The sequence below is a fragment of the Christiangramia sp. genome (assembly GCF_029937855.1).
In the GTDB taxonomy this organism is placed as follows: domain Bacteria; phylum Bacteroidota; class Bacteroidia; order Flavobacteriales; family Flavobacteriaceae; genus Christiangramia.
This window is the reverse complement of sequence record NZ_JAPYPC010000010.1, coordinates 1-57,671: the sequence shown is the minus strand read 5'-3', so window position 1 is coordinate 57,671 and position 57,671 is coordinate 1. Positions and strand designations below refer to the sequence as shown.

Here is a 57,671-nt window from a genome sequence, read left to right as displayed (position 1 = left end):
CTTTGTACCATATTTCTCACTAAATCTTTTCGCGTAGTAGAGTGGAGTAGGACGTCCCACATATTCTCTCAGAAGTTCTTTAAACTCCTTCTGAAAAGATTCTTCCTGCATGATATCTAAATATCTGGAACGCAATTCTTCCACGTTTGGATATAGCATTTCGGGAATATAGGCACCGCCAAAATCTCCGTAATATCCTTTTTCATCAACCTGATAGCTCATTTTATGAATTTATCTGAGTTTTGAAATCTTTCAATTCCTTTAATTTTTTTAATCCGGGTTTTAGTTCAAATTTACTGTTTACATCTACGGCATACAGTAATCCGGGTTTACCATTTCTTAAAAAATGATTTTTAAGTTCTGCGATGGCTTTTCCATGTTCAGGACCAATGCCGCCACTTAAAAAGAATGGCGTGTTGGAAGGGTAGTTTTCTAATATTTTCCAATCGAATTCAGTGCCATTTCCGCCCCGAAGTGCCCCTTTAGTATCAAAAAGAAAATAATCTACAATCCCTTCAAAAGCCTTAATTATCTGAAAATCGAAATCATCGCCCACTGAAAACACTTTAATGATCTCTGGTGTATTTCCCAGTTTTTGAAGTTCCCTCTTAAGATCTTTCGCAAATGCAGCCGATTCATCTCCATGAAGCTGAACTGCATTCAGATTGTATTTCGATACCTTTTCCTTGATTTCTGGGATAGATGCATTCACAAATACTCCGGCTTTTTTAATTTCAGGAACGATTTCCGGGAGTTCGCCATCAAAATACCTGGGCGATTTATCATAAAAGATAAGCCCCATATAATCTGGTTGCAATTCAGAAACCTGAAGGATATTCCCGGGCTGTTGCATTCCGCAAACTTTTAAGCTTAAGCCTGAACTCTGGCCCGATGCGGGAGTTATCAGTGATTTTGCTTTGGTATTCATATGATCCATTTATACAATAGATTTTAATTCTGTAATAAACTCTTTTGCTGCGGCTCCCGGATTGTCTGTTTTCATAAAATTCTCTCCAATCAAAAAGCCCTTAAAACCATAACTTTTAAGGTCTGCTATAGCTGAAGTGCTACTTATTCCGCTTTCAGAAACCTTTACAAACTCATCTGGGATAAGCTTCGCCAGAACCTTCGAAGTATCAATACTAACTTCAAAAGTTTTTAGACTACGATTATTCACGCCTATCATATCAGCATTTACTTTCAGTGATTTTTGCAATTCTTCTTCATTATGGATTTCCAGAAGGACATCCATACCAAGGTTTTTTGCAATATCTGCAAGATAAATTAATTGTTTTTCAGTTAAAACTGCAGCGATCAAAAGAATGGCATCTGCCCCAAAGGATTTTGCTTCCAAAACCTGATATTCGTCTATCATGAATTCCTTCCGAAGAATAGGGATTTCTACCGAAGCTCTGGCATAAAGCAAATCTTCTAAAGAGCCACCAAAATATTTCCCATCAGTAAGCACTGAAATTCCTGATACCCCGGCTTCTTCATATCCTTTGGCCACCTCCTGAACATTCAGACTTTGATTGATCACCGATTTTGAAGGGGACCTTCTTTTATGCTCTGCTATAATTCCTGATCCTTTCTTAAGGTTTTCAGCTAAAGAAATACATTCCCTTTTAAATAATACCGAATTTTCAAGTTGCGGCACCGGAATGAGCGATTTCTTTAATTCAACTTCTTTAAATTTATCTGCAATAATTTTATCGAGGATATTCATTTATTTCTGACTTAATTCCTGTAATTTTTTGAAACTTTCAAAAGCTTTTCCAGATTCGAGTGATTCTTTTGCTGACTGGAAACCTTCCTGCGGACTCAAATTTCTTGAAGTCGCAATGGCCATTCCGGCATTGGCGCAAACCACATTATTCTGAGCCTCAGATCCATTTCCCTGCAGAATACTGGTTAGGATTTTAGCGGCACTTTCTATGGAACCACCACCGGCAATTTCAGACATCTTTAATTCTGAAACTCCAAAATCTGAAGGTTTTAATATTCTTTCAGAATGATTACTGATGCTTTTAGTTTCCCCGGTAAGGGAGATTTCATCATAACCATCTAAGGCGTGCAAAATAGTATAATTTTTATTGGTATTTTGATAAAGGTAGGCGTACATCCGGGCCAGTTCAAGGTTAAAAACTCCTACTAACTGATTTTTTGGAAATGCAGGGTTCACCATTGGCCCCAGCATATTAAAGAAAGTTTTTACAGCCAGACTTTTTCTTACTGGTGCAACATTCTTCATAGCCGGATGAAATAATGGGGCGTGCAAAACACAAATACCAGCTTTATCTATACATCTCTCTAAAAAAACAGCATCCTTACTAAATTTGATGCCCAGGTGCTCCATTACGTTGGAACTTCCACTAACCGAAGAAACTCCGTAATTTCCATGCTTGGCAACCTTCACCCCGGAACCTGCAGTAACAAAAGAGGAAGTAGTGGAAATATTGAAGGTGTCTTTGCCATCGCCGCCGGTTCCGCAAAGATCGACAGCTTCATATGCTGAAAGATCAACTTTTATACATAATTCAAGCAAAGCATCCCGGAATCCTTCAAGCTCTTCAATGGTTATGCTGCGCATCATATAAACCGTAAGAAAAGCCGCGATCTGGGTTTCATTATATTTTCCTTCAGAAATGTTGAAAATAACCTGCTTGGCTTCTTCGGTACTTATGGTCTCATGACTAATTAACCTGTTTAATAATTCTTTCATTCTTTTTAAATCTATCTGATATCTGATCTTTCAACCTGTTTCAGCTTCTCATAAGATCCTGAAATAAATTCAGGATGACGAGCTAACATTTTATTGAATTGTTTTTTCTGTTTTTGTTCTTTTATCTTCTGAAAAACTATCAGATAATGGGCCTTCTACCCAGTTTTGGATCATTTTCTTACCCTCTGGTGTAAGTACAGATTCAGGGTGGAATTGTACTCCCCTTACATCAAATTCAGTATGTCTTAGTGACATGATTTCGCCTTTCTCATCATAACTGGTAGCCTGCAAGGTGGGGGGTAAATTCTTTTCAACCACCCAGGAATGATAGCGGCCTACCTGCAATTCGTTATTCAAATCTTTAAAAATATATTCATCGTCTACAAAAAGATCTATTCTGGTAGCTACTCCATGATAAACCTCGTCAAGATTCAGGAGTTTTCCTCCAAAAACTTCTCCAATGGCTTGCATTCCTAGGCATACTCCCAAAATACTTTTAGAGGAAGCATATTTTTCTATAATTGGTTTTAGAAGGCCTGCTTCATCAGGAATTCCCGGGCCTGGAGACAGCAGTATTTTATCATATTCTTCCACATCATCAATATGCAGCTGGTCGTTTCGTTTTACCGTGACCTGGCAGTCCAACTCTTCCAGATAATGCACCAGGTTGTATACAAAAGAATCGTAATTATCTATCACTAATATTTTTTTCATCTCTTTCATTCTAAATTTCTTCAGCAATTTCGAGAGCTTTGGTTAATGCTCCCAATTTGTTATAAACTTCCTGTAATTCATTTTCAGGTTTGGATTCAGATACGATCCCTGCGCCGGCCTGATAATGTAATTCATGATTTTTGCTTACAAAGGAGCGAATGATAATCGCATGATTAAAATTGCCTTCAAAATCCATGAAACCAATAGCTCCGCCGTAAGCGCTGCGATTTACATTTTCAAATTTTTCGATCAGTTTTAAAGCCATGGGTTTGGGTGCGCCACTTAAAGTTCCGGCAGGAAAAGTATCTGCGACAATTTGGGGTGTGGGCACATTAGGGTCTTTTTTGCCTGTTACTTTACTTACCAAATGAATTACATGGGAAAAGAACTGTATTTCACGATAATTCTCCACTCTCACATCGCTACCGTTTCTGCTTAGATCGTTACGAGCAAGGTCTACCAGCATTACATGTTCTGAATTCTCTTTTTCATCAACGGCCAATTGTTTTGCAATTTCAGCATCTTTTTCATCATTTCCAGTTCTCTTGAAAGTACCTGCAATTGGATGGATTTCGGCCCTGCCTTTATCTACGATTAATTGAGCTTCGGGAGAACTTCCGAATATTTTAAAGTTTCCGTAGTCGAAATAGAAGAGATAAGGGGAAGGGTTCACATTTCGAAGCGCACGATATACATTAAATTCATCTCCTTTAAATTTTTGAGAAAATCGTCGGGAAAGTACCAGCTGGAAAACATCGCCGCGGTGGCAATGTTCCTTTGCCTCCTGGACTACTTTTTTATATTCTTCATCCGTGAGATTAGATATCGCTTCTTCATTTCTGCTGAAATTATAGGAAGCAAAATTCTTGACTTTCAGTAGTTGTTCAATTTCATCTATCTTATTTTCTGACTTATAAGAATGGTCGAAAATATAAGCCTCATTTTTAAAATGATTTATAGCGATAATATTCTGATATACCGCGTAATAAATATCAGGAATCTGAAGGTCTTTTTCTTTCCTGGTCACTTCAACATTTTCGAAATATCGTACAGAATCATAGGCGATATATCCAAACAGGCCATTATTGATAAACTTGAATTCTGAAGAATCTGCCTTAAATTGTTTAGAAAATTTCTGAATAGCTTCAGGCACTGAAACAGATTTGTTTAATGGTGTTTTTTCAATGCTTCCATCTGGAAAAGTTTCGGTGATTTGTTCATTCTCAATTTTAAAAGAAGCAATGGGATTACAGCAGATATAAGAAAAGCTATTATCACTCGCATGATAGTCACTACTTTCCAATAATAGACTGTTATGGTATTTATCCCTTAATTTTAGATAGATGCTTACCGGTGTAATAGTATCGGCGAGGATCTTCTTGTATTTTGTATTTAATTTGAACATTGAATATTAGTTTATGCAATAAAAAAAGGCTTGTCGTGAGACAAGCCTTTATAATTTCTATATTGAAAAATAGCAGTTCAGCTCACGAAGATTGACGTAAGTTATTCCACCACCAGTTATTTTTTTTCATTTTTAACATGAGGTCAAAGATAGAGATGAAATTTTTCTAAACAAACATTTTTTCAAAAAATAATCACGAGGCAGTAACCCCGGTAAATATCCTAGAACTTTAGATTCACGTCCAGTTCAAAATTGTCATAGATGGTCTTGTCTCCCAAATTATCGAAGAAACTACCAGATCCATAACGCACATTATATTTTGAACGATCTATGGTTAAGTGTGTGTTAGCAGAATCTCCATTCATTTCAAGATCAAAAGTGAGTGGGTGTGTTTCATTTTTAATGGTTAGATCTCCAACAATCCCATATTTTCCATCTCCTTTTGCGGCTGCACTGGTAATTACAAGTTTAGCAGTGGGGTGTTTTTTAACTCCAAAAAAATCTTCAGACTTTAAATGTCCTTCCAGTTTTCCCTTGTTTTCTCCAGAAAGATCTGTTACAGTAATGCTGCTCATATCCATTACAAACTCACCACCGACGATTTTCTCGTTTTCCATCATTAGATGTCCACTCTCAAGTTTAATAGTTCCATTGTGTGACCCTGTAACTTTTTCCCCTGTCCAGGTAATAATGCTGGCCTCAGTATCCACTTCTTTTTTAGAATTTGTAAATGCTACTGTGGTTAAAACGATTACTGTGGCGATACCGCCTTTTAAAATTCTATTTTTCATGATCTGTAAATTTTAGATTAAATTATTTCTATTAAGTCTTTTTTTGATTTTCTCACTTTGGCTAAATGCTGGTAATTATCCTCTTCGCTTCTGTAACCAATAGGTGCGATAACTGCTGTTGTGAGATTCTTATCTTTTAAGCCAAGGATCTCATCAAATTTTCCAGCATCAAAACCTTCCATAGGGCAGGTGTCAATCTTTAAATTTGCTGCCGCAGATAATAAATTTCCAAGAGCAATGTATGCCTGTTTCGCTGCCCACTCCTGTTGCTTTTCAGCAGGAAGCTTTAAAGTGGTGTTCTTTATCATGTCTTCCATGCCTTTAAGATCTTCCCGGGTTAAATTGCGGGTATTGGCAATATTATCAAGATAAGTACTAACATAAGATTCAGTAACCGATTGAAGATTGGCAAAGACCAGGAGATAAGAGGCATCTGTTATCTGAGTCTGATTCCAGGCCGCAGCCTTCAACTTTTCCCTGATTTCCGGATTCTTCACCACTATTAATTCATAGGGTTGTAAGCCATAGGAAGAGGCGGTTAATTGAACACTTTCTAATAAAATATTCAGATCTTCCTGACTAATTTCTTTTTCAGGATTAAATTTTTTGGTAGCATATCTCCAGTTAAGATCTTCGTTGTATTTGCTTTGAGTTTTAACTTCTAAGTTCATTTAATTTAGTGTTAAGTGATAAAATTTCTTTTTTGTTGATTTTTCCTGCAATATTGTTTTCTATTTCCTCAATAAGAGGATCCAGTTTTTTTAATAATTCCAGACCTTTTGAAGTGATCCTTATCTCAATTTTTCGACGATTGGAAGGACAAACAATCCTTTCACAAAGGTTTTTTTCTACCAGTTTATCTACTAGTCTTGTGGTGTTACTCATTTTTGACACCATTCTTTCCTGAATTGTAGAGAGATTGGCAGGTTTATTCTTTTGTCCCCGAAGAATCCTTAAAACATTAAACTGTTGACTGCTAATGGAGAAAGGTTTTAATACTTCCGTGAGTTTTTCACTTATAAAATTTGCAGTCACAATAATATTCAATACCAGTTTTTTTGAATCTGGCATATCATTATTTGTTTTTAGTAGCTCTTCAATTTTCATTTGTATAAACAATATTTGTACATACAAATATAAGATGATTTTTGGTTCAATGATTTTAATATTTTGTTAAATTTTTAGGAGAGGCAGTTTCAGATTTTCCAGCTAAAAAAATAAGTTATCTTTACAAAATCAATAGTAAAACTTAATTATCATGCAAGAATTAAATCAGGAAGAATGGCAGAAGCAACTGAAAAATGATAAAGATTCTGTGATCCTGGATGTACGTACAGAAGAAGAAGTGGAGGAAGGATATATCCCGAATTCGAAAAATATTGATATTTATAAAGGACAGGGGTTTATTGATGAAGTAGAAAAGTTAGATAGATCCAAACATTATTATATTTATTGCCGCTCTGGAAAAAGGAGCTCGCAGGCCTGTACGTTATTAGATCAAATGGGATTTAATGAAACCTATAATCTATTAGGAGGATTTTCTGAATGGGAAGGGGAAACGGAAAACTGATAAGCAGACAAACGAGTTACAAATGGCTATTATTTTAATAGCCATTTTTTTTGCCATTTTTCGAATAAAAATGAATCTAAATTTGGATTTCGTCGATTAAAATGTACTTTTAGCTTTATTATTAACCAAATTTTAACCTAAAATTTATCATTAATGAAATTAAATTCGCTGAAAGTATTAGGAGTGGCAGCTATTACTGCTACTTTTTTAATGTCCTGTAATCAGGATTCACAGGTTCAAACTCAAGAAGCAGAAGTGATTGGAGCTTCTAGTTCACAGGCCATTCCCGGACAGTATATTGTGGTATACAAAAAAGACTTTATTAAAAGTATGGATAATGGTAAACTGAGTTATGAAAAGGCTCAGGAAAACATGAAATCCCAAACTTTAAAGCTTATGGCCGACTCCAATATTAAGGGAGAGGTGTTGAACGTTTATAGCAAAACCTTAAGTGGTGCTGCCATAAAATTAAATGCTGAAGGAGTTGAAGCTCTTAGAAAAAGAAAGGAAGTAGATTATATCGAAGAAGATAAATTTGTTACCTATGCACCGCCATCATGGGCCGGTGGCGGTGGAGGAGAAACCACAGGACAGGAAATTCCTTATGGTATTACTCGTGTAAATGGTGGTGTAAATTATACCGGCTCAAATGTAGTATGGGTAGTAGATACTGGGATAGACCTGGATCACGAAGATCTGAATGTAAATGCGTCACTTGGTTTTAATGCTTTTACTTCAGGTAAAGATGGAAAATCTTTAGATGATGGAAACGGTCATGGTTCTCATGTTGCTGGGACGATTGCTGCACTCAATAATGATGTAGGAGTAGTTGGAGTAGCTGCTGGTGCAACGGTTGTGCCTGTAAAAGTTCTGGATAGCAGAGGTAGCGGTTCATATTCTGGAGTTATTGCCGGGGTGGACCATGTTGGTGCTAATGGAAATACAGGGGATGTAGCCAATATGTCCTTAGGTGGTCCAGTTTCTCAAGCCGTAGATGATGCAGTAAAGGCGGCTTCTGCTAATGGAGTTAAGTTTGTACTTGCGGCAGGAAATGATAGTGATGATGCTAATAATCATTCACCAGCCCGTGTAAACGGTGTTAATATCTATACGATTTCTGCAATGGATTCCAGTGATAACTGGGCGTCATTCTCTAATTTTGGAAATCCACCTGTAGATTTCGCCGCACCTGGTGTCGCTATTAAATCTACCTGGAAAGATGGAGGTTATAATACTATTAGTGGTACATCCATGGCTGCACCTCATGCTGCCGGAGTTATCTTTCTGGGTAATTTTACTACTGATGGAACTGTAAATGGAGATCCTGATGGGAATGCAGATGCAATTATCGTTCATTAATTAACTAAACTACCAATATATAGAAAGCACCATTCACCATGGTGCTTTTTTATTTATGATATACTGAAAGATATTTTTTTCCGTTAAAAATATAGAATGGAGTATTTGATTAGTCTATTAAATTGATATATTTAACCCCGATTGTCCGCGAATTATACTATAGTTATGAATAAAGCACTTTACTTATTTTTTATTGGATTCTTATGCTTTTCTGTATCTCATGCACAGGAATTTAGCTTCGGAATTAAGGGAGGTCCCAGTTATGTAATGGGAGGTCAGATAACGGGTAGAGTAGGCGGCGGGACCGATTTTGCTGGAACCGTAGAAGCCGATTCCCAATTTAAATATCACGGGGGAGGATTTTTTGAGATACGATTTAACAAATTTCTTATTCGCCCTGAAGTTATTTATAGCGCAATGGAAACAGAATTTCAATTTCCTACCCAACCCTCTACATATGCAGTTGAAAAAGTAAGTGTTCCCTTACTTTTCGGTTATAATGTATGGGGACCAATAGATATTTATGGAGGGCCTGCTTATCAAAAAATACTGGATGCTTCCTTGGAAGGAAACGAACCGGATCAACCGGTTGTTGTTCAAAATAATCCATTGGCAGCCCAGGCTGGGATAAAAGCGGCTTTTGGTAGGTTTGAGCTTGATCTTAGATATGATCGCACTTTAGCTTCAGAAGAGCCTTATATTATTAATATAGTGAATGGCGGCAATGAAGGTTTTGGAATCAACACGGCAAATTTTGATGATTCTCGTTTAAATCAAATACTGCTTAGTATAAGCTTTAAGATATTTGACAGTGCTGCAAATCCAGGAAGAAGAAAAGGTGGTTGTTATTTTTAAGCCTTGAAGCTCTTCAAATAAGTTTAATAAAAAATTTAAAAGGGATAACGAAAGTTATCCCTTTTTTTGAGTTGGTTAGTTAAAGAATAAGGTTGAAAATTCACCTATGCTGTATACTTACTCCATAACCAAAACTTTGAACTTTAAAGTTATACTTATTTTTTTAATTATCCTACTGAGGGTAAACCCGTAAAAACTGAAGCCTAATTTAATTATTTATTAATCAAAATTTTTCCACATCTCAGTGATTTTCTCTAAATGTTTTCTTTTTACCGGCTCAAGCACTTTTATTCCAAAATTTGTATGAAAATGGTGCGATTTTAGAAAATCAAGCTGAATCTTAACCCATTCTTTTTGGGTCAGTTCAGGGCGGTCATGTTTTAATTCGAGGTATAATTTATTGGAAAAGTAATCATAGTTTTCTGTTCCAAGGTAAAATAGATCGGCATCAGCAATTATATCTTCATATAGATTACTCGTTTTTTGTGGAATTCGGGTTGCATTGATCATCCCGCAGATAGTTTTGATCTGGGCCTTTGAAAAATTATATTCCGGCAATTCTTTAGTGGCGAGCTTACAGCTTTTCTCTTCATGTTCTTCCCTGCCTAAAATAAAACCGGCATCGTGATATAAAGCAGCAACTTTTATCAGGTTAATTTCAGAAGGACTTAAATTTTCTTTTTCAGCTAGAAAAACAGATTTTTCTATAACATCCTTGGTATGGGCTGCATCGTGGTAGAAAAGATTAGCTGGTAGTTTTTTTTCCAACCTGAGATGCACCTTATAGAAAATATCGGTTTTCTCCATTTCTATATAGGTTTATCAGTAAACATTTTCTGAATTAGTAGAGGAGAAAAATTTGATATTTCAATAACAGGAGAAAAGTTTGTTGCCCGTTTATAATTATAAAGTGCATTCATATAAAAGCCTTTATGACCACGTTTTTTAAAAGTAATCTCGATATACGTAACAATATACTTTAAATAATTCATTTTTAGCAATCCTCCTTATTCAAACCGCCAGGCGATAAATCTACTTTTTTTATTGCCCTGGCTCATTTCAACAGTTCTAAAATCGGCGTCTATCTTATTCAGTTGTTTGTAGATTTTCGGAAGATTCTCCTTTTTTGAAACAAGACAGGTAAACCAGCCGACTTGTTTTTTAAACAAAAGACTTTCTTTGATCATCCTTTTTATAAATAAGGATTCACCACCATTGCACCATAATTCGTTCGCCTGTCCGCCGAAATTTAAATTTTTAAGGTGCTCCAGGCCAAGATTTTTAATTTTTCGGTAGTTTGCTTTTTGAGCTTCCTTTTCCGAAGAATGAAAAGGAGGATTACACATGCTGAAATGATAATAATCAGCTTCCTCTATAATTCCTTTAAAAATACTACCGGGATCTTTTTGCTGAACAATGCTGAGGTTATTTGAAAGCTTTTTATCTGAAATAACATTCTCCCTGGCAATTTCAACCGATTTTTTTTCTATATCTGTCCCTATCATTTTCCAATTATAGATTCTACTTGCCAGAATGGGAAAGATTGCATTTGCACCCACCCCAATATCAATGCCTTTAATTTCTCCCTGTATATTTTCTTCTGAAAGCAAATCATTTAAATGATGAATATAATCTGCTCTGCCGGGAATTGGCGGACATAAATAATTCTTCGGGATGCTCCAGCTTTCAACCTGATAATGAAAATTCAGCAATGCCTTATTTAGCTGAAGTACCGCTTCGGGATCGGCGAAATTTAAGGTTTCTGTTCCATATTTATTCAGAAAGACAAAATTTGATAGTTCTGGATTAGATTGAGTTAAGGCGTCAAAATTATAAGGAGCTTGATGAATATTACTCGGGTGCATTTTCAGAATTTGGAATTGGCCAAAGGTAAAAGTTTTCAAACTGAATAAACTCACCAATTTAGCTGTACTTTTACGGCATGGCCAATAATATCAAATCTGAAGAAGAAATTCTTAAAAAACTGAGGATATCAAAGCTCAACCCGATGCAAAAAGAAGCGGGTGCAGCAATAAGCTCCAATAACAATACTATTTTATTATCGCCTACCGGTACCGGAAAAACACTCGCCTTTCTTTTACCAGTTCTTAATGAATTAGATGCCGAAATTAGAGAAGTTCAGACACTGATCCTGGTTCCATCCCGTGAACTGGCGATACAAATAGAGCAGGTAATTCGTGAAATGGGAACCGGTTTTAAAGCGAATGCCGTTTATGGGGGCAGATCATCGGCTAAAGACAGGATCGAGTTGAAACATCCACCGGCTATAATTATAGGGACTCCCGGCAGGTTGGCAGATCATTTGCGCAGAGAAACTTTTTCTTCGGAAACTATCAAAACTATTATATTGGATGAATTTGATAAATCGCTGGAAATAGGATTTGAAGAAGAAATGTATGAAATCTTTGAGCTTTTGCCTACTATCAAAAAACGTGTTTTGACTTCGGCAACGCAGCATGTGGAAATTCCTCGTTTTGTGGGTATGAAAGATGCTAAAAAGATCAATTATCTCTCTGAAGAAAAACCACTTCTTCAAGTAAAAACGGTTAATTCGAAGAACAGGGATAAACTGGATAGTCTTTTAAATTTACTTGGCCATATTGGCAATAAACCGGGAATCATTTTTTGTAATTTCAAGGATAGTATTCAGTTTGTTAGCGATTTTCTTTCAGAAAATAATATTCCCCACGGGATTTTTCATGGAGGAATGGAACAGCAGGACCGGGAAAGAGCTTTGATAAAATTCAGGAATGGAACCCATCGAATTATTATCGCCACAGATCTCGCAGCCAGGGGAATCGATATCCCTGAGCTTAATTTTATTATTCATTATCAGCTTCCTTTAAGAGAAGCAGAATTTACTCATAGAAACGGCAGAACGGCCAGGATGGAAGTAAAAGGGATAGCCTATGTTCTGAAATGGGAGAAAGAAGAATTACCAGAATTTATTCAGGAATCTTCAGTTCAAAATCTAGAAGCTAATTCTATAAAAAAAGAAACCGAATGGAAAACCCTTTTTATTTCCGGAGGGCGAAAAGATAAAATATCGAAAGGTGACATTGCCGGTCTTTTTTTCAAACAGGGAAACCTTAATAAAGATGAACTGGGGGCTATCGAATTAAAACAGGATTGCAGCTTTGTATCTGTAGCAGCTGCAAAAGCTGAGGATATTATCAAAAATTTAAATAATTCCAGGTTGAAAAAGAAAAAAGTGAGAATAAGACTGGTATAGAATTCAGGTTAAACAAACCATATTTCTTTTTCTCTCACTTCTTCCTCGTTCTCTGTGTTCAGGGTGATTTTTGAAAGATTCTTCTTGGTGTTTAAGTAGCTGCTCACAATCCTGTCAGCATAACTGGAAGTTTTGGAGGGGGTAAGAAAATTTTTAAATTCCTCAGGATGATTGAAATCTTCAGTAGGCGATATAAAACCATATCCTGCATACTTTCCTTTATTAAGGTAGATAAAAGCCTTTTCTTCCCTGGTTCGGCCTTTTTCAAGTATTAGGCAGGAGTCATCGAATTTTTCGATATACTCAATGGCTTTAGCTACTCTAAGATTATATTCCTCTTTTGAAATTTCTTCCTGGCACATTCCACTACAAGTCGAGATTTTATAGTGATCACAAATTTTCACTCCAGCTTGCAAACCACAATATTTTGGACATAATTCAAATTTCGCACATACATATTCCAGAAATTTAATAGCCTCTTCACGGGTATAAAATTTCATCCAGCTTACAGGAGCAATTTTATTTTTATGTAGAGCGAATTGTTCAATTCCTTTTTGATTGTGATAGGAGGTAAGTGTATACGGTCTGGATATTTTTTTCTGCGCTTTATTAAATTTTGGAAAATACTTCAGGATCAATTCAGATTCTCTTAGTAAGGCAAGTAGTTCGCTACCTGTAAGCTCATAGTCGATGCTGTAAGTTTCCTGCATCAGCTTATATTTTCGATTTGACTTTTCCTGAAAATGGGATTTAATCCGACTCTTAATATTTTTTGCTTTACCTATATAAAGAGGTCTTCCGTCTTTATCTTTAAAAAAATAAACACCGGTAGCGGCAGGAAGTTTTTCAAAATCTGAACTTTTAAAGTTTGGAGGTAAATATGAAGCTGCGGTTTTTTGATTGAGCAATTGATTTATAATTTCAAATTCCGGGTCCAGCGTTAGGCACCTTTTAAATAAGGTCACCGTCGCATCACAATCTCCTTTGGCCCTATGCCGGTCTATATGGGGAATATTTATAGAAGTACAAATATTACCTAAACTATAAGAAAACAAACCTGGGATTAGTTTTTTAGTGAGCCTTACCGTACACAAGCGTTTCCTCTTAAAGGCCATGTCCAGATCTGCAAATTCTGCCCGCACAATGTTATAATCAAAATTCACATTGTGGGCAACAAAAATACAGTCTCTGGTTATCTTATCAATTTCATCGGCTATTTCTGAAAAATGAGGCGCATTACTTACCATTTCATCATTAATACCAGTGAGGCTTTCAATATAGAGCGGAATGGCCTGACTGGGATTTACTAAAGAGGAATATTCCTCGATCACTTTAGCATTCTGGACTATGATCACGCAAATTTCTGTGATTTTATTTCCTTTGATCCCATTGCCGGTAGTTTCAATATCAATAATGGCGAATTTGACATTTTTCATGCCGGAAAATTACTGCTTAATTGGAAATTATCCAAATGATAGGAAAAAATCCAATATATTTTCATGTATGAAGATATGATTCTATATGTTCTAAGGATTTTTCAGTTTTTCTATGGTAGCATAAGAAAGTCTTTCTTGATAGTTGATTAGAATAAATTCATAAACCTCCTTCCATTCACTGGCATTTTTGTTCAGTAGTGCTTTTCGATTCTTTAGGAGTTTGTCCATGAGGCCATTCAGGGAATACTGCGGAAATTCCTGATGGTAGGTTTCTAATTCAGCTATAGCTCTATCTAAATTCTTTTCAAGGATGCTCTTTAAAGCTCCGGAGAGAAGCTGCGAGGCTTCTTCTTTTCTTGCTTCAGAACTGAATTTGATGTTGCCGAATTGTAGCTGGATCCCTCTATCATCAAATTCTTCCAATGTCTTAAGGTTGTTTTCCATATTATTTTCTACTAGTTGAACCTTTTTATTTTCATATTCTTTGATGGCCATTACCTGGGGATAAAGACTGGTTTCTTCATCATATATTTTAGATTTGATAGTCGCCAGGGCCTGCATGGCATTCTGAATGGTGGTCTGGTTAATTTCGGAAGGCAAAGGAATTAAAGTTGTGACTTCTTTAGATTTAATACCAATAACCTCAATGATAAGTGTTCCGCTCAATTTGCCCGCTTTAGCAGCCAGACCAATGGAATAAAGATCACTTATATTTATACCGCTTTCGGCAGTGGTAATTAAAGAAATTAGGCGCAAACCAACCCCGACTCTTTTGGAACCGATGAACTGTGTATCGGAAACCTGGGCTAAAGTGGCATATTTCATATAATCCATAGTCACTTTATAACTCGTATTCTTCCTGGAAAAACTTATAGGCAAATAATTAAAATCACCTTCCCTGCTGATTTCGGCTATCGAGACCAGAACAGTCTCATTATTAAGGAATCCCAGGATTTCTTCTCTATTTAGAAGTTTTATGTCCTTAGAAACCAAAAAACTATTTCCGTCCGCGATAAGGATCTTCTCCTCGAATTCTACCGGATCTACCGGTTCATATCCTCTGAAGTTCTTATAGGTTTGAGGATTCTCCAGTAGCTTTTCGTGAGCTTCTTTCGTTGGATCAGCTTTAAAAGCGCTGCAGCCTGATAAAACCAGGCAAACCAAAGTAATATAAATAGTGATCTTCATTTTCTATAATCTGAAATAAATTAGAGTCTGACTGCAACTAATTGAAATACAGTTGTTAAGGTAGTATTTCTTTTTATAAGAAATTCTTTCAGAAGCATTTTATAGAGCGGGGATACATAAATAATATAAATGAATACTGGCGTGCATATTGGGAACAACTGGAAGTCGTTAAAAAAGAACTTGATAAAGAAGGAATCAAAATGTCAATTGCGAAGTATGCGATTTATAAAGAAGCTTAAGGTTTTCTGGTTTCAGCTGGACCATTAAAATTGAATGCAGCTCTCTTATGGTAGGTATTTTTTTAGCAACTATATAGCAAAGAATAATTTTTTGGATCCATTTAAAATATGGAACTTTCCTGACTCTAACACTAAATAATATTCTATGGCCTCAGGATTTTTTGCCTTATTAGATGATATTGCAACGCTCATGGATGATGTTGCGGCAATGAGTAAAGTCGCAGGAAAAAAAACGGCAGGACTTTTAGGAGATGATCTTGCAGTTAATGCAGAGAAGGCGTCCGGATTTCTCTCTAATAGAGAAATCCCCGTTCTATGGGCAATTACGAAGGGATCTTTCCTTAATAAAGTGATTATTCTGCCCATAGCCTTTTTGCTCAGCGCATTTGTGCCAATCGCTATTAAAATAATTCTGATCATAGGGGGATTATATCTCGCCTATGAAGGAGCTCATAAAATTTATGAATGGATAGTTCCTCATACAAAAAAAGAGGATGTTCACAATTTACAGGGGCTCTCAAAAGAAGAAATGTTAGAACATGAAAAGGAAAAGATTAAATCTGCAATCCTGGTAGATTTTATTTTATCGGTAGAAATTATCATAATCGCACTTAGCACCGTAGAGCAAGCCGAGCTTTTAAATCAGATTGTAGTGGTTTCTATAATTGCAATTATTGCAACTATTGGTGTTTACGGAATTGTTGGACTGATTGTAAGGATGGATGAATTTGGTTTGAAGCTGATTAATCTGAACGAACGTGAGGATAGTTTTTCTGATAAGATTGGTCGTTTTCTAGTCAATGCGCTTCCATGGATAATAAAATCGCTAAGTATTATTGGAACCATAGCTCTAATTCTTGTATCCGGTGGAATATTTGTTCATAATATTCATTTTATTCATGAACTTGTGCATAATTTACCTTCGATACTGGGAGAATTCCTGGTGGGGCTTATAGTTGGTTTTTTAATGCTTCCAATCGTCGGACTTGGTAAAAAACTTTGGAAATCCATATTTAAAAAATAAGAATTTTGATATTCTAGTCTAGACTTATATAGTTCATCTATCTGGAATAGTATACTTACCTGCAATTTATAGTACATGCCAACTTCTTCTGAAATTATAAATCTATATTAATAAAAGGGAGGAGGTTTTTAAAAATAAGCTAATTCAGTTATATTCCCGGCCGATCTAATTAAAGAATATGAAAGAGCAGAATATACGTGTGTATTTAGAGGAGGTAGTTGAAAATATGCCCATAGATTGGCTTAAGCTAACTACCCATCGCCTGGATATTTATAATGAATCCCTTGCAAAAACTGAATTTCTCGAAAAGTTTGAAGATTTATATAATACCAATAATGCTGAAAAATCGGCATTGAGTGAATTACCTACAGCCTTTGATTATATACGCCTTGGACATCCATTATCTACCATTTTGGAATGGGGGATTGCGAAACTGAATGGCCTTGAAGCTGATTACGTTATCAGTTTTTCTTCCAGGATGATGCCTGTTATGGCGGTGCTTCGGAAGAATCTTTTCGAACAAAAGAATACACTGATCTGCTATACTGGGGAATTACCAGAATTTTTTGATTTTGAAAGCCTTGAAAAAGTATATGGATATTCCTTCGAACTTAAAAAAATAGGTAGTGCCCAGGAAGTACCCGAATTTAATGGTAGCAGAATTTTTATTTCTCAAGAGGATGATCTTACAGATGTAGATCTAAATTCGAATATTGACTTTTATATAAGTCTACTTGCCGAATTGGGAAGTATAGTCCTGGTAAACGGTTCAGGAAATGAACAGTATATACCCGAAATTCAGCATGTAAGAAGAAGGGAAAGTATTGCCATGACCCCTGCAGATTGCCATATTGCCCTACAGCAATTGATAGGCAACTCAACATTCTCTCGAGAGAAATTCAATGATAAGGAAAACAAAGTAAAAGTGGTTGATACTATTCACATCATCACCGCTACCAGCTCAAAAGTACTTCTTGGTTCCTGCGGACTTTCGGTACAATACGCGATTATGATGGGGCTTATTGATGATGCAATGGAAAAACATCCGGAAAAACCGATAAAAATTATCGTTCCTCCAAATTGTTATGGAGGTACTAATGACCAGGCTAGAAGGGTAGCAGCCTGTCTTGGGAATGTAGAGATTCTTGACCTTCCGGTGGACGGGGAGAACGACATGGTGCAAAGTACAGACCAGGTGCTCAATAGTGTAGCTAAGGAAGGTGCAGTTCCTTATATAATTGCAGAGATTCCAACCAATCCCAGGGTAGAAGTACCCGATCTCGAAAAATTGAGAAAAGTTTTAGCAAAAGAACGTAAAACTGCGACTGGCGAAACAGCAATAGATCCGGTATTTATTTTAGATCAAACTTTTTGTCCCAATGTACAATTCTGTGGAGAAGATGGGATACTTTCAGAGGTTAGGACGATTTCTTATGTGAGTGGTTCCAAATTTCCCAGCGGAGGTAGATGTACTGCCGGTTACTGTGTGGCTAATAATAAAGCGGAATCTCTGATGGATAAAATAGACAGGCATTTAAAAATATGTGATAACGGGGCAACAGATCTTCAGGTGAAAATTTTGGCGGAACAATTACCGTCGATGAATCAGCGAATTCAGGATGCATATAAGAATACCCGCGAGTTTGTTAACTTCATTGAAAAGACTTTACCTGAGGCGAAGATCAATTTTGTTTCAGAAGACCTGGCTAAAGAGGGATTTACACCTTCAGTATTTTCTTTAGATCTGCCAACAAGAGGAGAGAGTGAACAAGAAAGGGAAGTTTATAAACGGGCGCTGAATAATAAGCTGATCCATATGATGATCACTAATATTCCTAATGAAAGCAAATATTGTGTTAGTTATGGCCAGTTGAAGGGATGTTATTGGACAATTCCTGCCACTTCTACCCAGGGAACAACTAAGGAAGATGATAAGGATTATATTGCCCGGGTATCTGTTTCACCCAACCTTGATCTGGAATTACATAAAAAAGTCTTTGCAGATTTTGTAGCACAAATATAAATTATCCTTTTTCTGAAATTTATAACTTTTACTGGGCTTTATTGATGGTCAAAAAAAAGTCACCAAATTGTCCTGGCTTTAAGAAATTTTATCAGTGGTGTCCGATAAAGATTTTAACGTACGAACCTGAACCCGGTATTTTTAATAATTCAAAACTTTTTACTACTATCTATACGCTGCTTTTAAAAATTTTTGAATGGTGGCATTCTTTGAAAAACACAATATTAAAAGCGAAGCGGTCTAGTTTCTTTAACCGGACTGAGTAATTTTTTATCTCATCCATTTAAGAATCAGTATTAAGTTGATGCCTGTATGTTCTGATTAATTCTAAAGAAATTTTCAGGATCATATTGTTTTTTTATCCTGGCTAAGCGCTCATAATTATATTTATAACTGGTTTTCACCCGTTCCTGTCCTTCATCCATCATAAAATTTGAATATGCCCCTCCTGCAGAATGGCCATGAAGCGAGCTCCAATAATCTTTACACCACTCAGTGATCTTGTCCTTATTTGCAGGATCTTTATCTACTCCTACAATTACACCCGCATACTTAGCATCACGATAAGCCCATGGAGTTTCTTCTTTTCCCACTCTACTGGCTGCACCACTAATGGGATATAGATGCATCTGCGAAAGTGGAGTGGGTATTCTGGAGCCAAATTTTAAATGCTGTGCACTTATTTCAGGGTTGAGGTTATTAAAGAAATCAGCACGCCAGTACCATTGAAGGCCGGGAGGGAACAAACCATCAAACAAGGTTTGAATAGCAGGATAAGGCATTTCTCCTACATGATCGAATATTGGTTCTTTAGCCATGATAGGTTCAAAAACTTCTTTGGCTTTGTCCATAGGACCTGTGTAGCACCAAACGATGCCGCAAAATTGTTTGTTGTGTAAAAAATCCGGAAAGGGAGGACCCGGAATGACAAGAGTTGCTATAAATCCATTGAGATTATCAGTAGCTGTGTGGATAAAACCATCAAACCATTCCATAATTTCTTCAGTTTTTTCAATAGGCCATAAGGTAGGACCACCAAAAACAGTTTTCAGAGGATGTGCCTGAAATTTAAAAGAGGTAATGATCCCAAAATTTCCTCCGCCTCCACGTATGGCCCAAAATAAATCCTCATGTTGATCTTTATTTACAGTTACAAAAGAGCCATCTGCCAAAACCATATCGGCTTCGAGAAGGTTATCTATAGTAAGGCCAAATTTTCTGGACAAATAACCTACACCTCCTCCCAGGGTTAAACCTCCTACCCCTGTAGTAGATATAATTCCTGCCGGGATGGCCAGTCCAAAGATATGTGTGGCATGATCTACTTCCCCCCAGAGATTACCTCCACCAACCCTTACCGTATTATCAGAAGTGTTTACACGAACAAATTTGATCCCCGATAAATCTATAACCATACCGTCTTCGCATAAACCTAAGCCGCCGCCATTATGGCCGCCGCCCCTTATGGCTACCTCCAAATCATTTTCTTTTGCAAACTTTACTGAAGCAATTACATCAGCAACGTCTACACACAACACAAACAGTTTAGGTCGTTTATCTATCATTGCATTAAATACTTTCCTGGTTTCATCATAATTTTTATCTGAAGCCAATACTATTTTTCCTCGCAATTGAGTAGTAAATTTTTCAATTTTTGAAGAGTCGATATTTTGTTGAGAAGTTGTTAGGGTTGCCATGATTTTATGTTTAAAATTTAAGAGGAATGAAGATTTAATTTTGACAAAAGATTCCTTAAAAGCCAATTTTGTAAGGAATTAATTAATATGGTTTTTGAACTAAGCTTTAGTTTTCTCAATCATGTGATCGATTACTTTGGTATGTTCATGTTGTGGGCTGAACATAATGATTTCAGCATCCTCAATTACTTTTACATTATGCCCGGCTGGCCAGAAAAACAAGTCGTTAGTATTTACAGTTTCCTGAATACCTTTAGAATCAGTGGTTTGTATTTGTCCGCTCAGAACATAACCCCAGTGGGGACTCTGGCATAAGTTTCCCTCGAGGCCTATGAAGAGTGGCGTAGTATCTACACCTGCAGAGAGGCTGAAAAACTCACCGCTAATTTTACCTAATCCCGATGCATCTCCAAATTCTGTTCGTTGACGAATAATTGCACCGGGAATTTCCATTTTCACTTCGATATTTTCTTTTGCTACTCTCATTTTGCTGCATTTTAAAAATTATTAATAGCTTAAAGTTAACTAGCAATTAAAACCTGGATAGCTACTTTTGGTTCAACAAATACCAATTTTAGGTCAATAGAGTAATTAGGAGGGAAAGTCGCAGATTTTAGATTTGATAAAAACCATTAAAATCAGTGGTGTCCGGTTAAAGAAATTAGACCGCTTCGCTTTTAGATATTAGAAGTTAGACCTGGACTTAACTAACTGATAAACAAAGAAAGTTTAAAATTGTGTTTTTCAAAGATTTTTAAAAGCAGGATAGTAGTAAAAATTTTTGAATTATTGGGTTCTGGTTCGTTCTTGAAAATCTTTATCGGACATTACTGATTAAAGAATCATAAAAATCTCGATTTCAGATATTGGGAAGGAAGGATCCCGAAGCTTTCCTGAAAACATTTTGAGAAGTACGCGAGGCTGTTAAATCCTGTTTCAAATGCAACTTCTGAGACATTCAGGTCTTTTTTATTTAGAAGCTGTAATGCTTTAGTAAGTCGGTAATCTTTCAGAAAGATATTTGGAGATTTACCTGTTAAGGTGATAATTTTTCGATACAGCTTAGATTTACTATATCCAAAGTATTGGGTGAAATCACGAATATTTAAAGTGGGATTACACCATTCTTTCTCGGTAAAATTCACAAGATCCTTTAAAAATTTTTCTTCAGATGGATTCAGTGTTACAAAAGAGTCAGATGCTATAGAATTATTCGAATTCTCACTCTCATACAATTCTTTGACTTCAGTAGATAAAACCATTTTACCTACTACCAGATCATAATAAGATTGTGCTGTTTTTATAGTATTTTCAAAAAAACCTTCCTTTTCATCTACAGGGACACCTCCATTCAAACTCATTTTTAGTTTAACAGGGGAATCGTGGTTGGTATTAAAATTCTTTTTGAAATTAAGTTGAATTTCAAGAGCGCATTTAATAGCATTTGTAACAGAATCAAAAGATATCAAAAAATGATCCTGATTTATTTTTACCAGTCTTCCATCATGGCAACTTAAGGATTTAATAATCTCACTGTTCTGTTCCTTTATAAGTAAGTTAACCTTTTCATCCAGAACTTTTCTGAAAGAAGAGGGTTTTACTCCCACTACCATTATTACTCTGAAGGCGGGATCATTAATTATATTAAGTTCTGTTTTTTGGGATTTTTCAGGATCCTCTATACGGCCTAAAAATGATTCTACTATAGCATTATCTACCTCAATTATCCTGTGAGGAACTTCTCCGTGAGCCTGGTCATGCATTTCTTTGATAGCAGCTTTATTTGGAGCCTCGACCAGACAAAAAGCAGTTTTTCTTTTATCGTCGAACCAATAGGTTAATCCTTTACAGTTAAACCTGTGTTGTATTTTCAAATCTTTTTGATGCAGTTCTGCAACAATTTCAGCAGTTACTTCTTTTGAAACATCGTGACGGTCCATGTAAATCGGCATGATTTATCTTTTTGGAATTAGCATTATTATAAAAACATAATTTCTATTCACTGAACATAAAATTCACAGTTCTGTAAAGAATATATCCATCTATTTTGCAGCTAAGGCTAAGAAATACAATACACGAAGTAATTCTGGAAAGTTAAAGGACAATACTAAAAATACATATAATTTTTAATATATCTGATTATTAGTTAGTTAAGCTTTATTTTTTTGAATGAAATTAAATTGTTTCCAAAAAAGATTTACTTGAGGTTAGTTTAATAAAAACTGAGAATATTGCAGAAGGACCAACCTGGTAAATGGATTTCACCTAAAAGGTTTTACCAAACCAGAGATGCATACTGGATAATATTATTTAAAAGATAATATAAGTATCTATATCAACTTCAAATCTTTCATAATGCCAATAAGATGCGGATTGGTATTGGCACTGAATTCTTCCCGGAGCTCTTTTAAACGCTTTTCGATAGCACTTTTACTACTAGGTTTTATATTCTGACTTTTCAATTCCTGCTCTATCTGATCCTGGGTAAAGCCATTGGCGAGATGCGTTACAATACTGATCTCGAAATCATTTAGAGTAAGCACATTGTTTTGTTTCAGGATTTTCTCAATAGAAGGTGAATTATAGGTTTCTCCATTATTCAAATGTAGAATTGCTTCCTTTAATTCTATGAGTCCGTGGCGATCTTTGCATACATACGCATCGATATTCCCAGATTCCCATAAATCTTTTACCATTTGTGGATGGTCTTCAATAGAATTCACGATAATTTTTAATCCAGGATCTTCCGATTTTAATGCGGCTATAAGCTCCTTACCCGATTTTAATTTTTCTTCGCGATGATCCTGTTTAAAGGAAAGATCACAAATAAGCAGATCGAAAGGCTTATGATCCTGGGCAGCTTTTTTAGCAAGAAGCCATGCTTTGTCGCAATATTGGGCATGAGCCACTTCCGCAATGTTAAGTTCATTTAAAATGGATGCCACAGCATGATTAATACTGTCCATATCTTCTGCCACTAAAACTTTTTTAAACATGCTGGAAAACTAAATGTTGATCTGGATTATAATTTTTACACCTTTACCAGGTTCAGTTTCAAATTTAAGTTTTCCTTTTATAGAAAAAATACGGTTTTCCATATTTTGAATTCCGTTGCCCGATTCCAGGCTTTCCTCAGAAACACCAACTCCGTTATCGGAATATTGGATATTTAGTAAATCATTTTCTTCAGAAAAAATGATCGCCACTAAACTGGCCTGGCTATGTTTATTCATATTGATCATCATCTCTTGTAGAACTCTATATAATATGATCTTTTTCTCAGTACTAAGTTTATTCCAATTGATGCTATCTTCTCCACGCAAAATTAGCCTTGTATTTTCTGAAACGGAAGAACTAAGTGTAGCAATTAAATGAGGCAGGTAGCTAATTCCCATGGGAATACTGCTATTTTCCCTGGAAATATTCCGGGTACGCTTATAAATATGATCCAGTTTATCCATGATATTATTTGGTGCAATTTCCTGCATTCCACTCATTACATTATAGACATCATTCGCCAGTTCATCGTGGATCTTTTTGGAAATCCTGGCTTCCGTTTTATAAACCTCCTGTAATTTTTCCCTTTTATGTTTTTGCCTGAAATAATAAAAACCAAAGCCGCTGCTTACCATTAGAAGGAGTCCGCCCAGAGAAACAATAATGATCTGATCTTGTAATTCTTTAGCCTCTATTTTTTGTTGTGCTGTTTCAGCTTCCAGAGTATCTATCTCACTCTGCTTCTGTTCCTCATCAAATTTGATCTTGGCAAAAGTATTTTTAGCTTTCAGATTTGCTTGCTGAAGGCTATCGTTCAAACTCATAAATCTATCGGTATATTGTTTTGCATTTTCTGCTGAAGAAAGTTTGATAATCCTTTTTAAAGCGTTTAGTTCTGAATTTGGACTGGCATTATCCTGAGCGGTTTCCCTCCACTTTATAGCATAATCTAAGGCTTTGGCAGGTTTGTTTTTTTCATAATAATTGGAAAGATGATTATAGCTGGAAGTTAAACCATCTAAATCCTTAAGCTGTAGTCTAATTTGCAAAGCCAATTCCAGGTCCTCTAAAATATCCTTTTCAGGATCCAATAGCCAGCTTGTATAGGCATGGTTGTCTATAAATCTTGCCCTGGATTCCTCATCAACCTGATCAGCTTTTGTCATAACATTTTCAAAAATGTTTAAAGCCTTTTGGAAATTTTCTTGCTCCACATATACCAATGCGATATTATTTAAATAGGAGAGACTATCTTTCATGGAATTGGAAAATCTCAATCCATTTTTATATTCCCTTATCGCATCTTCCTGAAAATTCCTATTGGCGTAAGAAATGGCGATAACATTATATGCGCTGCTTATAAATGAAGAGTCTTCTTTTTTAGGCAATAATTTGAGAGCGGTAGTCGCCGATTCCTGACTACCCAGATTATCCGCCATCCTGGCCTGTGCATTGGCCATTTCCAGACTTCTCTGGCCGGCTCTTAAACTATCACCGATACTCAAAAACTTTTCCCTGGAGTTATAGTAATTTTTAAAAGCATTTTCTGAATTATTTTGAAACCGGTAGCTATTGCCTTTTCGATAGTATCCCAATGCTTCAAAATAGGTGTTCTGATTGGTCTTTGCTCGCTGGATCATCATCTCAGAATAGACCATAGAACTGTCGTATTCTTTCAATCTATTATAGGAATGAATGATGCCATCCAGCAGATAGAATTCGATCGTATCATTTTCAATTTTCGCTGAATCAAGTCCATCCTTAAAGATGGAAAGCATTTTGGAAGGTTCTTTAGCTTCAAGACCTTTCTGAAAATAAGCTTCTCCGGAATCAGTTTTGATATCCGCCGGAGTATTTTCAGAGGTTTTATTACAGCTGGTTATGGCTGCTGAAAATATTAACAGCAGGATTGGAAGGTATCGGGGGGATCTCATTTAGCGAAAATAGAAAAAAGCCGCAAATTTTGCGGCTTTAAAAAATTAGATGATATATTTCTTAACCACCTATAGGATCTACTTCTGGATCTGTTTTGTCCTCATCTCCATCATTGGCATAATGATCTTGCGGGTTATCAACTACGTCTGCTAAACTCTCTTCGGTACAAGAAATAATGGACAAATTTGAAACGATAATTAATAGTAAAAGACTGATTCTTTTCATGACTTAGATTTTAAAATTGACATTAGATTGTTCCCCCGGATAATCCGGGATTTGAAAATTTTAGCTCTAATGGGAGCCGATGGGAAGTCATGATTTGATAATCCGGAAGTCACCTTCTTCCCTGTAGATTTTTCTGGTTTATCAATCACAGGACAAAGTAACTTTGAGAAGTATGGTCAGCGTTAGACACATGTTGGACAAGGTTTGGACAGTTTTGTCCAAGCGCTATGTCCAATGGAATTAATACTTTTACCTGTAGAATTTCCAGGAATATGACCCACCAAATAATTAATGCGGCTTTTAAAAAGGCAGAAAGAGAAACAGAAAAGGACTCTATCAATGCCAATGCAGAATTTTTGTCAGAATATATCTTTGAAAAATTCAGATATTCTATTTCTGTAAAATCGTTGACCCGATATTATAAAGCAGAGTCCTCTCCAAATCAGAAAGTGAGAAATTATCTAGCTCAATATTTGGGGTATGATAATTATGAAACTTATATAAAATGGAATTCCGGTACTGATAAAAAGAAGCAGGAAGAAAAAAAGAATAAGCTTTACTTTTCAAAGAGAGTGGGAATCTTTCTTTTAATCCTGATTTTAATCGTAGCAACATCAGGATATATAGGGTATATGAATGGTAAAGAAGAGTGTATGATCTGGAAAAATGATCATTATGAAAAAACAAACTGTACCGGCATTTCAGAAGAAAAGGTCTATAATCATTTTTTGCATGAGAATTTTAGTAAAGTTGATGTTTCCGATTCAACTACTTTTTTTAAAAATGGCAATCCCCTAATCTGGTATGATAAAAGCAATAATAAATTAGACTTCTTTACCGCACCGGGCATTCATCCTGTCAACGGGAAAACTTTAAAGCCTATTTCTGAATATATGATTGAAAAGTATATCAGAAAATAACTCGTATTAATTCTCAGTACACTAAAAAATTTTCATTTTACGGGAAACCGTAAGGATGTTTATTTGGAGGGTGTTAGTTTAGCCTTTAATGACTTATAGCAATCATAGGTCTAATTTTCACATTTCTAAATAGGAAATCAATTATGGAAACAACAAACATCCCTCTCCAGCTAAAAAGTCATTTTTTAAGACTCTACCAAATTGCCTTGTCCGATGAAAACTTTAATCATATGGAAATGCAACTGCTCTATAATTTTGCGGAAGAAAGAGGTGTCTCCAAAACGGATCTTGATTCTATCTTGACCGGTTCTATAGGCGAAGTAACAATCCCGGAAACACTTGAAGAACGAATCGAATATTTATATGATTTTGCACAAATGATCTGGGCTGATGAAAAGATCACCGAGGATGAAATGAATGCATTTAAAAAGTATTGTAAAAAATTTGAATTTCTTGATGAGAATGTAGAAGAATTAACGACATATCTGCTTGACAATGCCAAACAAAGAAATTCCTTGTCGAAAATACTAGAAGAACTTAATTAAAAATATCATGACCAGTCTAAAAAAATTAACGGTTTTAAAGAACTCTTCTAATAATTTTAAGGAAGTGAGCAATAGCACAGACCATGAAATGTCCTACCATAATCGTGGTTTTGGAAATTCGAAGGGAGCCCAGGGAAATGTTAGTAATTTAAAAGCATCGCTAAATGCTTTATTCCAATCTTATGAAAAAAAGTGTAAAGAAGCAGAAGAGGAGCAACAAAAATTAAAGCAACCCTACTTAACAGAAAAAAAGGGAAAAACAACAGCGCTGAATACAAAATTTGAAGATTTAGGTAAACTTGAAGGTCAGGTTGGGGTCTATGAAGAAAGAATTGAAAAACTCAAGCAAGATAAAATTAATATTAAACGACACCCTGAGAATTATGGGGTTGAAGTAGATTCAAGGGCAAGTGTAAAATTTTGGATAGGACTTAGTTTGATAATTCCATTAACGCTTTATATTTTCATTTTCTATATCTCAACTTCTTTCTCTGGTTTTTTCAGAACTTTTGATCCTTCAACAGATCTATTTGGAGGAATGTTTTATCCAAAAGCGTTATCTGAAGCCTGGGAAGCTGGAATTTTAGAATTTGGTTTTATAGTTTTCATTCCGTTTGTATTTTTTGGTCTAGGTTATCTTATTCATATGTTCCAACAAAAAAGCGGAATTATGAATTACTTTAAAATTGGAATGTTGTTTATAGTGACATTTTTATTTGATGCTATTCTAGCTTATCTAATTGAAGAAAAACTGTATGATCTCAATAAATCCTTAACGGATCCTCCATTTTCTGTTTCATATGCTCTAGAGAGTCCAGGTTTCTGGGTCATTATTTTCGCTGGATTTATCTCTTATATTATCTGGGGTCTAGTCTTTGATTTCATAATGCATGAACATGCCGACAGGGATAAAATTAAAATTCATATTTCCAGTTTCAATAAAGAAATACAGAACCAACAGAAATTAATTGAAAAACTCAATATACAAATTGATGCTATTAGAAATCAGATTCATGAACTTGAGGTAAGGATAAGTGAATTAGATTCCATCATTGAGGGATACATTTTTCCTATCAAAGATTACCAATATTTAGCTTCAAAGTATTTTGAAGGATGGATTTATTATATATCCTCAAACTTACCTATTGGACAAGAGCAAAAGAACAATTTATTAGAAAATTGTCATGAAGTATACGAAGGTCATCTTTTAGATCTAAATATTTCTAATGGTACCGCTCCAAATCAAATATTCAAAAAATCCTCCTAAACGAAATGAAAAATTTTAGTTTACTATTCGTGGCAATTATTTGCCTGTTATGGTCTTGTAAGAATGAGCCAAAAAATGAAAGCCAAAAGGATATTGCCACCGCTAATACTAAAGCATCAAATTCTGACTGTCCCGCTTACCTGGCTAAGGAAAAACAAAATAATTTAAATATTAGTGTATTGTTAGATCTTTCCGATAGAATTGAAGAATCTAAGACAATTGAGAAAGATACCGCATATCTTAAGAGTTTAGCAGATGCTTTCATTCAACATATTAATGGTAAAAAATCCGTTTTACTGGAAGATCGGATGCAATTATTCTTTAATCCTGAACCTTCGAGTAATGAAATTAATGAGATAGCCAACAAACTAAATATTGTCTTTACAAAAGATGCTTCTGTAAACCTTATTGAAGACACAAAGAATCTTTACGCTGAAGAACCCTTGAAACTATACAAATTAGCCCAAGCTGATGCCGATGGTAATAAAAAAAATTATCCTGGTTCAGACATTTGGAGATTCTTTAAAGATAATGTTAGAGACTATAGTATGGACGACTGTCATCGAAATGTTTTAGTGATCCTTACTGATGGCTATATGTTCTATGAAAACACTCAAATGACAGAGGAAAACAAGACTTCCTATCTTACCCCTAATAGCCTTAAAAAGCTTAATCTAGAATCGAGTAACTGGAAGAAGATCATGGAAGAAAAAGATATAGGTTTTATTCCTGCTAACCAGAATCTTGAAGATTTGGAGGTTTTGGTTATAGGTATTAATAGTTTAAACGATGAAAATCCTTATGCTCAAGATGTAATTCAGGTATACTGGAGTAAATGGTTTGAGGAAATGGGAATTGTGGAAGGTAATTACAAAATTAAAAATGCTGTGATTCCATCTAATATGGAAGGTATTATTATGAATTTTATTAATAAATAGATCGTCATAATTCTTGCGAAAGGCCTATCTGTATGGAATTTATTAATTACAGAGAAGTAAAAATCTATTGAAATCATCTTTCTAAGATTTAATTTCAGAATCCTGTGCTATTAATTCGTAACCTACTTCTTTTATTTTTCCTATTCGTCAGTGAGCTTATTTTTGCTCAGGTTAGGATATCATCATGGAATTTGCAAAATTTCGGAAAGACGAAATCAGAGTCTGAAATTAATTTTGTTGCAAATGTTTTGAACGAATTTGATGTGGTTGCATTGCAGGAAATCGTGGCTGGATCTGGAGGAATTCAGGCAGTTGCGAAACTGGCTGATGCTTTGAATAGGAAGGGGGCAAAATGGGAATACGTTGTAAGCGATCCAACACAAAGTACTCCTTATGCCAGTGAGCGTTACGCATACTTATGGAAACCTGGCAGGGTAGAAAAGACTGGTAATGGTTGGCTTGATCAGCATTTTAAAAATAAAATCGATAGGGAGCCATTTATGGCGGACTTTTGTTACGAGAATAAATCTTTTACATTGGTAAACTTTCATGCCATTCCTAAAAAGAAACAGCCAGAGACAGAGATTAAATACTTCAAATTCTTACCCAATATTTATCCCGAAAAGGACTTGATTTTTTTGGGTGATTTCAATGTTCCGCAAAACCATACAGTATTTAATCCCTTAAGGAAAGCTGGTTACCTCCCAATCCTGGTAAACCAGAAAACCACAATGAAAATGGAATGCAAGGGAAATGAATGTTTGGCCTCAGAATATGATAATATATTCTTCAATTCTAAGGATCTTAAACTCTTGGATTTCGGTGTGATATTGATTTATAAAAGTTTTCCTGATATGAAAGCAGTACGTCGTATTTCTGATCATATTCCTGTTTGGGCAGAATTTGAGTTTGCTTTGTCTCGTTAGGTTACTGCAATCAAATTAAAATTTCAATTTGAATATAACGGGTATTTGCGACACCGAATGTCGCCGCTCTATCATAAACTTGTATAATAACAAAAATCAATATGAGGAAGCTTGAATTCTATAATTCGTAATTCGAATTCAGAACATTTGAAGGAAGGGGTTTTTGGAGGTTATGAAATTCGGTTAAACATTTCTATTCCCGATGTCTTTCCGGCAAAATTGGATATTTATTCAGGAAAACTTACTGAAATTGGAGAAGTGGATTGGAAAATTATCAAAATTTAATTTTATGGAAGTATACAGAGAAAAACTAATCATGACCTATAAGGAACTTATCAGTTTTCATCAGGAATTGCTTACCCGAATCATCAATGTGGGTATGACCGGGGAAATGGAAGAGATCAATGAAATTTTTGAAAAAGATGACCAGTTTCAGTTCGATAAGGAAATGTTCCGAGGAACCAAAGATCAAAATCTGAATTTGCTATTGGAGCTACATGATAATCTGGAAGATACCATGAACAGCTTTGCAAATATCAATAATATCACCCAAAAAGAATTAGATGATTTTGAAGAATAAAAAATCCTTTTACCATCATGCTGAACTTGATTCAGCATCTGCTCCTGAGACCCTGAAATAAATTCAAGGAGATGCAGAGTTTTGACGGAAAATAGGATTTCTTATGGTTTTATTTTTTCAAAAAGGGAAAACCCCTTTTTCTTCTTTAAGAAAATCTTTAGATTTACTCCGCTGTCATTTAATCTTCCAACCTACCCTACTTCCGGAAGATTTAATGAAGCCTCGAAACCGATAATAACCTATTTACCTATATGACTTACGAACAACTCAAAGATCTTGAAAAGCAACTTTGGGATGCTGCAGATGATCTTCGAGCAAATTCAAAATTGACTGCTGCCGAATATAAAGATCCTTTATTGGGGCTGGTTCTGCTTCGTTTTGCACAGAACCGTTATGAAGAGGCAAAGATCTACATAGAAAATAAATTATCTGTAAATCCCAGAACAGGTAAAAAGCGGGAAGCTACCAAGGAAGATTTTTTGGGTGCCGGTGCAATAAGGCTGCCTGAAAAAGCACAATATGATTACCTGGCTAATCTTCCCAGCGATGTGAATATTGCTGAAAAGGTAAATGAAGCCATGAAACTGGTGGAAGCTGAATATCCTGATCTTGCCGGGATTCTTCCGAAAAATTACCAGGAAATGGACGAGGCTTTACTTCGTTCCCTGGTCCGGACATTTAATTCTGATGCTGTAAAAAAAGCATCCGGGGATGTGTTTGGAAGGATCTATGAATTCTTCCTTATGAAATTTTCCATGCAGGGCGCCGGTGCACAGGAAGGTGGTGAATTCTTTACGCCTCCATCACTGGTAAACCTTATTGTGAATTTTATTCAGCCAGATCATGGGATTATACATGATCCTGCCTGTGGTTCGGGTGGGATGTTTGTACAGTCTGCGCATTTTATCCAGGATCATGAGAACCGGAATGTGAACGAGGCGATCACGGTTTACGGGACCGAATATAAAAGCAATAACACCAAACTGGCTAAAATGAACCTTGCTATTCACGGGATTGAAGGCAAGATCATTAACGAGAATTCTTATTACAGCGACCCGCATCAACTAGTTGGGAAGTGTGATTTCGTAATGGCCAATCCGCCGTTTAATATGGATAAGATCGATGCCAAGAATAAGTTCCTGACAGAAGATAAGCGTTTGCCTTTTGGACCACCATTAACCGGAAAAGGAACGATCTCTAACGGAAACTATCTCTGGATACAGTATTTCCATTCGTATTTGAATAAAAACGGAAGAGCAGGTTTTGTTATGGCTTCTTCGGCTACCGATGCCGGACATGCTGAAAAACGCATTCGTGAACAGCTGGTGGAAAGTGGGGATGTGGATTGTATCGTGGCGGTTGGGAACAACTTCTTTTACACCAGGTCATTACCCTGCCACTTATGGTTCTTTGATAAAGGCAAGAAGAAGGGAAATAAAGATAAGATCCTGATGATCGATGCGCGTAATGTGTATCGAAAAGTAAGCAGTACGGTGAACGATTTTAGTCCAGACCAGATGGAAGGTTTAACCGCCATCATCCAGATGTATCGTGGAGGACAACCTGTAATTAGTGAAGATAACAAATGGTTTAAAGAACATTTCCCAGAAGGGAATTATGAAGATTTGGAAGGCCTGTGCAAAATAGTAGACCTAGAAGAAGTAAGAGAGCAGGATTATAGTCTAACTCCCGGCCGGTATGTTGGCGTAAGTATTGAAATAGATCATGAATTCGATTACCTGGGACGAATTTCAGAGATCAATACAGAATTGGCTCAGTTAAATAATGAGGCTCACAAATTGATGAATAAGATTCAATCCACTAAAATATGACAGGTAGTTGGAAGGAATATAATATGGGAGAACTAGTCTCTTTAAGACAAGGATTTGCGGTTAATAAAAAAAGTAATCATCACATTTCAGAAACTAGAACTGAATTTCCTTTGTTGAAAATATCTGATTTATTGAATGGTACTGAAACTTTGTTCGTAAAGAGATCCATTCCCTCTCAATTTTTGGTAGAACCACATGAAATTATTTACAGTAGAACTGGTCAGGTGGGTTATGCTTTTATAGGCCGAAAGGGTGTGGTTTATAATAACTGTTTTAGGGTTACCCCTAATGAAAAAATTGATTCAGTTTTTTTATATCATTTACTGAATTCTGAACCTGTAAGAGAGTTAGCTAAAGTACTAGCTACGGGTTCAGCGCAACCAGATTTAAATCATGGAGCATTTAAAAGTATAAAAGTTACAATTCCGCCAAAATCAACTCAGCAAAAAATCGCCTCCATACTTACAGCTTATGATGACCTGATCGAAAATAATTTAAAGCGCATCAAACTGCTGGAGGAAAAGGCTCAGCTTACCTATGAAGAGTGGTTTGTAAGCATGAAATTCCCGGGTCATGAGTCGGTCGAGATCGATAAAGAAACCGGTTTGCCGGAGGGGTGGAAAAAAGTGAAATTGGAAGATGTATTAACCTTAAATTATGGAAAGGCATTAAAAGCATCTAATAGAATTCAAGGTTACTATTCGGTTTATGGTTCTTCAGGAATTGTTGGGTCACATAATGAGTTTTTAATAAATGGACCTGGAGTAATAGTCGGCAGGAAAGGAAATGTTGGTTCAGTTTTCTGGGCTGATGACAGTTTTTATGCCATTGATACTGTTTATTATGTTACTTCAGAGCTTAGCTTGTACTATTGCTATTTTTATTTGAAGGGAGAAAGTTTTGTTAACAATGATGCAGCAGTTCCAGGCTTGAGTCGAAAAGCGGCCTACTTGAAAAATGCTATAAAACCATCTTCTATAGTAATCGACAAATTCGAAATAGAAATACAAAAGTTCTTCGATCTAGTTAGAAACCTGAAAAAGCAAAACCAACTTCTAAAAGAAGCCCGTGATATTTTATTACCCAGGTTAATGACTGGGATGATCGATGTGGAGAATTTGGACCTGCAAGAAATTAAAGAGTAGCCTATAGTTTGAATAAGATTACAATTAAACCCGAAAAACTAACCAATGAGTGAATTATTACATAATGTCAAAGCTATCTTTTCTCAAGATGCAGGCTTTTTAGTAGACCATGAAAAAAGCTATTATAATATACCTTTTTATCAACGAGGTTATAAATGGACTACTAAGCAAGTAAAAAAACTGCTCGAAGATATTGATAGGTTTGTACCAACTACAGGAAAATTCTATTGTGTCCAAAATATTACAGTAGTTCCTAAATCTGACTTTTTTAATGTTGTGGATGGTCAACAAAGATTAACCACAATGACTATAATTTTATCTTGCTTAGGGCGAAAAGATTTAGTTAGAAGGAAAGTGAAATTTCCAAAAAACTCAATTCGAGAAAAAACTAATGAGTTTATAGATAAGTTCATAACTGATGGACAGGAATTATATCAAGGTGAATATAAGAATTGGGAAAAATTAATTTCAGATCATCCTGATTATGATCATCAGGACATATATTTTATCCATCAGGCAGCTATAGCTGTTTTTGATTGGTTCGTGGATAGAGAGGATAAGCAGGAATTTGTTGAAAAGCTTTTACATCACGTAAAATTTATCACGAATTATATTGAAGGAGATAATGAAGAAAGAATTTTTGGAAATTTAAATTCAAAAAGAATTTACCTGGATGGTGCCGATCTTGTTAGAGCTATTTTAATCACTAGGGTAACAAACGAGGAAAGTCGTAGAGAAAATGATTTAAAATCGATTGTACGTATAAATGAGCGAAGAGTAAGAATAGGTTGGCAATTAGATGAGATAAATCAGTGGTGGAGTGATCCTAATGTCAGGGAATATTTTGATCCATGGTTAGCTATTAAATGGTCTGGAGATATAGTTTTTAATAAAGATAAATATCCAATAAATCGACTATTAACTCTATTGGCGGAAAGTGAAGGTCATGATGCTTTGACACTTGAGTTTATAGAGAATTACGAAAATGCTTTAGAGCTTTATAAGAAATTAAACAGGTTGCATGAAACTCTAAAGGATTGGTATTATGATAAAGAACTTTATCATTACTTAGGTTTTTTATTCGCTCAAAAAAGCAACCGAAGTGAATTTAGTTTTAACGAGGTCTGGGATACTTGGATTAATAATTCTGATTCGAGAAAAGCTTTTAAACTTCATCTTTTAGGATTGATAAAACAGGAAATTTTCGGTAAAAGCACCCTGAATGAATTATTCAAATCTGATAAAAATTGGTATGGAGGTGATAATAAAACTCTAGTCCAAATATTACTAATGCTCGATATAATTGAAGGAAATAAAGAATATAAAGATAAACTGCGAAGTCATGCTTTTTCAAAAAAAGGAAATGATATTGAGCATATTTTTCCTCAAAAACCACAAGGATTTGAAAAGAAAGAGGAAATAGAAGGTTTCATTAATTTCTTGGTTAAGTATGATGAAGAATTAAAGGATCATGAAATCCTTGATCGATTCGAGAGCGAATATGATGATCCATTATATCAGGAAGAACTTAACGAGTTTTTGGATGAATATATTGAAGATATTCCTATTCACTCAATAGGAAACTTAGTTTTATTATATGATTCATTGAACCGAAGCATCAGAAATAATCCCTATGCATATAAAAGAAAGAGAATATTAGATTTTTTCAATAAAGGGAATTATATCCAGCCTCACACCTTAAAGGTCTTTGCCCGTTATTTTCAGGACGGCTCATCAAATGGTTTTGATTTAGAACATTGGACTAGAGAAGATATTGCTTCCAATGAGGAACACATAAAGAAAACATTGTATAATTATTTTAAAGTATTAGATCAGGATGAAAACTAATAAATTCATGAAAGAAGTTTCTGTTGAGGAACTTTTCGATAACTATAATTTTTTTGTTCCTGAGATACAACGTGAATATGTGTGGGGACATAACTATAGAGAAATCTTAGATATATTTTTCAATGACCTTAAAGAAGCTAAAAGCAATAGTTCAGCTACATCTCAAAATCAACAAAAAATAAGTGAGCTTGCACAGAAAGGTGAGTATGATAAAATAAAGGAACTTCTTGGTCAGATGGAGGATAGCCACCCAATGAATATTGGGTTTTTATACTCTTATGAACCTAATTATCGTATGGACATATTTCCAGATAGTGAAATCTACCATGACGTATATTTAATTGACGGGCAACAGCGGTTAACTACATTATTTTTAATGCTCTTTTATTTATCGATAAAAGAAAATAAAAAGGATGAATTTATCCAAATGTTTAGATTTAATAAGGAATTAGAGACAATTGCTTTTGATTATCGGGTCCGTAATTTAACACACAGGTTTATTATTGATTCAATAAGTAATATTTCAACCTTGGACGATTTTAAAGAGGTTGATTTAAAAACCTGGTATCTTCAGGAATACGCCAATGATCCTACTGTTCAGGCGGTATTAAAAGCTTTTAGGAAAATTGATTTTCATTTTCGAAATGAAGAAACCGGATTCTTTGAATTTCTTAAAGATAAAGTCAAATTCTGGCATTTTAAAACTGAGAAAACAGATCAAGGTGAAGAATTATACATCACCATGAATTCTAGAGGAAAGCAACTTGAGGAAAACGAAACAGTTCGAGCAAAGTTTTTTGAAAGTATAGATGATGAAAAAGAGCTTTTAAAATGGAGTGCGAAGTGGGAAGAATGGCAAGATTTTTTTTGGATTCATAGGGATAAATCCAATTCGTTAAATAGTGCAGACCAAGGATTTAATGAATTTTTAAAATCTATAGCAGGACTCCAAAGCTTAAAATTGGAATCAGGGGAATATTTAGAAGTGTCTGATAATATACCAAGTTCCAAGCTCCTAAAGTTTTTGTCACTTGATATTATCAACGACTATTTTGAAGCTCTCCAATACCTTTATTTAAAAAAGGATGAATTCATTGCTTATTTTGAATATAGCGAGTGGATAGAAAGCTGTTTCGATTTTATCAATGAAATATTGTTTAGATCAGAAACTAATTGGTTTATTAATCCCCAGGATGATCTTAGGGCACGAGAGAGGAGACGTATGGTATTTTTCTGGTCTATTCTTGAATACTTGCAATTTAAAAAGCAGAATCAGGATGATTGGGATTTATTAGAAGTTTTCCGTTTAGTAAGAGTTTATTGGTTAAGATATAATAATTATGATAGGAAAGTTAACAATATTATTGAACGAATAACTTATGCTGCGGAATTTGGTGTGTGGAATCAAAATGACACCAACGATGAAGAAAAGAGACATAATTTTTTACAGAATCTGAACTCAGAAACCATATTTAAATTTGAAAGTTCAATATGGAAGATTGAAGATCATCCATTGAATCTAAATGGGTATCAAGTGCAAAATATTAATATTACTCACCTTGTGGATTTTGATTCGAAGTTAACACTTAAGTCCTTAGAAAAGGTAAATGATAAATTTAGATCCTTATTCGGATCTTCATCTACTCCATCTTCAGATTTAAATACTATTCTCTTGTTTTATGGATGGTATGCGAATAAGGTATCACCATATTACTATAGTAATTGGGATTTTCGTAATTGGAGGAGAATTGTCAGAGACTTTGACTCAAAGAAAAAAGTTTTTAAAAGTTTCTTCGATGAATATAATAAAGAAGACCTAACAGAAATCCTTAAGCAAAAACAAGATGAGTTTCTTGAAATTCATTCAGATGAAATAGCCAATTGTAAGGACTTAGCTCCATTTACCGAATTGATTGATATTTTAAGAGTTTATTCTATTCTCATTCCTAAAATGTGGAAGCACGGAAGGTTTATTGCAGATTATGAGCCGACTGTAATAGATCGTCTTTGTGAAGGTGAGAAGACTGTTCTTTATAATACTAAAGGAAATTTTAGAGGATACGGAAACGGCCAGTTATGGTACATGTGTAAGGATGCTAATGATGATAACCCAATTGGAAAGCTCAAGGAAAAAGTAAATGAATTGGTATAAAAAATGAGCTACGAATACTCAGAAGACACTTTAATAGAACAGGCCACCCAGGATACCCTGGAAGATTTAGGTTGGTGCGTTACTACCGCATGGAGAAATGAAACCTTAGGTAAAGAAGGTCTTCTGGGTAGGGAAGATAAGACTGAGATCATTCTAAAGGGCAAATTGGAGCAGGCCTTAAAGAGCTTTAATCCCGGTTTGCCTCAGCAGGCTTATGACCAGGCTATTGAAATCATAGATCAGCGTGAGGCAGACAAGAAACTTGCCCGGATCAATAAGGAGAAGTACGAGCTGTTTAAAAACGGGGTGCCGGTTTCTTTTACTAACGATAAGAATGAAGTTGTAAAGAAGAAACTAAAAGTTTTCGATTTCAGGGATTACCATAACAATGATTTCCTGGCGGTAAGACAATTTGAGATTTTCGGCCAGCATTATAATCGCAGGCCTGATGTCATTGGATTTGTAAATGGGATTCCTCTAATATTTATAGAACTAAAAGCGCATCATACAGATCTTCGTCACGCTTACGATGATAATTTAAAGGATTATAAAGAAGCGATCCCGGAGCTCTTCCATTCCAATGCTTTTATCATATTGAGTAATGGTACAGATTCAAAGGTTGGAACCATTACCAGTCCTTATAAATATTTCCTGGACTGGAAACGGATTGAAGAAGAGGAAGAAGGTCTGGTTAGTTTAGATACCATGCTTAAAGGAACCTGTGCACCTCATAGGTTTATGGATATTTTTGAGAACTTTCTTCTATACGATAATGCAGGAGGAGAAGTAGCTAAATTAATGGCTAAAAACCATCAGTACCTTGGGGTAAATAAGGTAATGGAAAATGCCAGGAATATAGATGACCTTAAGGGCAAACTCGGGGTTTTTTGGCATACCCAGGGAAGTGGGAAATCCTATTCGATGGTGTTTCTTAGTGAAAAAATCCATCGGAAATTCGGAGGTTCTTATACCTTTTTAATCGTGCTGGATAGAACCGAACTCCAGAACCAGATCTATGATACTTTTTCAGGCGTTGGCGCGGTAAACAATAAAAATTTTATTGCGGGTAATAAAAAAGGCATGACCGGGCGGGAACATTTAAGGGAACTGCTGGCAGAAAACCATAAATATGTCTTCACCCTAATTCATAAATTCTCGATCGATCCTAAACAGGAATTAGAATATCCATTAATTACAGAACGCAAGAATATCATAGTGATTTCAGATGAAGCGCATAGAACACAAGCCGGAACATATGCCAGGAATATGCGTTATCATGGAATTCCGAATGCTTCGTACCTAGGATTTACCGGTACCCCGATTATTAAGGAAGAAGAAGAAATTACAAAGAATATTTTTGGGGATTATGTTTCTATCTATGATTTCAAGAGAGCGATCGAGGATGAAGCGACACTTCCATTACTATATCTGAATAGGGGCGAGAAGCTTAATATTGAGAATCCTGAATTGGATGAACAAATGGCGGAGGTTTTTGAAAATGAAGACCTGGATGAAGATCAGAAGAAGAAATTAGAATACCTGTTTAAAAAGGATTACCCGGTTCTAACCGCCGAACCAAGGTTGAGAACCATCGCAAAAGATTTGGTCTGGCATTTTAATGAAAGGGGATATCAGGGTAAAGCAATGTTTGTCGCGTTGGATAAGCCTACGGCAGTTAGAATGTTTGATTATGTAAAGGAATACTGGCCGGAATATTTATTGGAACTTGAGAAAAGAATTCAGGATTGCGAGGATATTCAGGAAGAACGTGAACTCAGAAGAAAATATCAGAAGGTAAGTGAAACTGAAGTTTGCGTTGTGGTAAGCGGAGAGCAGAACGAGATCGATAAATTCAGAAAGCTAGGGCTCGATATTGGTACGCATCGCCAGAAAATGGTGGAGCGTAACCTCGAAAAAGAGTTTAAAGATTCAGAAAACCCATTCAGATTAGCAATTGTTTGCGCGATGTGGATTACCGGTTTTGATGCCCAGTGTGTTTCTACCGTTTACCTGGATAAACCCATAAAAGGTCACACCTTAATGCAAACCATTGCCCGGGCAAACCGTGTTTATGATGATGAGAAAGAGAATGGTTTAATTGTAGATTACGGAAATGTATATAAACAATTAGAAAAGGCTTATTCAGTTTATGGAGAAGGTGTGAAGTCGCAACCTGACGGAGTTAAGAATGGTTCCGAGAAACCAGTTGAATTAGTAAAAGAACAGGAAGGTGAATTGCGTGAAGCAATTGAAGAAACTGAAAACTATCTAAAAGAATTAGGTTTCGATCTATGCAGTATGATGGATGTAAAACCAATGGAGAAAATTGGTCTTTTAAACCAGGCTACTGAAAAAATAAACCTTAATGAAACCTCCAGGGCTTCTTTTGAAGTGATGGCGAGAAATGTTTTTAGAAAGTATAAATCCTTATTTCCGGATGATGTGGTGAAACCATACATCAAAAAGTATAATGCGATAGATGCCATTTATTCGGCTTTAAATCAAAAGGTGAAATCTGCTGATGTTTCGGAGATCATTAAAGAACTTCAGTCTATTGTAAGCGATAGTATTTTGGTTCAGGAAAACGGAATGGTCCAAGAAGAGGATGTGTATGTGGATTTATCCAGCCTCGACTTTGATAAATTGAAACAAGCATTTTCCAGGTCAAAAAAGAAAAATTCCATCGTCTATAATTTGCAGGAAGCAGTAGAGAAGAAAGTGCAGCAAATGATTCAGGATAATCCTTTGCGATTGGAATTCTATGATCGTTATAAAGAGGTCATAGACGAATATAACAGAGGAAAGAGTTATGAAGATACGATAAAAGCTTTTGAGAGGCTGAATGAGTTTATACGTGATCTTGATTTTGAAGATAAACGGGCAATGCGTGAAAGTGTAGATCAGGATACTTTAGCGATTTTTGATTTACTTAAGGAAGGAAAGAAATTAGGTGATCAAGAACTCAAATCTATCAAAAAGATTGCTGTAGAAACCTTAGCTACTCTAAAGGAAGAGAAACTGAAAATTGATAGATGGAGAGAGAGCCGGATGCTGAGGTCGCAAATCAAAACGCTGATTTACGAGAAGCTTCTTTATCTGCCTGAAGATTCATATTCTGATGCTGAAGTAGGACAGAGGGCCGCGGATGTCTATCAGCATATATATACTATGAATAAAAGGCAGTCTATGAATTACTAACTAAAAAATAATATGAGCGTTATCCAGGTTGTAGCGGCTCTGGGAATGATCCCATTGTTTGCCTCAAGAACTTTTTTACCCGCCTTTCTAACAGGTATTTTTCTAACCTATCCAAATCTCTTTCCTGGAATGGAAGGGGTTGATACAGTTTCCGATGGAAACATGTTAACAAAAACGTGGGTACTGGTTACTTTGGGTATTCTATCATTTTTCGAAATTTTAGCAGATAAAAATCCGGATATACGTTCTCTAATGAATAATGCGGTGACTTATTTTAAACCGGCTAGTTATTTGCTTGTAAGTCTTGGTTTGATTGATAATAGTTCTTTGCAAATTCTGAACGAAGTACAGTTGGCAGGCTTTGATCCCATGTGGATCCTTTTCGCTTTTGGAATGTTAGCTGTGCACTGGTTAGCCTCGCTAAGGAGGGATTTTATAGAATTTCTTGAAGACATAGATGAAGATGATAATCTTTTTATAGGAAAGATTATAAGCTGGATGGAAGATAGTATGGTCTTCTTCGGTTTTATTCTACTTATCTGGTCAGGAATCCTCATGGTGATCCTGTATGCAGGGCTGATTGCTCTTTTTGTTTATATACGCAAACGACAGGAAAAGAAACTGGAAGAACAAGAGGTGGAATGTAGTCATTGTGGTGAGCGAAATATGCCCTTTGCTATTAAATGCTTTAATTGCGGAACCAAACAATCACGGGTGCATCAAATTGGGATCTTCGGGCAAAAGAAAGACGGCCTTATATCCAATGTAAAAGAGCATCAGATTAATCTTATTTCCCATAGAAAATGTCCAAGTTGTGGTAATAAATTACAGAGTAGGGAAGTATTTCAAAAATGTGAATATTGCGAAGAGAAGCTTTTTAATGAACCATCACTTAAAACATTTACGAGAAGTATAGATAAGAAATTCTATAAGATAGCGGGAATTTCTTTTTTACTCGGTTTTATACCTATAGTTGGATTCGTAATCAGTGCAGTAATGGCGAATATTTACCTATTCTCACCTTACAGAAAGTATATTCCTAAGGGCGGCTCGTTTATAACAAAAATGTTTATTAAGTTCCTTACCCTTCTTTTTTTCATATTTGGAGTGGCTTTTGGATTTATAGCGGCTCCGGTTTATTGTATAATACGTTATTATATATGGAAAGAGAGGTTTAAATCGCAAATTCCTGCTCGATCAGAATTAAAAGTATCATAATCATCAAAATATATTATTGAATGAAGTTTGTTTCAACTACAGCATTAGCTAAAAAAAATGATTTGGAACCGAATGAGCTTTTCAGACTATTAACTGAAAAGCAGTGGATTTATAAAAAAGACGGAAATTGGAACCTAACCAAAAATGGAAGGATCGCTGGAGGGGACGTAAAGTATAATCCAAAGTTTGGAGAGTATGTGGTATGGCCTGAGAGTCTAAATTTTAATAAAAGTGTAAGTTCAACTAACACTGTGAATGCTACAAAAATTGGAGAGCATTTTAATATATCGAATAGGAAGGTCAATCTTTATCTCTCAGAATTAGGATGGATTGAAAAAGGCAAAGGAGGTTGGATTTCAACTAATTCTGGTATTAGAAATGGAGCCAAGCAAATGGAAGCTCGAAACGGAAAGCCTTATATCATTTGGGACGAAAGTGTCTTAACAAATAAGCATTTGATTAGAGAAATTAAGGAAAGTCAGGGAGATACAACTATTCAGGAAGAAGATCACGAACAAGAAAGTCTGGATGATTTTAGAGTTAAATTTCCTGCAAATTTAAGAACTCCAGATGGCCACTACGTTAGAAGTAGAGCAGAATTACTAATTGATGATTTTCTTTACAAAAATGGAATTGTGCATGCATACGAGAGAAAATTAAATATAGATGAGGATATGTACTGCGATTTCTATATTCCCTCTGAAAAGTTATACATTGAATATTGGGGACTTGAAGAGAATGAAAGATATGCTCGACGTAAAAAGGTAAAACAGGAAATTTATAACAAATATAATATCAACTTAATCGAACTAAATGACGATGATATAACTAATCTTGACGAGAGGCTAGCAGCGAAGCTTCGAAGATTTAATATAATCGTGGATTAATTTAAAAAGAAATGTCCCACCGCCTCCTCACCAAATCCCGATTTAAATTGGCATTAGAATGTCCTAATAAGCTCTATTATACCAAAAAGCCTGAGTACGCTAATCAGCAATTGGAAGATACTTTTTTGCAGGAGCTGGCTGAGGGCGGATTCCAGGTGGAGGAGCTGGCCCGGCTGGAATATCCCGAAGGCATACTTATAGAAGATAACGACTGGAATTATGAGCTGTTGGTGGAGCAAACAAATGAGCTGCTGCAACGTGAAAATGTTGTGATTTTTGAGGCGGCTTTTAAGTTTGATAATCTTTTTATCAGGACTGATATTCTGGTAAAACGAGGCAGTAATATTCAGCTTATTGAAGTAAAAGCGAAATCCTTCGATCCTGAGGATGAATATTTGCTGATCGGAAAAAGGGGAGGTATAGCAGGCGGCTGGAAACCTTATTTATTCGATGTTGCTTTTCAGCGTTATGTAATTCAGAAATGCCACCCGGATTGGAAAATAAAATCCTATTTAAAACTGGCCGATAAAAGTAAGGTCGCTCAGATCGATGGCCTGAACCAGTTATTCCGCATCTCTAAACAGGCAAATAATCGAACCGGAATTATAAGAAAAGTGGATAGCCCTCATGAAATCGGAGAAACAGTTTTAGGAAACGTACCGGTTGATGAAATTCTCGATGATATCGAAGCAGGGAAACACCGGATCTATGAAGAGCTGGGTTTTGAAGAATCCATCAAAGTTTTTGGAGATTATTACCATAGAGATCAATATTTCAGTTACCCGGTTTCCTGGACCTGTAAATCCTGTGAATTCAGAGCCACTCCGGAGCAGGAAGCAGAGGGATTAAAATCGGGATTTGAAGAATGTTTTCAGAAACAATTAGGCTGGAAACCGGCCGATTTTGAAAAACCGAATACTTTCAGCTTGTGGAACTTCAGGCGCGGAAGTAAACTTTTCGAAGAAGGCAAAATACACCTCGAGCTATTGGATCAGGATGATATCGGGTTAAAAGAAAAGCCGGATAAATTTTCAGGTTCCCACCGGCAGTGGGTTCAATTGGAAAAAAGCCTTAATAAGGATTATACGGTACTGCTTTTTAAAGACGATCTTAAAAGAGAGATGGCCACCTGGAAATTTCCTCTGAATTTTATCGATTTTGAAACTTCCATGAGTGCTTTGCCATTCAATAAGGGCAGAAGGCCGTATGAGCAAGTTGCCTTTCAATTTTCACATCATACTGTTGAGATAAACGGCGAGATAAAACACGCTTCCCAGTACATCAATTTCGAGGCCGGTAAATTTCCCAATTTTGAATTTATCAGAAATCTGAAGAATGCTTTATCCAAAAATTCCGGAAGCATATTTAGATATTCACACCATGAGAATTCTGTTCTCAACCAGATCTATGTTCAGTTATGTGAATCTTCAGAACCTGATAAAGAAGAACTGAAAGAATTCATCAGGACCATAACCAGCTCAACCGGCGGCAGTGCCGAGAACTGGACCGGGGAAAGAAATATGATCGATCTCTGCGAAGTCGTCAAAGACTATTATTATAATCTTCATATGGGCGGCTCAAACAGTATAAAGAACGTTTTGCCGGCATCATTAAAAACTTCCGCATTTCTACAGGCTAAATATTCAAGCCCTATTGGTGAATTAAAGCTTACCTCACTGAATTTCTTCGAAGATCATATCTGGCTTCAGCATAAAGATGGTGAAATCCAGAGTCCGTATAAAACCTTACCTCCATTATTTGAAGATTGGGATGAAGCGCAGTTAGATGCCACCATTTCAGACATGGAAAATATCGCTGATGGAGGAGCCGCACTTACTGCTTATGGGAAACTGCAGTATAGCGATATGCCGGAAGAGGAACGCCTGGAAATCAAAAATTCCCTACTTAAATATTGCGAGCTGGATACCCTGGCTATGGTGATGATCTATGAGCATCTAAAAGAATTGATTCAGTAACTTTTCTTTATTTACGACATCTTCTGTCTCTCTTCATTTCTATTCTTGTAGAAATTGATGATGAATATATTAATCCTTAAGAAATGGATTTCGAAGAAATACTGGATTTCCGTAATCAGGAAAGCTTTCAAAAAAATAGAATTTCACCCCGCACCTAAAAAAATACAGATACCATCTTCTAAACCTAAACAGATGAAAACACTAATTTGGCTAGATGATATAAGAGATCCGGAAGATATCAGAATGGACTGGCTGGCCTATAGCCCAATTGGCAAGGCGGTGGAGGTGATTTGGTTGAAAAATTATTCTCAGTTTAAAAATTGGATACTTGAAAATGGATTACCGGACGGAATATGTTTTGATCATGATCTGGGAGAAAATACACCCAGCGGATACGAGTGTGCAAAATGGCTGGTGAATTTCTGTCTGGACAATAATGTTCCACCACCGGTATGGAGTTCACAAAGCGCTAATCCGGTAGGAAAAGCTAATATAAACAGGCTTCTCAGAAATTTTCTAAATAGCCGTGAAAAAAGCTGAAGTTAGTTCATTGCTAATAAGTTTAAAATTCACACAATATAGCTTTCCAGAAATTATTTAATATTCACTTTTACGTTCATCAATTACCCAAATATTTCTCCGGTTCAGGAGTGATCCTTAATTTACTATATCCCTGGCCATTCCTGCTCAATTGAATTTGAGTGGTGATCCTTTCTTTTAAAGATTCCACATGACTTATAATTCCAATAGTTTTGGACGATTCAGCCTGCAGCTTTTCCAGCGTGTCCAAAGTCTGATCCAGAGTTTCAGGATCCAGTGTTCCAAAGCCTTCGTCGATAAAAAGGCTGTTGATATCCACACTTTTCGAAGCAAGATCTGATAATGCCAGCGCCATACTAAGACTCAAAATAAAAGTTTCGCCACCCGATAGCGTTTTTATAGACCTTCTCTGTCCACCCATATGTTCATCAATGGCGATGAGTCCGTCGTCCTCATCCTCCCCTGGTTTATCTATAAGATAACGGTCATTAAGGTCCTTTAACCTGATATTCGCCAGGGAAAGAAGATGGGTAAGCGTAAGATCCTGGGCAAAGTCATTGAACATTTTGCCTCTGGAGTCGCCTATGAGTTCATTCAGCATTCTCCAGCGCCTGGTCTGTTTTTCCTTTTCTGCAATTTCTTCTTTTAATCGCTTCATTTTGGAGACTTGGTCGGCATTATTTTTCAATTGCCGTTCCAGTTCTTTACATTCATTTTTTAAATTATTGCATGATTCAATGATCTTCTTCAGGGAATCTTCCAGAACCTCTTTTTCTATTTCAGTATCCTTCTGCTGTTTGTTCTGAAGCTGGGTTTCCAGCACTTTAATAGAGGTCCTGCAGTCTTCAACTGCCTTGGTATGTTGTTGTTTCTTTTTCCTAAGCTCTAAAACTTCTGCTTCAGGCATCAGGGCATTCCCGGCTTCGTCTATAGTATCAAAACCTGTCTCAGAGAGGAATTGCTTTAAGTTTTCTGCTGTTCTGGAAATGATTTTTTGGTTAGCAACGATCAGGTCCTGATTTTCCTGTGAAAGTTTATGCAGGTGAACATGATCCTGCTGAAGCCGGTTCCAGCTGTTCATTAACTGCTGAACATCCTGCTGGATATTTTTACCCTCGTAAAGCGAATCCAGTTCTTTTTTTATGGCTACTCCATCTTTTTTGATGCTCTGCATTTCATTTGCGATAGGAATGGCATTTTCTATCGATCTTTTATTATTCTGAATTTTTTCAAAGCCTGTAATTAAATCCAGCTGACTTTCCAATTGCTCAATGATCTCATCAAATTTTTGCTGATCGCTTATATAATTAAATTCAGCAAATTTCTCTGAAAATGCACGCTTCTTGGTTTTCTCATTTTCCTGAAGAGGTTTCAGGGCTTTTTCAATTGTAAGAATCTGCTCATTAAGATTTCTATAAGTAGCTTCCAATTGGCTGAGTTCTTTCTGTGCCTTTTCAGTTTTCTGTTCCGCCAGGTGCAGGGAATTATCATCAATCTGCTTTTCCTCCTCATTATTTTCAGCATAAGGATGATGTTCAGATCCACAAAGGGGACAGACTTCCCCATCTATTAATTTAGCGCGGTGTTGTTCAAGACTGGCTCTTAGTTTCTGGTTTTCCCTGGTCAGCCTTAAATTTTGAAGTTCTTTTTGAAGATCTTTGGCCTGAAATTGAGCTTTCCTGATCTGTTCCGGAAGTTGTTTTAATTTTGATGAATTTTCATCCAGTTCTTTCTGCCTGGAACTTATTTCAGACTTTAAATTTTCAAGCAAAGAAAAATCCCGGGAAGCCTTTCTGGCCAAATCTATCTTTGTTTTAATTCTCTGCTTATTTTTATCAATATCATCTGCAGGGTTTAGGTCTAGCTTTTTATTGATCTCCTCTGCAAGCGCGGTATATTTTTTTAATTCTGAATCCAGGGTCGTTTTAAGATTCTCCAGGTCTTTATTTACAAATTGCACCTGGGAATCCCGAAGCTCTGTCTGCAACAGATCTGCTTTGGAATTATACAGGTCAAGCTTCTTTTGTTTTTGCCCCTGCAGTAAGAGGATCCTATCCCGGAAATTATTTAGGTCACTCGAGAGTTCTTCAGCATTGGTGTTCTTTTTAATTAATTCGGAAGTGTTTTTCAGTAGTTTTTTAAGCTGAATTTTATTGGTTTCAATGGATGCTGCAAGCTCCTCTTTTTTCTTTGTAAGCGCTTCTGAAGTATTTTCTGCCTGCTGCCATTTCCTTAGTTCATCTGCTTTAGGCTGAACAATTTCATGTTGGGTTAAAGGTCTGCCATATTTATCCTCGAATTCTTTTAAGTTTTCCAGGGATGAGTTCAGCTCGTTTTGCTGCTTCTGAATATCGCTCCTGGTATTGGCAATATCCTGCTTCAGGTCCAGGGCTTTTTTTAAAGCTTCGATTTCCTTTTCTTGTGTGTCTGAAAGCTTGTTTTTCTGTTGAAGTTCTGAGGTGTACTCTTTCAGTTTTTCTTCATCCAGCAGGTCTCTTTTAATACTCTCAATGTCATATTGCTGCTGCTGAATCTCTTTGGTCGCTTCTCTGTTCTTTTCAAAAGCTTTAATGCCCAGCTGCCTGTAAATTCCTGTTCCGGTGATCTTCTCAAGGAGTTCACCTCGTTCTTCTTTTCTGGTTTTTAGGAATTGTGCGAATTCACCCTGTGCCAGCAGTACAGATTTGATGAATTGATCGTAATTCAACCCTATCAATTCTTCATTTTTTCCTGGTGCTTCAGATTTTTTTGAGGTAATGATCGAACCATCACTAGCATCTTTGATCTCCATATCAGGATTCCGAAGATTCCCGTTTCTATTCGTGGAGATATCCCACTGAGCAATAAATTTTCCAAAGCGCGATTCGTAAGTTACCCTGGCAAAGGCGCTTTCCTGATTCCTGGTAAGGATGGTCCCCATCTTTTCGATATCATTCCTGGAGATTTCCCGGGAACCCGGGATGCGGGGGATTTTTCCGAAGATAGCAAGACAGATCACATCAAGAATACTGCTTTTACCACTGCCCGTAGGCCCCGTAATTGCAAACAGGGAATTGGTGACAAAGGGCTCGATACTAAAATCTATCTCGTGAAAACCTTTAAGGGAGTTTATATTTTCAAATTCTACTTTTAAGATCTTCATGTGTTATGATTTTTCAGATTGAACTTCTTCAAGGATCTCATCAAAAGCTGCCAGGATCTCATTTTTATCCTCTTCAGTATATTCATGATTTGCGATAAGTTCTGTAAAAACTTCTTTTGGCTTTAAATCTTCGAGTTGCTGACTTTGATCATAAATTTCGGCAGTTCCCTGCAGTCGGTTTTTGAAATGAGCTCTCTGTTTTACGATTTCAAAACCTACTTTTTTGAAATTATTGATCAGCATATCCAGTGCATATACTTTTTGGGCATCGTGTTGCTCTTCAATTAATTCTACTTCAATTAAAGAAGTGAGTGCGGAAGTATTTTCTAAAGCCAGTAATTTATTCTCCAGCTCCCCCAGGTTTCCGGTAATACGAATAAGTTGTCTAAAATTGGGGAGCCTTATGCTTTCCGGTTCAAATCCTTTTTTGGTGTCTATGAGCAGCATTCTTTTTTCGTCCTTTCTTTCGCTAAAGGAAAGAGGAAGAGGGGAACCACTATAAAAAACAGGAATATCGGCTTTTACCTGCTGGGGTTTATGAATATGCCCTAAAGCCACATAACTAAAGTAGTCACCAAAATGAGAAGCCTGAAAAGCTGCCTGATTTCCTATCTGGATGTCACGTTCACTCTCAGAACTTTCGATGCCTGCGGTATATAAATGCCCCATTGCAATCACCGGGACTCCTGGAAAACTGTTTTTGCATATTTCTTCAGCTGTAGAAAAAACATTCCGGATACCTTCGCGTATGGCCTGCAAACGGTCTTCATAATTTGTAAGGTTCATTCCAGATCGTAGGTCTCCATCTCTGAGATAGGGAATGGCTGCGATCACCAGTTCTAATTTTTTATTTTGGTCGTATATCGGGATAAGTACGTCCCGAATATTTTCTGGAATTCCTCCAATAACTTCCATTTCGAGTGCACGCATAAGTTCTGCCGGCGCATTGAGCATGGCCGGAGAATCATGATTCCCACCGGTAGCGATGATCTTACAATCCAGCTGTTTAAGTTGCAACAGCGATTGATAATACTGCTTTCGAGCTTCAGAAGAAGGATTCGCCAGGTCAAAAATATCCCCTGAAATAAGGAGCACATCAATTCCGTGATTTTTTATATAATCCACGAGCCACGCAATAAAAAGATCAAAATCTTCATTCAGTTCGTGTTTATGCAGCTTTTTACCAATATGCCAGTCGGCAGTATGTAGAATTTTCATGGGTCAGTTTTCTAAGGATATAAAGAAATAAAATAGCCGCCTCAAAACATGGAGCTTCTTTAAAGATTTCGAGAATCATGCAAAGAAGTGATGGCTATTTTTGCACAGTCTAATATTGACAAAATTTTGTAGATGAAAAAATTTTAGTTCTGTTCTACCTAATCCATTCCTAAGTGTTATTTCTAATGCTTAAAAACCGCTGAGTTAGAGATAATGATTCCTAACCCTACTTTGGAAACGAATCTCGCTCAGCGGATATAATTTATTTTCAAATCTAATGCAGATGTGCGCCAAAAGCTGTCGCCTAATATTGCGCAATAGATTTTTCTAATTGCTCCCTGATCTGCTGTTGAAGGGAAACAGGAGCAACTACTTTTACCTGGTCTCCATAAGAGAGAATTTCCATTTTAAAATCATAGGTGGGCCTTATGAAATAGCTGAATTTAATCTCCTTATCATTTTCTTCTACTAATTCCTGACTAGTATGTAAAGGCAGTGATTGTACATATCGGCCTTCACGGGGTGTAAACGATAAAATTACTTTCGCGGCTTCTTCTTCAGTACCATTAATGATCCCGAAACTGGTTTCAAATTCTTTTTCCACATCATAATCTATCGGCTTAAATGGATCCCGGGTTAAATTTAAATTCTCTATCCGGTCCAGCGAAAAGTTTTTGATGACAGCATCGTTTTCATCCTGGGCGATGAGGTACCACCGGTTACGGGCTTCCTTTAATGAGATGGGATATACCCGTCTCTGACTTAAAGATCCATCCCAGAACTTCAGGTATTCAAATTCTACCACCAATAAATTCTGAACAGCATAAAGAAGGCCTGCCATGTGCTTTGTTCCCAAAGCTTTCCTTTGTTCAAAAAAAAGACTGTTCCCCATGCCTTTAGAGAGACGAATCGCATTGAGTAGATCGTAATTTTCCCGTAATCTCTGGGTGCTTTCATCTTTCACGTCTTCTTTTATATAATAAAGATTCCTGCTCTTGTCTGAGGTGATCTCGATTCCATAAATAGAAGCGATGTCCAGCATATCTCTCTGAAATGTTCGTTGGGAGGTAAGTAATTTTTCTTCAATAGAATCGGGATCTACTGAAATTTCATCCTGAAGCTCCTCAAAACTCATAGCTTTTTTCTGAAGCAGAGAAATGATCTTAAAATGACGTTTGATGGTTTGGCGTACAGACATAAGTAAGTTTTTAATAGCAGAGTTTAGAGAAGAATGATCGTACCTGTTTCTGAAATACTTCCATAGGAATTCGATGGCCGAGATGAGGATTTATGATAATTTCCAGTTCAGCTTCTTTTAAATGATTCCCCAGGAATTTCATAGTTTCTGAAGGATTTACCACTTCGTCACTTCCTCCCAGGATGATCTGTTTAAAAGCCAGTCCTTTCATAAAACTGGAACTAAACTTTATTTTCTGATATTTCGATAATGGCGGATTAAATAATAAAGCAGGCCTGCCGATATTTTCAGAAATCAGATAAGCATTTAAGGCGCCCATACTGCTGCCGATGATCGTATTGAATTCGGTATCTGGAAATTGTTTTAAGATCCTGGCGGGTTGAATGTGCGTCGCCTTGTAATTAATATCGGGCGCATAAACTTTCCCGTATTGTTCTAAGATCGTTTTCTTTTGAGGGCTGAGTTTGCTTTGGAGTCCGTGGAGGTATAAAACATTCATGCTTTGAATTTATAAATTCTGAACAAATTAAAGAAGAAGTCACGACAAAATATGTCGTTATAAAAAATTTATCTTATTACAGCATTTAGATTTATCAGTAATGAATTCCTGGGAAATTCAAGTGGGAAAATTATAATTTTACAGAATTCAAACCTAAAATACTCGATGTATGACCTTGAAACAGATGTTGCAGAGCAATTCCTGGTTAAGTATAGCTTCTGTATTCCGGGAATTATATCCTGAGGAAGGAAGGAATATGGAAGGCTATGAAAATGTTTTTGATCAATTAGTAACAATGTCGTCTGAAGAAACAGATATGGAGATTCTGATAAAGACCGTCAAAGATGATTTTGATAGCTCTGAATATGTAGATGTTTCCGGAAAATATCTTTACCCGAAAAGTGAAGAAGAAGAATTTGCACGCGCCCTCGAATTTACAGCCTGGAGCAAATGGTTGGCTATGAATATAAGTCCGCAAAGTCTGAAGAGTTTTTCTGAATTGGAGATCCTGGCACATTGTCTTCACGAAATGACTTTTGCTGGTTTTGAAGAAGTGGATATTCAGCAGCAATTGGACAGTATTAATAAAACAGTAGAAGAATATAAAGTGATGAGCGAAGAAGAAAAACAGGAAAATATAACCTCTATAGATGAATTGCTGCTTAAATTAAAAGAGGATGACGAAGAAAATAATGCTTAGAATAAAAACCTGAAAGTGTATACCCCTGCTTTCCTGGTTTTTTCCAATTATGGATAACTTTGTAAAGAACGATTCTATATGTTAGGAAGGAAGATATTAAATGGCAACAGCGGCTGGAAAATTACCACCGTGCGTACCAGGCTAACCCGGAAATTAGGGGAAGCAGGGATGCTACCCGGCAAGCTTTTAAGGTTGGTTTAATAACTAATGATGAAGTCTGGATGGATATGATCATTAGTCGGAATAAAACAACCCATACCTACGACGAAAAAACAGCCAGGGAAATTACAGATAGTATCCTGAAGCAGTATGTGGAGCTGTTTAATGATTTTAAGCAGAAGATGGATAATCTGAGAATTGAAAACATATAGGAAGTGCTATGGAATTTGGTTTAAAAGAAAAGGTTCTCGAAAAGATCACCCCTTTGCACTAATTTGAATTCAGTTGTAACATAAAAAAAGCCCTCTTTCGCTTCTTGTTTTAATCGAAGCTTCAGAGGGCGGAAGTGGAGTCGGAGGGAACGACCGATTTTTAAATTTTATAGTATTTACAGGGGTTCCCAGAAGCCTAAAAAAATTGGTCACCGGATTGGTCTCGCTTTAACATAATTTAACTTTTCTAATCAAATAAGGTTTTATTTAGGGCTTTTTGAATTCTTTAGAATTTGGTATTTAGCAAATTGTAGCCCGTAATCAGACATAAACCCTTTTTTAATTTGTAATATGAATTTGAACAGAATCTAGCTTTCCTTATACAAAACATTTAATAGGTCTTTTTCAAACTTTATGTTTTTTACAATTACAATAGCATTCTAACTATGGCTTATTCTTGGAATAAAGGTTTAATTTTCTAATGGGTTCTTTAAAAGCGTTTTCCATTTTTACGGAAGTATCTACTAGAAATTCGGGGATTGTTGGCCAGTCGGTTTCTTCGAAATAGCTCACTCCATCTAACTGGTCTTTGATACGACAGGTAACATTTTCATCCATTCTTTCCCAGGTAAGTTCACGCCCATAATCAGCTTCAATCTGGTCTTTCATCTTGTAAATGAAATCAAACAGTTCTTTATTCTCTTCTTTACTTCCTCTATTGAAAACAATCTCACTTCGGCAGTAATTACTGCTTACTACTAAATTTAAACTAACGCCACTCATACCAATACCTTTACCAATCCAACTCTCTTTGGAGGGAGAATTGTTGGAGAATAGGTTGTTTCTGGAATTACTATAATTAATAAAGTTTTCCCAGAACTTCAATCTGACGTGGTGTCTGTTTTTTAATGTTTCCTGTACCTCAATTTCTTCTTGGGCTTTGGTGGAAATACTAATAGCAAAATCTTCGGTTTCCTTGGTAGGTAGAATTTGCTCTACATTCAGGAATAGTTGGTCATCAAAGGAAAATGGCGTAACCTTAAAACATTGGAGACGGATCTTAAAGTTTAATAACCATAAAACAGATGAGGTGACTTCTTTTCTGAAGTTAGCTGCTACCAGGATTAATCGCTGGGAATTCAAGCCCTGATTTAATACAATTTCGCTTATATCTTTCCCTTCAAAGAAGTCACATAATTTATCCTGAGCAATTGCAGATGAGCCGAGATAGTCCTGATAAATTTTGATAATATCCTGTTTGGTTAAGCTGGCACAATAAGAAGCATACTTAATAGCCTGCCAGGTAACATCCTTCCCAGAATCATCCAACTTATTTTCAATAACCACAATATTGCCAAGTTTATCCAGGGCTAACAGATCAAGTCTTTCGTTGGTTTCTGTAAAACCGCAAAACTCTTTCTGGATTATTAATAATTCTTCACCAAGAGATGCCGGATTATTGGCGATCCACTCCTGTAAATGGTCCCGTTCCCTGAATTTTAATTCAGAGAAAGTCTTTTGTTTGAGTTTGGTTATACGGTTAGTGCTTTTGTCTATTAGGTACATTTTCCCGGGATTAATGGTGACAAATTATAATATTACTATGGTGCATTTATATTTTACCTCCAACCTGTTTAAATTTTTCTACAAAAGAGGAAATCTTTTGTAAGACACTTTGTTTCTTTGTTAGGTAATTGGGGTTTAACGGACTCATTTTAGGTAAAATAGAATTCAATTCTGTACCATTTTCACTTGCGTATTCACGCTTCAAAGAATTTAATATATAACGTTTGGCTGCTTCTTCATTTAAATTTTCAGATTCAATTAAATCATCTGCCTCTTTTTTTAATTCTTTTTGCGCAAAGGCATAGAATGATTCCAATATAGTAGCCTTTTCATTTATTGAATCAATATCCGTTGAATTGATAAATTTAACTATTAAACTTTCTTTTGCTCTATTCTCCAGGCTGGCCCGTATTACTCGTCTTATTTCTTCGACTAAGTCTGCTTTGTTTTTGGTTTTCTTGTTGTTCTCAAATATCAATTCAAGAATATAATCCAGGTTGATTTCCTGTGACTTCAGTAAGTCTATTTCAAAAACTACATCATCCCAATCGATACTAGATTCTTCAGCTTCCTTCCCCTGTTTTTCTCTTCTTAGCCAATCACGAATATCATTATAGGTAGAACGGTAATCCTGAACGGTACGTTCATCAAGCACTTCAACCGCCTGCATATTTTCAATATCTGCATCGGTTAAAAAGTTAACTTCTTTAAACTCTTCAATGGCTTCTGTATCATTTTTATCTAATTGCTTAAGTGCTTTTAGGTGTGTAAATTCATCATAATTCTGAAGGATGTTTTCTACTCGCAAGTACTCCCCAAAAAGTTTAGAAAATTCCTTTTTCTGCTTTTCAGTTTCTATTGCATCCGGATTTGGAAACTTTTCATTTAGCTCATCTACTATTTCTATGTAACCGCGACTCGCTTTTCCTGCGGCTAGATCTTTAAAGCCTTCCAAATATTCTTTATAGCTTTTCTCTAATACAACATTCTTTGTTTTACTATCCCCAAAAAGAGTAATGGCATCTACTGTCGCTTTCTCCAGGTCTCTAAAGGTCACAATATTCCCAAAGGTCTTTGTTGCATCGTAAATACGATTGGTACGTGAAAATGCCTGCATCAAACCGTGATAGCGAAGATTTTTATCGACAAACAAGGTATTTAAAGTAGGAGCATCAAAACCGGTTAAGAACATACCTACTACAATTAAAAAGTCGATATCCTGATTTTTTACCCGTTTGGCTAAATCGCGATAGTAGTTCTGGAATTCTTTGCTGTCAACTCCAAAACTGGTTTTAAACATTGTGTTATAGTCGTTGATAGCTTTGGTTAAGAACTCTTTGGCACTCATATCCATTGCAGAAGGCTCGAAGCTTTCATCCTGAATTTCACCTATTGCATTTTGCTCTTCATTGGCCGCAAAAGAAAAGATGGTTGCAATTTTCAAGGGCTTATCGCTATCTTTTTGTAAGTCATTTATCATTTCATAATAAGCCTTTGCAGCATCAATACTACTTACCGCGAACATTGCATTAAAACCGGTATTACCTCCCCTGGTTCTATGCGTTTTTTGCCTGAAATTATTTAAAATATACTGTGATATTTCTTTTATCCGTGTGGGATGTAGTAAGGCCTTTTTATTTTCTGCGGCACTTAGCTTTTCCAGATCCTGTTCGGTTTCAATTCCCTTAAACTGAGGTCGAACATCGTTATAGTCTACCTTAAACTTCAGTACTTTTTCATCCCGTATAGCATCGGTAATTACATAGGAATGTAACTCCCTACCAAATACACTTGCGGTCGTATCTGCACCTAAAGCATTTTCAGGGAAAATTGGTGTACCGGTAAACCCGAATTGATAATACTTTTTAAATTTCTTTTGAAGGTTTTTTTGAGCTTCCCCAAATTGCGATCTATGTGCTTCATCAAAAATAAAAACTACTTGCTTCTGGTATAAGGCTAAATTATTTTCGCTTTTAATAAGATTATTTAATTTTTGAATGGTAGTAACAATAATCTTATTATCGTCTTTCTCAATATTTCTTTTTAAACCGGCTGTACTTTCTGAACCGTTTACACTATCTGGAGAAAACCGCTGATACTCCTTCATAGTTTGAAAGTCTAAGTCTTTACGATCTACTACAAAGAATACTTTATCAATAAAATCTAATTCGGTAGCCAGGCGTGCCGCTTTAAAACTGGTTAGGGTTTTTCCCGATCCTGTAGTATGCCAAATGAATCCACCACTTTCAGTTGATGCCCATTTTTTTGCTTCATAACTGCTTCTTATTTTCCATAGAATTCGCTCCGTTGCTGCAATTTGATAGGGGCGCATTATAAGTAAGGTGTTACTTATATCGAATACCGAATAGTGGAGTAGAATATTGAGTAAGGTATTTTTCTCAAAAAAAGTAGCCGTAAAATCTTTTAGATCTTTAATGAGTGAATTGTCGGATTTCGCCCAATTCATTGTAAAGTCGAAACTATTTTTGTTTCGCTCTACGGTATTGGCAAAGTATCGGGTATCGGTACCATTGCTGATCACAAAAAGCTGTAGATATTTAAACAGGGAGTTCTTAGTATTGAAACTTTCTTTGGTGTAGCGGTGTACCTGGTTGAAAGCCTCACGAATGGCAATACCGCGTTTTTTAAGTTCAATCTGCACTAATGGCAAACCATTGACTAAAACAGTAACATCATAGCGATTGGCTTGTGTACCTTTCTGTTCAAACTGGGAAATGACCTGTACCTTATTGCGCGTTATGTTCTTTTTATCTACCAGATAAATATTTTGTATATGCCCGTCATCAAATACAAAATCGTAGATATAATCGTCGTGGATCTTTCTTGTTTTATCAACAAGGTTATCGCTTGGCTTATCTAAATATTCTACCAGAAAACGCTGCCATTCGCTATTGGTAAATTGCATATCGTTCAGGTTCTGCAATTGTACCCGAACATTAGCCAGCATAGATTCCTGATTAAACTGCGGAAGCACTTCGTAACCCTGATCTTGTAGATCCTGAATAAGTTCTTTTTCTAAAGCTGCTTCCGTTTGATAGCTAACCGACGCTTCATTGAGTTCTGAAAACTTTTTATAGTTATCTAAAACAATAAAGTTTTTCGATTCTGCTATGGTTTTATTCTGTGACATTTTCTGTTTTTATACTTAATTTACTGCAGATTTAAAGCCATACATTCTTTTTACTTCACCAACTAAAAAACCTAAAACTCTTTTATCGTTATCTTCAATAATTGAAATTTCTTCGCCATTATGTTTAGAATGACTTGAAAGATTGATTATACGGTTATAATATGCTTGACGGGATTCCTGGGGCAACAAATCTTCCCAATTGTTGAATCCTAGAAAAGTGGAAGTCTTTTCGAGTAAATTACGCAAAAAATTGAAGTGGTATTTTTGAATCTCTCCAGATTCTACTGCCTTTTCAAGTTCAGATAAAAGAAATAGGTGGTAAGAAAAAGGGGAGTCTTTGATTTGATTGACAAGATCTGGTGTACCGGGACTGTCTCAAAAACTGTGTAAGTAGAAAATATAGGGGTTTGCAAACCCCTAT

General features: G+C 36.1%; 50 protein-coding genes (1 of these 50 running past the window's edge). 24 read left to right on the top strand and 26 right to left on the bottom strand.

The features are described 5' to 3' along the window. The 9 genes from trpB to Q1K34_RS07475 form a co-directional block, all read right to left on the bottom strand. Positions 1-222, bottom strand: partial view of a tryptophan synthase subunit beta gene (gene trpB, locus Q1K34_RS07515; protein WP_300436683.1) — the 5' portion only. The gene continues 960 nt to the left of window position 1, outside the view; 222 of the gene's 1,182 nt are visible here — the first part of the coding sequence; it begins with the start codon at positions 220-222; its stop codon lies beyond the left edge, outside the window. Position 223: 1 nt separating this feature from the next. Beyond that, positions 224-928 (bottom strand): phosphoribosylanthranilate isomerase, encoded by a 705-nt coding sequence (locus Q1K34_RS07510; protein WP_300436680.1) that lies wholly within the window; start codon positions 926-928, stop codon positions 224-226. Positions 929-937: 9 nt separating this feature from the next. Next, positions 938-1,726 (bottom strand): indole-3-glycerol phosphate synthase TrpC, encoded by a 789-nt coding sequence (gene trpC, locus Q1K34_RS07505; protein WP_300436678.1) that lies wholly within the window; start codon positions 1,724-1,726, stop codon positions 938-940. Further along, positions 1,727-2,722, bottom strand: coding sequence for an anthranilate phosphoribosyltransferase (trpD, locus tag Q1K34_RS07500; RefSeq protein ID WP_300436675.1), 996 nt, complete (start codon positions 2,720-2,722; stop codon positions 1,727-1,729). A 90-nt stretch (positions 2,723-2,812) separates the two neighbouring features. Further along, complete coding sequence (locus tag Q1K34_RS07495) at positions 2,813-3,436, bottom strand: aminodeoxychorismate/anthranilate synthase component II (protein WP_300436673.1); 624 nt, start codon at positions 3,434-3,436, stop codon at positions 2,813-2,815. A gap of 10 nt (positions 3,437-3,446) precedes the next feature. Continuing rightward, a complete protein-coding gene (locus Q1K34_RS07490) occupies positions 3,447-4,841 on the bottom strand; it encodes an anthranilate synthase component I family protein (protein ID WP_300436670.1) in 1,395 nt (464 codons plus the stop codon). A gap of 221 nt (positions 4,842-5,062) precedes the next feature. Beyond that, positions 5,063-5,632: a YceI family protein gene (locus tag Q1K34_RS07485; protein WP_300436667.1), complete on the bottom strand. Its 570-nt coding sequence runs from the start codon at positions 5,630-5,632 to the stop codon at positions 5,063-5,065. A 17-nt stretch (positions 5,633-5,649) separates the two neighbouring features. Beyond that, positions 5,650-6,303: an NAD(P)H-dependent oxidoreductase gene (locus Q1K34_RS07480; protein WP_300436665.1), complete on the bottom strand. Its 654-nt coding sequence runs from the start codon at positions 6,301-6,303 to the stop codon at positions 5,650-5,652. Next, on the bottom strand, positions 6,287-6,739 hold the full coding sequence (locus tag Q1K34_RS07475) for a MarR family transcriptional regulator (RefSeq protein WP_300436663.1): 453 nt from the start codon (positions 6,737-6,739) through the stop codon (positions 6,287-6,289). The genes Q1K34_RS07480 and Q1K34_RS07475 overlap by 17 nt, the downstream gene beginning before the upstream one ends. 151 nt (positions 6,740-6,890) lie before the next feature. Between Q1K34_RS07475 and Q1K34_RS07470 the strand changes: the two genes are divergently transcribed. The 3 genes from Q1K34_RS07470 (at position 6,891) to Q1K34_RS07460 (ending at position 9,416) form a co-directional block, all read left to right on the top strand. Further along, positions 6,891-7,202 carry a rhodanese-like domain-containing protein gene (locus tag Q1K34_RS07470; RefSeq protein WP_300436661.1) on the top strand — a complete coding sequence of 104 codons (312 nt, stop codon included), beginning with the start codon at positions 6,891-6,893 and terminating at the stop codon, positions 7,200-7,202. Between the two features lie 153 nt (positions 7,203-7,355). Then, positions 7,356-8,561, top strand: coding sequence for a S8 family serine peptidase (locus Q1K34_RS07465; protein WP_300436659.1), 1,206 nt, complete (start codon positions 7,356-7,358; stop codon positions 8,559-8,561). Between the two features lie 165 nt (positions 8,562-8,726). After that, positions 8,727-9,416: an outer membrane beta-barrel protein gene (locus Q1K34_RS07460; RefSeq protein ID WP_300436656.1), complete on the top strand. Its 690-nt coding sequence runs from the start codon at positions 8,727-8,729 to the stop codon at positions 9,414-9,416. A 219-nt stretch (positions 9,417-9,635) separates the two neighbouring features. Here the strand turns inward: Q1K34_RS07460 and Q1K34_RS07455 are convergent, their stop codons facing one another. Together Q1K34_RS07455 and rlmF are read right to left on the bottom strand one after the other, a co-directional pair. Further along, positions 9,636-10,223 carry an HD domain-containing protein gene (locus Q1K34_RS07455; protein WP_300436653.1) on the bottom strand — a complete coding sequence of 196 codons (588 nt, stop codon included), beginning with the start codon at positions 10,221-10,223 and terminating at the stop codon, positions 9,636-9,638. 200 nt (positions 10,224-10,423) lie between these two features. Continuing rightward, the gene (rlmF, locus tag Q1K34_RS07450) at positions 10,424-11,281 is read right to left on the bottom strand and encodes a 23S rRNA (adenine(1618)-N(6))-methyltransferase RlmF (RefSeq protein WP_300436649.1); all 858 of its coding nucleotides are present in this window, start codon (positions 11,279-11,281) and stop codon (positions 10,424-10,426) included. A 77-nt stretch (positions 11,282-11,358) separates the two neighbouring features. Between rlmF and Q1K34_RS07445 the strand changes: the two genes are divergently transcribed. Further along, on the top strand, positions 11,359-12,669 hold the full coding sequence (locus Q1K34_RS07445) for a DEAD/DEAH box helicase (RefSeq protein ID WP_300436647.1): 1,311 nt from the start codon (positions 11,359-11,361) through the stop codon (positions 12,667-12,669). Positions 12,670-12,677: 8 nt separating this feature from the next. On the opposite strand, the gene Q1K34_RS07440 is transcribed toward Q1K34_RS07445, so the two are convergent. Together Q1K34_RS07440 and Q1K34_RS07435 are read right to left on the bottom strand one after the other, a co-directional pair. Then, positions 12,678-14,105, bottom strand: a complete 1,428-nt coding sequence (locus tag Q1K34_RS07440) for an exonuclease domain-containing protein (RefSeq protein WP_300436643.1) — start codon at positions 14,103-14,105, stop codon at positions 12,678-12,680. A 90-nt stretch (positions 14,106-14,195) separates the two neighbouring features. Further along, positions 14,196-15,293 (bottom strand): hypothetical protein, encoded by a 1,098-nt coding sequence (locus tag Q1K34_RS07435; RefSeq protein ID WP_300436640.1) that lies wholly within the window; start codon positions 15,291-15,293, stop codon positions 14,196-14,198. A gap of 384 nt (positions 15,294-15,677) precedes the next feature. On the opposite strand from Q1K34_RS07435, the gene Q1K34_RS07430 reads away from it, so the two are divergent. Together Q1K34_RS07430 and Q1K34_RS07425 are read left to right on the top strand one after the other, a co-directional pair. Continuing rightward, positions 15,678-16,556, top strand: a complete 879-nt coding sequence (locus Q1K34_RS07430) for a DUF808 domain-containing protein (protein ID WP_300436637.1) — start codon at positions 15,678-15,680, stop codon at positions 16,554-16,556. Positions 16,557-16,734: 178 nt separating this feature from the next. Beyond that, entirely contained in the window at positions 16,735-18,579 is a 1,845-nt protein-coding gene (locus Q1K34_RS07425) for a PLP-dependent transferase (RefSeq protein ID WP_300436634.1), read from the top strand. Positions 18,580-18,875: 296 nt separating this feature from the next. Here the strand turns inward: Q1K34_RS07425 and Q1K34_RS07420 are convergent, their stop codons facing one another. The 6 genes from Q1K34_RS07420 to Q1K34_RS07395 form a co-directional block, all read right to left on the bottom strand. After that, positions 18,876-20,276, bottom strand: coding sequence for an FAD-binding oxidoreductase (locus Q1K34_RS07420; protein WP_300436631.1), 1,401 nt, complete (start codon positions 20,274-20,276; stop codon positions 18,876-18,878). A 99-nt stretch (positions 20,277-20,375) separates the two neighbouring features. Next, positions 20,376-20,762 carry a cupin domain-containing protein gene (locus Q1K34_RS07415; protein WP_300436628.1) on the bottom strand — a complete coding sequence of 129 codons (387 nt, stop codon included), beginning with the start codon at positions 20,760-20,762 and terminating at the stop codon, positions 20,376-20,378. A gap of 356 nt (positions 20,763-21,118) precedes the next feature. Then, positions 21,119-22,228, bottom strand: coding sequence for a nickel-binding protein (locus tag Q1K34_RS07410; protein WP_300436625.1), 1,110 nt, complete (start codon positions 22,226-22,228; stop codon positions 21,119-21,121). Positions 22,229-22,606: 378 nt separating this feature from the next. Continuing rightward, positions 22,607-23,272, bottom strand: a complete 666-nt coding sequence (locus Q1K34_RS07405) for a response regulator (RefSeq protein WP_300436622.1) — start codon at positions 23,270-23,272, stop codon at positions 22,607-22,609. Between the two features lie 9 nt (positions 23,273-23,281). After that, entirely contained in the window at positions 23,282-25,207 is a 1,926-nt protein-coding gene (locus Q1K34_RS07400) for an ATP-binding protein (RefSeq protein ID WP_300436619.1), read from the bottom strand. A 61-nt stretch (positions 25,208-25,268) separates the two neighbouring features. Further along, positions 25,269-25,433 (bottom strand): hypothetical protein, encoded by a 165-nt coding sequence (locus tag Q1K34_RS07395; protein ID WP_300436617.1) that lies wholly within the window; start codon positions 25,431-25,433, stop codon positions 25,269-25,271. Positions 25,434-25,705: 272 nt separating this feature from the next. Between Q1K34_RS07395 and Q1K34_RS07390 the strand changes: the two genes are divergently transcribed. From Q1K34_RS07390 to Q1K34_RS07315, 16 genes are all read left to right on the top strand, one after another. Further along, on the top strand, positions 25,706-26,353 hold the full coding sequence (locus tag Q1K34_RS07390) for a hypothetical protein (RefSeq protein ID WP_300436615.1): 648 nt from the start codon (positions 25,706-25,708) through the stop codon (positions 26,351-26,353). 143 nt (positions 26,354-26,496) lie between these two features. Further along, complete coding sequence (locus Q1K34_RS07385) at positions 26,497-26,898, top strand: hypothetical protein (RefSeq protein WP_300436612.1); 402 nt, start codon at positions 26,497-26,499, stop codon at positions 26,896-26,898. A 7-nt stretch (positions 26,899-26,905) separates the two neighbouring features. After that, positions 26,906-28,165, top strand: coding sequence for an ABC transporter permease (locus tag Q1K34_RS07380; RefSeq protein ID WP_300436609.1), 1,260 nt, complete (start codon positions 26,906-26,908; stop codon positions 28,163-28,165). Between the two features lie 5 nt (positions 28,166-28,170). Further along, complete coding sequence (locus Q1K34_RS07375) at positions 28,171-29,103, top strand: hypothetical protein (protein ID WP_300436606.1); 933 nt, start codon at positions 28,171-28,173, stop codon at positions 29,101-29,103. A 191-nt stretch (positions 29,104-29,294) separates the two neighbouring features. Beyond that, positions 29,295-30,029 (top strand): endonuclease/exonuclease/phosphatase family protein, encoded by a 735-nt coding sequence (locus tag Q1K34_RS07370; protein ID WP_367183309.1) that lies wholly within the window; start codon positions 29,295-29,297, stop codon positions 30,027-30,029. A gap of 111 nt (positions 30,030-30,140) precedes the next feature. Next, positions 30,141-30,314: a hypothetical protein gene (locus Q1K34_RS07365; protein WP_300436603.1), complete on the top strand. Its 174-nt coding sequence runs from the start codon at positions 30,141-30,143 to the stop codon at positions 30,312-30,314. A 4-nt stretch (positions 30,315-30,318) separates the two neighbouring features. Continuing rightward, positions 30,319-30,609 (top strand): hypothetical protein, encoded by a 291-nt coding sequence (locus Q1K34_RS07360; protein ID WP_300436599.1) that lies wholly within the window; start codon positions 30,319-30,321, stop codon positions 30,607-30,609. Positions 30,610-30,860: 251 nt separating this feature from the next. Continuing rightward, on the top strand, positions 30,861-32,441 hold the full coding sequence (locus Q1K34_RS07355; protein WP_300436596.1) for a class I SAM-dependent DNA methyltransferase: 1,581 nt from the start codon (positions 30,861-30,863) through the stop codon (positions 32,439-32,441). Then, the gene (locus Q1K34_RS07350) at positions 32,438-33,586 is read left to right on the top strand and encodes a restriction endonuclease subunit S (RefSeq protein ID WP_300436553.1); all 1,149 of its coding nucleotides are present in this window, start codon (positions 32,438-32,440) and stop codon (positions 33,584-33,586) included. Before Q1K34_RS07355 ends, Q1K34_RS07350 begins: the two co-directional genes overlap by 4 nt. 45 nt (positions 33,587-33,631) lie before the next feature. Further along, positions 33,632-35,434 (top strand): DUF262 domain-containing protein, encoded by a 1,803-nt coding sequence (locus Q1K34_RS07345; protein WP_300436550.1) that lies wholly within the window; start codon positions 33,632-33,634, stop codon positions 35,432-35,434. 7 nt (positions 35,435-35,441) lie between these two features. Further along, entirely contained in the window at positions 35,442-37,586 is a 2,145-nt protein-coding gene (locus Q1K34_RS07340) for a DUF262 domain-containing protein (protein ID WP_300436548.1), read from the top strand. A gap of 3 nt (positions 37,587-37,589) precedes the next feature. Next, positions 37,590-40,784 carry a type I restriction endonuclease subunit R gene (locus Q1K34_RS07335; RefSeq protein WP_300436545.1) on the top strand — a complete coding sequence of 1,065 codons (3,195 nt, stop codon included), beginning with the start codon at positions 37,590-37,592 and terminating at the stop codon, positions 40,782-40,784. A gap of 12 nt (positions 40,785-40,796) precedes the next feature. Further along, positions 40,797-42,002, top strand: a complete 1,206-nt coding sequence (locus tag Q1K34_RS07330; RefSeq protein ID WP_300436543.1) for a zinc ribbon domain-containing protein — start codon at positions 40,797-40,799, stop codon at positions 42,000-42,002. Positions 42,003-42,022: 20 nt separating this feature from the next. Beyond that, the gene (locus tag Q1K34_RS07325; RefSeq protein WP_300436541.1) at positions 42,023-42,889 is read left to right on the top strand and encodes a hypothetical protein; all 867 of its coding nucleotides are present in this window, start codon (positions 42,023-42,025) and stop codon (positions 42,887-42,889) included. 11 nt (positions 42,890-42,900) lie between these two features. After that, on the top strand, positions 42,901-44,865 hold the full coding sequence (locus Q1K34_RS07320; protein ID WP_300436539.1) for a DUF2779 domain-containing protein: 1,965 nt from the start codon (positions 42,901-42,903) through the stop codon (positions 44,863-44,865). 192 nt (positions 44,866-45,057) lie between these two features. Beyond that, on the top strand, positions 45,058-45,405 hold the full coding sequence (locus Q1K34_RS07315; RefSeq protein ID WP_300436537.1) for a cyclic-phosphate processing receiver domain-containing protein: 348 nt from the start codon (positions 45,058-45,060) through the stop codon (positions 45,403-45,405). A 79-nt stretch (positions 45,406-45,484) separates the two neighbouring features. On the opposite strand, the gene Q1K34_RS07310 is transcribed toward Q1K34_RS07315, so the two are convergent. The 4 genes from Q1K34_RS07310 to Q1K34_RS07295 form a co-directional block, all read right to left on the bottom strand. After that, positions 45,485-48,547 (bottom strand): AAA family ATPase, encoded by a 3,063-nt coding sequence (locus Q1K34_RS07310; RefSeq protein ID WP_300436534.1) that lies wholly within the window; start codon positions 48,545-48,547, stop codon positions 45,485-45,487. A gap of 3 nt (positions 48,548-48,550) precedes the next feature. Continuing rightward, positions 48,551-49,765 carry an exonuclease subunit SbcD gene (sbcD, locus tag Q1K34_RS07305; RefSeq protein ID WP_300436531.1) on the bottom strand — a complete coding sequence of 405 codons (1,215 nt, stop codon included), beginning with the start codon at positions 49,763-49,765 and terminating at the stop codon, positions 48,551-48,553. Positions 49,766-50,069: 304 nt separating this feature from the next. Next, a complete protein-coding gene (locus Q1K34_RS07300) occupies positions 50,070-50,963 on the bottom strand; it encodes a WYL domain-containing protein (protein ID WP_300436528.1) in 894 nt (297 codons plus the stop codon). Positions 50,964-50,973: 10 nt separating this feature from the next. Next, complete coding sequence (locus Q1K34_RS07295; protein WP_300436526.1) at positions 50,974-51,462, bottom strand: YqiA/YcfP family alpha/beta fold hydrolase; 489 nt, start codon at positions 51,460-51,462, stop codon at positions 50,974-50,976. 169 nt (positions 51,463-51,631) lie between these two features. Between Q1K34_RS07295 and Q1K34_RS07290 the strand changes: the two genes are divergently transcribed. Beyond that, positions 51,632-52,162, top strand: a complete 531-nt coding sequence (locus Q1K34_RS07290) for a DUF6557 family protein (protein WP_300436523.1) — start codon at positions 51,632-51,634, stop codon at positions 52,160-52,162. Positions 52,163-52,233: 71 nt separating this feature from the next. Next, positions 52,234-52,533: an HI0074 family nucleotidyltransferase substrate-binding subunit gene (locus Q1K34_RS07285; RefSeq protein WP_367183312.1), complete on the top strand. Its 300-nt coding sequence runs from the start codon at positions 52,234-52,236 to the stop codon at positions 52,531-52,533. Positions 52,534-52,977: 444 nt separating this feature from the next. Here Q1K34_RS07285 and Q1K34_RS07280 read toward each other — a convergent pair whose 3' ends face one another. Genes Q1K34_RS07280 through Q1K34_RS07270 form a run of 3 tightly spaced genes read right to left on the bottom strand, consistent with a single transcriptional unit; the run spans position 52,978 to position 57,496 of the window. Further along, on the bottom strand, positions 52,978-54,099 hold the full coding sequence (locus Q1K34_RS07280) for a DUF4268 domain-containing protein (RefSeq protein WP_300436520.1): 1,122 nt from the start codon (positions 54,097-54,099) through the stop codon (positions 52,978-52,980). A gap of 46 nt (positions 54,100-54,145) precedes the next feature. Continuing rightward, positions 54,146-57,250 (bottom strand): type I restriction endonuclease subunit R, encoded by a 3,105-nt coding sequence (locus tag Q1K34_RS07275; protein WP_300436518.1) that lies wholly within the window; start codon positions 57,248-57,250, stop codon positions 54,146-54,148. A 15-nt stretch (positions 57,251-57,265) separates the two neighbouring features. Further along, the gene (locus Q1K34_RS07270; RefSeq protein ID WP_300436515.1) at positions 57,266-57,496 is read right to left on the bottom strand and encodes a hypothetical protein; all 231 of its coding nucleotides are present in this window, start codon (positions 57,494-57,496) and stop codon (positions 57,266-57,268) included. Between the last annotated feature and the right edge of the window lie 175 nt (positions 57,497-57,671).

What these genes read in the sequence shown, in the direction of transcription:
- Q1K34_RS07510 (WP_300436680.1), bottom strand. Translation starts at nt 928, where the DNA reads ATGAATACCAAAGCAAAATCACTGATAACTCCCGCATCGGGCCAGAGT.
- trpC (WP_300436678.1), bottom strand. Translation starts at nt 1,726, where the DNA reads ATGAATATCCTCGATAAAATTATTGCAGATAAATTTAAAGAAGTTGAA.
- trpD (WP_300436675.1), bottom strand. Translation starts at nt 2,722, where the DNA reads ATGAAAGAATTATTAAACAGGTTAATTAGTCATGAGACCATAAGTACC.
- Q1K34_RS07495 (WP_300436673.1), bottom strand. Translation starts at nt 3,436, where the DNA reads ATGAAAAAAATATTAGTGATAGATAATTACGATTCTTTTGTATACAAC.
- Q1K34_RS07490 (WP_300436670.1), bottom strand. Translation starts at nt 4,841, where the DNA reads ATGTTCAAATTAAATACAAAATACAAGAAGATCCTCGCCGATACTATT.
- Q1K34_RS07485 (WP_300436667.1), bottom strand. Translation starts at nt 5,632, where the DNA reads ATGAAAAATAGAATTTTAAAAGGCGGTATCGCCACAGTAATCGTTTTA.
- Q1K34_RS07480 (WP_300436665.1), bottom strand. Translation starts at nt 6,303, where the DNA reads ATGAACTTAGAAGTTAAAACTCAAAGCAAATACAACGAAGATCTTAAC.
- Q1K34_RS07475 (WP_300436663.1), bottom strand. Translation starts at nt 6,739, where the DNA reads ATGAAAATTGAAGAGCTACTAAAAACAAATAATGATATGCCAGATTCA.
- Q1K34_RS07470 (WP_300436661.1), top strand. Translation starts at nt 6,891, where the DNA reads ATGCAAGAATTAAATCAGGAAGAATGGCAGAAGCAACTGAAAAATGAT.
- Q1K34_RS07465 (WP_300436659.1), top strand. Translation starts at nt 7,356, where the DNA reads ATGAAATTAAATTCGCTGAAAGTATTAGGAGTGGCAGCTATTACTGCT.
- Q1K34_RS07460 (WP_300436656.1), top strand. Translation starts at nt 8,727, where the DNA reads ATGAATAAAGCACTTTACTTATTTTTTATTGGATTCTTATGCTTTTCT.
- Q1K34_RS07455 (WP_300436653.1), bottom strand. Translation starts at nt 10,223, where the DNA reads ATGGAGAAAACCGATATTTTCTATAAGGTGCATCTCAGGTTGGAAAAA.
- rlmF (WP_300436649.1), bottom strand. Translation starts at nt 11,281, where the DNA reads ATGCACCCGAGTAATATTCATCAAGCTCCTTATAATTTTGACGCCTTA.
- Q1K34_RS07445 (WP_300436647.1), top strand. Translation starts at nt 11,359, where the DNA reads ATGGCCAATAATATCAAATCTGAAGAAGAAATTCTTAAAAAACTGAGG.
- Q1K34_RS07440 (WP_300436643.1), bottom strand. Translation starts at nt 14,105, where the DNA reads ATGAAAAATGTCAAATTCGCCATTATTGATATTGAAACTACCGGCAAT.
- Q1K34_RS07435 (WP_300436640.1), bottom strand. Translation starts at nt 15,293, where the DNA reads ATGAAGATCACTATTTATATTACTTTGGTTTGCCTGGTTTTATCAGGC.
- Q1K34_RS07430 (WP_300436637.1), top strand. Translation starts at nt 15,678, where the DNA reads ATGGCCTCAGGATTTTTTGCCTTATTAGATGATATTGCAACGCTCATG.
- Q1K34_RS07425 (WP_300436634.1), top strand. Translation starts at nt 16,735, where the DNA reads ATGAAAGAGCAGAATATACGTGTGTATTTAGAGGAGGTAGTTGAAAAT.
- Q1K34_RS07420 (WP_300436631.1), bottom strand. Translation starts at nt 20,276, where the DNA reads ATGGCAACCCTAACAACTTCTCAACAAAATATCGACTCTTCAAAAATT.
- Q1K34_RS07415 (WP_300436628.1), bottom strand. Translation starts at nt 20,762, where the DNA reads ATGAGAGTAGCAAAAGAAAATATCGAAGTGAAAATGGAAATTCCCGGT.
- Q1K34_RS07410 (WP_300436625.1), bottom strand. Translation starts at nt 22,228, where the DNA reads ATGCCGATTTACATGGACCGTCACGATGTTTCAAAAGAAGTAACTGCT.
- Q1K34_RS07405 (WP_300436622.1), bottom strand. Translation starts at nt 23,272, where the DNA reads ATGTTTAAAAAAGTTTTAGTGGCAGAAGATATGGACAGTATTAATCAT.
- Q1K34_RS07400 (WP_300436619.1), bottom strand. Translation starts at nt 25,207, where the DNA reads ATGAGATCCCCCCGATACCTTCCAATCCTGCTGTTAATATTTTCAGCA.
- Q1K34_RS07395 (WP_300436617.1), bottom strand. Translation starts at nt 25,433, where the DNA reads ATGAAAAGAATCAGTCTTTTACTATTAATTATCGTTTCAAATTTGTCC.
- Q1K34_RS07390 (WP_300436615.1), top strand. Translation starts at nt 25,706, where the DNA reads ATGACCCACCAAATAATTAATGCGGCTTTTAAAAAGGCAGAAAGAGAA.
- Q1K34_RS07385 (WP_300436612.1), top strand. Translation starts at nt 26,497, where the DNA reads ATGGAAACAACAAACATCCCTCTCCAGCTAAAAAGTCATTTTTTAAGA.
- Q1K34_RS07380 (WP_300436609.1), top strand. Translation starts at nt 26,906, where the DNA reads ATGACCAGTCTAAAAAAATTAACGGTTTTAAAGAACTCTTCTAATAAT.
- Q1K34_RS07375 (WP_300436606.1), top strand. Translation starts at nt 28,171, where the DNA reads ATGAAAAATTTTAGTTTACTATTCGTGGCAATTATTTGCCTGTTATGG.
- Q1K34_RS07360 (WP_300436599.1), top strand. Translation starts at nt 30,319, where the DNA reads ATGGAAGTATACAGAGAAAAACTAATCATGACCTATAAGGAACTTATC.
- Q1K34_RS07355 (WP_300436596.1), top strand. Translation starts at nt 30,861, where the DNA reads ATGACTTACGAACAACTCAAAGATCTTGAAAAGCAACTTTGGGATGCT.
- Q1K34_RS07350 (WP_300436553.1), top strand. Translation starts at nt 32,438, where the DNA reads ATGACAGGTAGTTGGAAGGAATATAATATGGGAGAACTAGTCTCTTTA.
- Q1K34_RS07345 (WP_300436550.1), top strand. Translation starts at nt 33,632, where the DNA reads ATGAGTGAATTATTACATAATGTCAAAGCTATCTTTTCTCAAGATGCA.
- Q1K34_RS07340 (WP_300436548.1), top strand. Translation starts at nt 35,442, where the DNA reads ATGAAAGAAGTTTCTGTTGAGGAACTTTTCGATAACTATAATTTTTTT.
- Q1K34_RS07335 (WP_300436545.1), top strand. Translation starts at nt 37,590, where the DNA reads ATGAGCTACGAATACTCAGAAGACACTTTAATAGAACAGGCCACCCAG.
- Q1K34_RS07330 (WP_300436543.1), top strand. Translation starts at nt 40,797, where the DNA reads ATGAGCGTTATCCAGGTTGTAGCGGCTCTGGGAATGATCCCATTGTTT.
- Q1K34_RS07325 (WP_300436541.1), top strand. Translation starts at nt 42,023, where the DNA reads ATGAAGTTTGTTTCAACTACAGCATTAGCTAAAAAAAATGATTTGGAA.
- Q1K34_RS07320 (WP_300436539.1), top strand. Translation starts at nt 42,901, where the DNA reads ATGTCCCACCGCCTCCTCACCAAATCCCGATTTAAATTGGCATTAGAA.
- Q1K34_RS07315 (WP_300436537.1), top strand. Translation starts at nt 45,058, where the DNA reads ATGAAAACACTAATTTGGCTAGATGATATAAGAGATCCGGAAGATATC.
- Q1K34_RS07310 (WP_300436534.1), bottom strand. Translation starts at nt 48,547, where the DNA reads ATGAAGATCTTAAAAGTAGAATTTGAAAATATAAACTCCCTTAAAGGT.
- sbcD (WP_300436531.1), bottom strand. Translation starts at nt 49,765, where the DNA reads ATGAAAATTCTACATACTGCCGACTGGCATATTGGTAAAAAGCTGCAT.
- Q1K34_RS07300 (WP_300436528.1), bottom strand. Translation starts at nt 50,963, where the DNA reads ATGTCTGTACGCCAAACCATCAAACGTCATTTTAAGATCATTTCTCTG.
- Q1K34_RS07295 (WP_300436526.1), bottom strand. Translation starts at nt 51,462, where the DNA reads ATGAATGTTTTATACCTCCACGGACTCCAAAGCAAACTCAGCCCTCAA.
- Q1K34_RS07290 (WP_300436523.1), top strand. Translation starts at nt 51,632, where the DNA reads ATGACCTTGAAACAGATGTTGCAGAGCAATTCCTGGTTAAGTATAGCT.
- Q1K34_RS07280 (WP_300436520.1), bottom strand. Translation starts at nt 54,099, where the DNA reads ATGTACCTAATAGACAAAAGCACTAACCGTATAACCAAACTCAAACAA.
- Q1K34_RS07275 (WP_300436518.1), bottom strand. Translation starts at nt 57,250, where the DNA reads ATGTCACAGAATAAAACCATAGCAGAATCGAAAAACTTTATTGTTTTA.